This is a genomic window from Pseudoalteromonas carrageenovora IAM 12662, assembly GCF_900239935.1.
Lineage (GTDB): Bacteria > Pseudomonadota > Gammaproteobacteria > Enterobacterales > Alteromonadaceae > Pseudoalteromonas > Pseudoalteromonas carrageenovora.
The window spans coordinates 981,540-1,039,210 of record NZ_LT965928.1; the positions used below are offsets into that span (position 1 = coordinate 981,540).

A 57,671-nucleotide genomic window follows, 5' to 3' on the forward strand; every position below is an offset into this window, starting at 1 on the left:
TTTACTTGGTCATCAATTGGTTAATGATGTTAGCCCTACAATGCAAAGTGTTCGCTTAAGCCCGACGCTTGGTGCTGCGTTAAAACAATTGCAACAAATTCGCGCCACGTTAGCCCCTTTATTTTTTACTCGTGGGCATATATTTCAAGAAGATTTTTATCTGTACTTGCAGCCAAGTATCGGTATGGATGAATCGTTAAAGAGTTATTGTTTTGAAATATACAGTGCAGCGTTTATTAGTTTACTAAAAAGGGTCAGTAGTCACTATCCGCACTGTTATTTTGACTTTACCTGTAAACGCCCACGGCATATTCAAGAGTATGAACAGCATTTAGGTTTACGGGTACGGTTTGAGCAACCCTATACTCGTTGGCACTTTGATAAACAACTGCTTAAGTGTGCAAATTCAGAGTCGAGTGCATTGCGGTGGCAGCAATCTATTGCACAAAGTGAGTTACATAAGAATGTATCGCAGTCTTTTGTTGAAGCTGTTTGCCAACGTATTTATCGGGATAAAAATAATAGCCTTGCTAATAGCGCAGAGTATTTTGCAATGAGCCCAGCTACGTTCAAACGTAAATTAAAACAACATGGTGTGAGTTATTCGCAATTACAAGATGAGCAAAATAAACTTAAAGCACTGCATTTACTTGGTGTACGCCAGCAAGGCAATGAACAAGTCGCAGAGCGTTTAGCATTTTATGATATTCCTAATTTTCGCCGCGCTTTTAAGCGCTGGACCGGCATTACACCGAGTCAGTTAAAAATATAACTAAAAACGGGCTGCTTGTTCAATAACAATACCGTGGCGCTGTGCTAAACGTTCGTGGTTCCTGTCGTAACCACCGCCAATAACACTGGCTACGGGGATGTTGTGTTCAAGGCAGCGCTTAAATACTAAATGGTCACGCTTTTTAATACCCTCCCACGTTATATCTAGTTTACCTAAGCCGTCGTCTTGCCAAATATCTACACCTGCATCGTAAAGCACTAAATCGGGGTTTAGCTCTTTTAATAAAAACTGTAGGGTGTCGTCCACAATGCCTAAGTATTCAGTGTCTTGCATATTATTAGCAAGGCCAATGTCTAAATCACTAGGGGATTTTCTAAACGGGAAGTTTTTTTCGCAGTGTATAGAGCAGGTATACGCATAGGGCTGATGCGCAAGCATTGCAGCTGTGCCATCGCCTTGGTGTACGTCTAAATCAAAAATGAGCACGTTGGTCACTTCACCGCTTTGTATTAACGTTTGTGCGGTAAAGGCTAAGTCGTTAACCATACAAAAACCTGAGCCAAAATCGCTATGCGCATGGTGAGTGCCCCCAGCTAAATGGCACGCCAAACCATGCTCTAATGCTAAGCGAGCAGTGCGTAATGTACCTTGGGGAGCAGTGAATGTACGGTTCATTAGCGGTTGCGACCAAGGTAAGCCAATGCGGCGCATGGCTTTTTCGTCTAGGCGATTATGCCATAAATCCTGAATGTAGTTTTCGCAGTGTACAAGTTCTAGTGGCTCTGGGGTGCCAAGTGTAGGCGCTATTAGGTTAGGGCCAATTAAGCCTAGCTCTGCTACGTGTTTGTATAATTGCGCAAATTTACTCATAACAAAACGATGTTTAGGATCAAAGTTAAATGAGTAATTAGAATGATATACCAAAGGTAAATGTGGATTTAAGCGCATAACTACACAGTTTAAAAAGTTTGCGCTATGGTAATCAACTTATGTATTTGAGTCTATTGTGGCTCATGAATAAGTAATGCAAGTTCACGATGTAGTAGCTCGTCATCAGCTAAATTTAGCTCTACTAAGCGCTTTAAATAAGTGATGCTATCTATATCAATATAATGACACTTTAAGCCAATATGATCCTCTTCTATATGGCACATTACTACGTCCATTTTTATTTCTATATCGCTTTGTTCAAGGGTAAAACGTAGCGTTGCTTCACTATTTTTAGTGCCGTTAAAGGCATCGCACTTTGTAATTAGTGCACCATGAAGCGAAACATCAAGCAACTTACACGGGTATTTATGGTTATCAAACTCAAGTAGTGCAGTGGTTGAAAACAACACACGAGAAAACTGACGACGATTTTGCATAGCTTAATTTATCCTTATAGTTATTATATAAATCAAGCATAGCGGGAAATAAGCCAAACAGATAAAAAATGACATAAAAAAGCCCCGCATAAATGCAGGGCTTGTAATATCGTTATCGATTAACCAATTTTTTTGTACTTAATACGCTTAGGTTGTGCAGCTTCTGCGCCTAGGGTCTTTTTAAGCCACTCTTCGTATTCAGTGTAGTTACCATCGAAGAAATTAATTTGGCCTTCGTCGCGGTAATCTAAAATATGCGTTGCAATACGGTCAAGGAACCAACGGTCATGTGATATACACATTACACAGCCTGGGAACTCTAAAATAGCGTTCTCAAGCGCGCGTAGTGTTTCAACGTCTAGGTCATTGGTTGGCTCATCCAGTAGCACCACGTTACCACCAGCTTTTAAAAGTTTAGCAAGGTGTAAACGGTTACGCTCACCACCCGATAAGTCTTTTACAAACTTTTGCTGGTCGTTACCTTTAAAGTTAAAACGGCTAACGTATGCACGGCTTGGGAACTCAAAGTTACCAATTTTTAGCACATCTTGACCATCAGATATTTCTTCAAATACTGTTTTGCTTTCGTCCATGTTGCCACGGAACTGATCAACCGTTGCTAATTCTACAGTTTCACCAATGCTAATATTACCGCTGTCTGGCTGCTCTTCACCGCTTAGCATTTTAAATAGTGTAGATTTACCCGCACCATTGGCACCAATAATACCCACAATAGCGCCTTTTGGCATGCTAAAGCTTAAATCGTCAATGAGTACGCGATCGCCAAAGCTTTTACGAATATTGCTAACTTCAAGCACTTGGTCGCCTAAACGCGGACCAGGTGGAATAAACAACTCGTTAGTTTCGTTGCGTTTTTGGTAATCTGATTGTTGTAGCTCGCTAAACTGCGCCATGCGTGCTTTAGACTTAGCTTGGCGACCTTTAGGATTTGAGCGTACCCACTCAAGTTCTTGAGCAATTGATTTTTGGCGTGCTTTTTCAGATTTTTGCTCTTGTTGTAAACGTGCATCTTTTTGTTCAAGCCAAGAAGAGTAGTTACCTTCCCACGGAATACCTTCACCACGGTCAAGCTCTAATATCCAGCCAGCTACATTATCAAGGAAGTAACGGTCATGCGTTACTGCCACAACAGTGCCTTCGTAATCATGTAAGAAGCGCTCAAGCCATGCAACCGACTCAGCATCTAAGTGGTTAGTAGGCTCATCGAGAATAAGCATATCTGGCTTTTCAAGTAATAAACGACAAATAGCAACACGGCGACGCTCACCACCTGAAAGGTGCTCAATTTTAGCATCCCATTCTGGTAGGCGAAGTGCATCAGCAGCGCGCTCTAAAACGTTATCGATGTTGTGGCCATCGTGCGCTTGAATGATTGCTTCAAGCTCACCTTGTTCTTTAGCAAGTGCGTCAAAGTCAGCGTCTTCCATTGCGTACTCGTTGTACACTTCGTCAAGGCGGTTAAGGGCGTGCTTAACTTCGCCAACGGCTTCTTCAACAATTTCGCGAACTGTTTTGCTTTCGTCCAGCACTGGTTCTTGCGGTAAGTAACCAATTTTAGTACCTGGTTGAGGGCGGGCTTCACCTTCAAACTCTTCATCAACACCCGCCATAATACGTAGTAATGACGATTTACCAGAGCCATTTAAACCAAGCACACCAATTTTAGCACCCGGGAAAAAGTGCAACGAAATATCTTTTAAAATTGTGCGCTTAGGTGGCACAACTTTAGATACTCGACTCATCGAGAAAATAAACTTATCAGGTAAAACCATGGAGGAAAGCCTTCAAATAATAATAAAAATTTCAATGTTGTATTGTAGTTGTTGAGGGGTTAAACAGTCAACGAATGCCGTATAGAACAATACGCTAATCTAAACGACACTTTATTTTATTACCCATTTAAAACATTACTATTACAGGATTTCTATTGTGTAAAATTCTGTAATCTATTGTTTTATATTGTTCAAATACATTTCATTTTTAACAAAAGTGGTACAGTATATTTACAAGCTGTAAAGTATAAGCAAATTATACAGGCAGAACACTCATAGTCGTTGTAAAACATCGCATAATTAAATATTACAAAGGTTTAAAGGAATGAACATGAAAACAGTTACAAAGTTAGGGGCATTACTTTTGGGTTTATACTCATTTTCGAGCCAAGCAGACATACTCCACGTAAATGGCTATTACCAAGGAGTAGGGATAGGGTCTACGCAAATTGATGTATACGAGAGTGATAGCATACAGTTTACAACGCTCTACGGCCGATTTGGATATCAGTTTTCGCGATACTTTGCATTAGAAGGGCGTGTAGGATTTGGATTAAATGATGAATCAACCCCTTTAAACGGAATTGTTTATACTCAAAACCCGCAGGACGGTTCGCTTACCTCAGAACCCATTCAGAGCCAAATTGATTCAAGTCTTGATTTGCAAACAAGTATATTTGTAAAAGCTAATTACCCAATTTCATCTCGCGCTGATGTATTTTTATTTGGTGGCTATGGCAGAAATAAATTAAGTTACAATGAAGGCGACTTAAGAAATCTTGCAGAATCAATAATTGATACAGATTCAGATGTAAATACTTCATTAATCACTGAGCAAAACTATGATGAGGGCGGTGTAACGTACGGCACTGGTATTGACTATAGGTTATCTCAACGCTGGCAAATAAGCGCTGAATACCAATATTTTGATACAGATGAAGGCGATATTTACGCTCTTAATTTATCTGTAAATTATCGTTTTTAATTTCAATAGCGCTACAATTTTTTAGTAGCGCTACCTTAATACACTTAAACAAAGTGCTTCAATATAAATACTTTCCCTCCTCATTTTAGTAATTCTTAGAAAATCATGAATAAATTTCATTTAGACATCTATACATCTAGAGGTTGATATTTTTGGCGTTCTGTTCATAATGAGAGCGTATTAATTCTCGGTTTTTATGAGCAGGAGCTTAAAGGATGCCAATTACAGTTAAAGACGAACTACCGGCTATTGCCCGTTTACGCGAAGAAAACGTGTTTGTAATGCCAAAAAGTCGTGCAAAAACGCAAGAAATACGTCCAATGCGTTTGGCTATTTTAAATTTAATGCCTAATAAAGTAGAAACCGAAGTACAGTTTATTCGTTTGCTTGCAAATTCGCCCCTGCAAGTAAATGTAGAGCTATTGCGCTTAGATACGCACCGTAGCAGTAGCAACTCAGAAGAGCACCTAGATACTTTTTACCGTTATTTTTCAGAAGTAAAAGACAATAACTACGATGCCTTATTAGTAACTGGCGCACCACTAGCACACCTAGAATACGACGATGTAGCCTACTGGGACGAGCTAAAAGTTATTATTGATTGGGCAGAGCAGCACGTTACCTCTACGTTGTTTTCGTGCTGGGCGGCGCATGCAGCGCTGTATCATCGTTACAACTTAAAGCGTGATTTGAAAGAAGATAAACTATGTGGCGTGTTTACCCACCAGTGTTATTTTGATCACGGTGCATTAACTCGTGGCTTCGACGACACCTTTTTAGTGCCGCACTCACGTTATGGCCACATTGATATAAATAAAATTAATGCCTGCGAAGATATAGTGGTATTGGCAGGCTCCGAAAAAGTAGGCGCTTACTTAATGAAAAATAAGTCGGGCAGCCAAGTGTTTATAACCGGCCACCCAGAATACGATGCCGACACATTAAAAGCTGAGTACGAACGCGATTTACAAAAAAGCCCAGATGCACCAAAACCCGAAAACTATTTTCCAGATAACGATGCAAGTAAAAAGCCGTCAAAAACGTGGCAAAGCCATGCCTTTTTGCTTTTTTCGAACTGGTTAAATTACTACGTGTACCAAACTACACCTTATGATATTAATTTAGTTAGCCAAGATGTGAGGACTAACAACTATGCCGAATAACGTGCCAAACAAAAATAAGCAAAGCGAATTAAGCGCTGCGCTAAAACAGCGTATTTTAATTTTAGATGGTGCAATGGGCACCATGATCCAAACTCACAAGCTTGAAGAAGAAGACTACCGAGGTGAGCGCTTTAAAGACTGGCACGTGCTAATAAAAGGCAATAACGATTTATTAAGTCTTACCAAACCCGAGTTAATTGCCGATATACACCGCAGCTTTTTAGTCGCCGGTGCAGATATTATTGAAACCAATACTTTTAACTCAACCACCATTTCGATGGAAGATTACGACATGGCAAGTATAAGCCGTGAGGTAAACTTAGAGTCAGCTAAACTTGCGCGCGCTATATGTGACGAGTTCACCGCTAAAAATCCAGAAAAACCACGCTATGTAGCGGGTGTTTTAGGGCCAACATCTAAAACCTGTTCTATCTCGCCAGATGTAAACGATCCGGGTTACCGTAACGTAACGTTTGATAAGTTGGTTACTGCTTATGTTGAGTCTACTCTTGCATTAATGGAAGGCGGCGCTGATTTAATACTTATCGAAACCATATTTGACACCCTCAATGCAAAAGCAGCCTCATTCGCAGTAGAAGAAGCATTTGAGCAAGCAGGGCGCACATTACCTGTAATGATCTCGGGCACAATTACCGATGCCTCAGGGCGTACTCTTTCCGGGCAAACAACCGAAGCATTTTATAACTCTATTCGCCATATAAAACCTATTTCGATTGGCCTTAACTGCGCCCTAGGGCCTGATTTACTTCGCCAATACGTAGAAGAGCTTTCGCGTGTTTGCGAAACATTTACCTCAGTACACCCTAATGCCGGTTTACCTAACGAATTTGGTGAGTACGACCTAGAAGCGGGCGATATGGCAGTCGAAATTATAGATTGGGGAAAATCGGGCTTTATAAATATTGTTGGTGGTTGCTGTGGTACAACGCCTGCACATATTCGTGCATTTGCCAAAGGACTTGAAGGGGTAAAGCCTCGCGCATTACCAGAACTTGAAGTACGCATGCGTTTATCAGGTCTTGAAGCCTGTAACTTAAACTAGGAGCCAATATGACACAGCAAATTGCAGTATTTACCAATGTTGGCGAGCGTACCAACGTAACTGGCTCTGCCATGTTTAAACGCTTAATCATGGAAGAAGACTATGAAGCAGCGCTTACCGTAGCCCGCGAGCAAGTAGAAAATGGCGCCCAAGTTATTGATATAAACATGGACGAAGCCATGTTGGACTCAAAAGCGGCCATGGTTAAGTTTTTAAACTTAATTGCCTCAGAGCCTGATATTTCTAAAGTACCTATTATGGTCGACTCCTCTAAATGGGAAGTAATAGAAGCAGGCTTAAAGTGTATTCAAGGCAAGGCTATTGTTAACTCAATATCGCTTAAAGAGGGCGAAGAGCCGTTTAAACGCCAAGCTAAAATTATTAAACGCTTTGGCGCAGCTGCTGTTGTTATGGCGTTTGATACCGACGGACAAGCCGACACCGCAGATAGAAAATACGAAATATGTGCGCGCAGCTACAAAATATTAGTAGAAGAGATTGGCTTCCCGCCGGAAGATATTATATTTGACCCTAATATATTTGCCGTAGCCACCGGTATAGAAGAGCACGACAATTACGCCGTAGAATTTATTGAAGGCACACGCCTCATTAAACAAAACTTACCGCACTGTAAAGTGTCGGGCGGGGTGTCTAATGTATCGTTTTCGTTTAGGGGCAATAATCCTGTACGCGAAGCCATTCACTCGGTGTTTTTATACCACGCGATAAAAGCGGGTATGGATATGGGGATTGTAAACGCAGGCCAGCTTGCTGTTTACGACGACATCCCAGAAGAACTTCGTAAAGCCGTAGAAGACGTAATACTTAACACCGACCCAGGTGCAGGTGAACGCCTTGTAGAAATAGCCCCTAAGTTTTCGGGCATGGCACAAGCTGAGCGCGTAGAAGATTTAGAATGGCGCACATGGCCTGTTGAAAAACGCTTAGAGCACGCCCTTGTAAAAGGCATTACCACCTTTATAGATGAAGACACCGAAGAGTGCCGCGCAGCTGCCGATAAACCTATCCACGTGATTGAAGGGCCACTCATGGATGGCATGAACGTGGTAGGGGATTTATTTGGCGCAGGTAAAATGTTTTTACCGCAAGTTGTTAAATCAGCCCGTGTAATGAAGCGAGCAGTGGCCTACCTAGACCCATACATAGAAGCTGAAAAAGAAGAAGGCGCCACTAATGGTAAAGTAGTTATGGCCACCGTAAAGGGCGATGTGCACGACATAGGTAAAAACATTGTAGGCGTAGTACTGCAATGTAATAACTACGAAGTAATCGACCTAGGCGTAATGGTACCTGCCGAAAAAATACTGCAAACCGCTATTGACGAAAAAGCCGACATAATCGGCCTTTCGGGTTTAATTACCCCATCGCTTGACGAAATGGTACACGTAGCCAAAGAAATGACTCGTAGAGGTTTTGAGCTCCCACTAATGATTGGCGGCGCAACGACCTCTAAAGCGCATACTGCAGTAAAAATTGAGCCACAGTACGACAAAGGCGTAGTGTACGTAAATAACGCCAGCCGTGCAGTGGGCGTAGTATCGAGTTTATTATCAAAAGAGCTAAAACCAGCCTTTCTAGAAAAAACAAAAGCCGAGTACGTAAAAGTACGCGAGCAACAAGCGCGCAAAAAGCCACGTTCAAAACCGGTTACTATACAGCGTGCCCGCGATAACGCAGCCAAGCTTGATTGGGATAACTACACACCACCAGTCCCTAAAAAGCTGGGCGTGACTGAGTTTAAAAATGTATCAATCGCCACGTTGCGTAAATATATAGATTGGACCCCATACTTTATGACGTGGTCAATCGCCGGTAAATACCCGCGCATAATGGATGATGAAGTTGTTGGCGAGCAAGCACGTAGTTTATTTAAAGACGCTAACGACATGCTCGACGACCTTGAAAAAGTAGGCAGTTTACAGCCATTGGGTGTAATTGGTTTATTCCCTGCAAACCGCGTGGGTGATGACATAGAAATTTACACCGACGAAACCCGCAAAGAGCTGTTAAACACCTCGTGCCATTTACGCCAGCAAACTGAAAAAACCGACTTTGCTAACTATTGTTTGGCTGACTACATTGCGCCAAAAGGCACACCTGATTACTTTGGTGCGTTTGCAGTAACGGGCGGTTTAGAAGAAGACGATTTAGCCAATGCGTTTGACGCACAGCAAGACGACTACAATAAAATAATGGTAAAAGCGGTTGCCGATAGGCTCGCAGAAGCCTTTGCCGAATACCTGCACGAACAAGTGCGTAAAGAGTATTGGGGATATGCACCCGATGAAAACCTGGGTAACGATGAGCTAATTCGCGAAAACTACCAAGGTATTCGCCCAGCGCCAGGTTACCCTGCGTGCCCTGAGCATACTGAGAAAAAGAAAATTTGGCAGTTGCTCGATACCGAAAAACGCATTGGCATGCAGCTAACTAGTTCGTACGCCATGTGGCCAGGGGCTGCGGTTTCGGGCTGGTATTTCTCACACCCAGAGGCAAAATATTACGCCGTAGCATCTATTCAAAAGGATCAGGTAGAAGATTACGCCAAGCGAACCAATATGACGCTCGAAGAGGCTGAAAGGTGGCTGTCGCCTAATTTGGGGTATGAGCCAGAGTAAAAGAGCAGCGGTCAGTTTTTAGCTTTCAGCTATCAGTAAAACAATAACGAGCCAAATTGGGCTCGTTTTTCTGTTTTAGGAACTCTTTTATTTACAAGTAGTTTATTTAGTGGAATTATTGAGCAAAGTAATAAGCTGTTAAGTGCTAGACATGGAGAGTGAGATGGACGAGGTTGTATCATTTGCCGATGAAAGTGGAATTTCGAAAGGATCACCATGTTATACAATTGGAATCTTAAATGTTCCAAGTGGATATTTAGATAAATTTAATTTTAACATTGAGAAAATTTGCAAAGCGAGTGGGATCCAAGGTGAAATAAAGTGGGAAAAAGTAAGAAAAAGCTCAGGGCAAATCAATTTATGCTTAAATATTTTAAAATTTGTTCTAAGCAGCCCATGTACCTTTCATGCTATTGCTGTATCAAAAGGTCCATATAAAAAGTGGCATAAAGATGAAGAAGCAGCTTTTTACACAACATATAATCAACTCCTCAATCAAAGTAGTAAAGGTTTAAATGCTAACTTTAAAGTATATATAGACCAGAAAAGTACTAAGTACCCTAAACAAGATGAAGTAATTCAAATTATTACTAATCATATGCTAGCTAAGTTGCCAACATCTTCAAAAATTGAGCTTGTATCAATGCAAAACTCTAAACTTCATTGGGGGTTGCAAGCCGTAGATGTATTAACTGGGGCAGTTAATACTGGATACCTTTTATATTTCAACCCTAACTCTGATATGCAAATGGCAAAAAAGCTCGCTACTTTCCGAATGGCTGCAATTTTAGGTTGGGATCAATTAGCCTACGACACTAGGCCAAATAATATGTTCAATATCTGGCACTTTCCAATAGAAACTAGAGCTATTCCAGATACAAGGGACATAGTACCAAATTTTGCAATTCCAAATGTTGGCAGAGCAGAATATGAAGTTATAGCTGGCTCTAAATAAAGGACTGCAATGAAGTTTATAAACCACGTAGTGGTGTTATTATCCCTACTTTTCACATCAAACACATTTGCGCTTGAGCAAAAGTATCACGAGAGTGTTTTACCTGTTATTGCTGCTTTTAAAACGCAGGATAAAACTGCGATTGCTGCGCATATTCGCTACCCTCTAAAAAGGCAATATCCATTGCCTGACATTAAAAATGAAGCTGAGTTTATTAACCGCTTTGATGAAGTGTTTGACGATGAACTTGTTGCCGTTATTGCCAGTTCAAACATTAATACTGATTGGGAGAAAGTAGGTTGGCGCGGTATTATGCTATATAACGGTGTTTTGTGGGTAGATACAGACGGCAAAATTATAACTGTAAATACTCAAAATGTTACAGAGCGAGCATTTGCTGAACGATTAATTGAACACGATAAGCAATCTCTGCATTCAAGTGTTAATACTTTTAAAAAACCAATACTCAATTGGAAAACGGCTAACTACCATATTCGCGTTGATGATCTAGACGATGGGAATTACCGTTATGCTGTATGGAGTATTGATAAAAAAATTAGCGAAAAGCCCGACATGATTTTATTAAACGGTGATATTACCTTTGAGGGTAGTGGCGGGAATCATAACTATACGTTTAAAAATGGACGTTACAGTTATGTGTTACAAGTAACCATTATTGGTTGTGATACATCACCGCCAGGCTGGCTTGAAGTTTACAAAGACGAACAACGGGTTTTATCTGAAGATGTTATAAGCGCTATTTAATTTAGTATTAGCAACTTACTTAATAATGAGTAATGTTTTTTAGTACCAAACGTTCTAGTAATTAGTATTATAATAAAATAGTTCTAAGTGGTAGGCTAAAAAGTAGTAAGTAAATTAAAACCGTCCACGCGCTGTAGGGAGTCGTCCTGTAAAGCGCTTTGCAAGGAGTCTAGTATGATCACCCTTACCATTAATGGTAATAAGCATGAGTTTTCTGGCGACCCGTCTACGCCCGTTTTGTGGTACCTGCGAGATGAATTAAATTTAACGGGCCCTAAATTTGGCTGTGGTATGGCGCAGTGTGGTGCGTGCACTATACATATAGATGGTGTAGCGCAGCGCTCATGTGTATTACCGGTATCGGCTGTAGTCGGGCGCAATATTACCTCTATTGAAGGGCTAAGCGAGCAGGGTGACCACCCCGTGCAAAAAGCGTGGGTTGAGCATAAAGTGCCGCAATGTGGATTTTGTCAGTGCGGACAAATTATGCAAGCGGCAAGCTTATTAGCAGCTAACCCCAACCCAACTGATGATGAAATAGTGAGCAATATGTCGGGCAATATTTGTCGTTGTGGTACATACCCACGTATTCATAAAGCGATTAAATCGGCGGCTAAAACCATGGCGGGGGTTGAATATTTTGACCCCAATGAACAAGGGGAAGAGGTATGAAAAACGACAATACGTACTTTGACCTAAACCGCCGCCAATTTTTAAAAACTAGCGCAATAGGCGCATTAGTATTAGGCACATATTTTGTAGGCAGTGCGCCAAGAGCGTTTGCCGGTGTGTTAGAGCAACCATCTGAGCAAGCAAAACGTGCTAACTTATTTATAGCTCTGCGCCCGGATGGCATGGTTGAAATAACCTGCCACCGCTCTGAAATGGGCCAACAAATTCGTACAGCCATTGCCCAAATTGTGGCAGACGAAATGGAAGCCGCATGGGATAAAGTAGTTGTTATTCAAGGTAAGGGCGACCCTAAATACGGGGATCAAAATACCGATGGATCGCGCAGTATTCGCTACAATATGCAGCGCCTGCGCGAAATGGGCGCAAGTGTACGGTACATGATGCAGCACGCGGCCGCTAAATATTGGAAAGTTGAGCCGCAAACCTGTACAGCCAATCAACACGTGGTTACACACAGCTCAGGTAAATCGCTTACTTATAAAGATTTAATCGACTTAGCGCTTACAATAACGCCACCAGAAGTTGATAAGTTAACACTTAAAACACGCAAAGAATGGCGTTATATAAATACCGGTATGGCGCACATAGATTTAACCGATTTAGTAACCGGTAAAGCCACATTTGCTGCTGATGTTCGCGAGCCAAAAGCGCTGGTGGCTATTATTGAGCGCCCACCGGTAGTAGGTGGTGTGGTTAAATCGTTTGATGCCACCGCCGCTAAAGCAATTAATGGTGTAGTTGATGTTATTGAAATGCCTGTACCAAAAGGTGCGCCGCAATTTCAGCCAAAAGGCGGCATTGCTATTGTTGCTAAAAATACCTGGGCTGCATGGCAGGCGCGTAAAGCACTAAAAGTAGTGTGGGATGATGGTAAAAACGGCAATTATAATTCAGAGAACTTTAAAAAGTCGTTACTGCAAACAGTGAATGAGCCGCAAGCGCATGTACGCGAAATAGGCGATACCACCAACATATTGGCTAAATCGAGCAATAAGTTAGTAGCAGACTACTATGCGCCGCACCTAGCTCAAGCACCAATGGAACCACCTTGTGCTACGGCGATGTATCATAAAGACCGCGTAGATATTTGGGCTGCAACACAAAACCCACAAGCTGATATGAAAACCGTAGCTGCGTTACTTGGTATGCAAGAGAGCCAAATTAACGTGCATGTCACCATGTTAGGTGGCGGTTTTGGGCGTAAATCAAAACCTGATTTTTCGGCAGAAGCTGCTTTTATTTCAATGAAAGTGGGTAAACCCATACGCGTACAATGGACGCGAGAGGATGATATTCAGAACAGTTTTTATCATGCGGTATCGGCTCAACATATTGAAGCGTCACTCAATGAAAAAGGTAATATTGAGGCTTACTTACATCGCACGGCGTTTTCGCCAATTGTATCTACGTTTCAAGAAGGGGCAACGACGCCTGCAGGCTTTGAACTGCGCTTAGGCTTTACCGATAACCCTATAAACTCACCTAATCTAAAGCTAGAAAATGGCGAAGCACCCGCCAAAACAAGAGTAGGCTGGATGCGCTCGGTATCAAATATTTTTCATGCTTTTGCTATTCAGTCATTTATTGCTGAAGCAGCGCATAAAGCAGGGCGTGACCAAAAAGACTATTTACTCGAAACCATAGGCCCTGATCGCATATTAGATGTAACCGAGCAAAATGCGTCGTACGATAATTATGGCGGCGATAAAGATGTTTACCCATTAGATATTGGTAAGTTACGTCATGTTATTGAAAAAGTAGCTGAAATAAGTAAATGGGGCCGAAAGCTTCCAAAAGGTCGCGGGTTAGGTATTGCAGCACACCGTAGCTTTTTAACGTATGTGGCAACAGTGGTTGAGGTAGAGGTATCGGATACTGGTGATTTAAACGTGATTAAATCGTGGGTAGCTATTGATGCGGGTACGGTTGTAAACACCGATACCGTTAAAAACCAAACGCAAGGTGGCTCTATTTACGGTATTACCACTGCAATTAGCGATGGTATTACTTTTGATAAAGGCCGCGTACAGCAAAGTAATTTTCACGATTATCGCGTACCGCGTATGAGCGATTCCCCACTAGAGGTAGAAGTAGAAATAATACAAAGCGATGCACCACCTGCAGGTGTTGGGGAGCCCGCAACACCGGTTTATGCCCCTGCATTGTGTAATGCTATTTTTGCCGCTTGTGGTAAGCGCATTAGGCAACTGCCTATAGGTAACCAATTAAAAGCGTAAATAAACGTACTTTTATTAAAACACTAAGCTATTAAACAAAAAAACCGCCAAATGGCGGTTTTATCCGTAAGTCTATGTATTTTAAAGACTCATAAATTACATATTTTGCTCACTAAATTTGTATTGATCTGTTCAGGTTTAAAGGCATTAATATGTTTAGGTATATTGGCTTGAGTATATTCTAGAAGGACGTATTCATAAGATTGTGGCTCAATAACTTCCTCAAGTAGATAGTTCTGCTTAGACTTTTTACTGAATAATACTGAGTAATTTTTTAAATCTGTATGTCTTAATTGGCTGGCTCTATATACATGTAAAAACTCATTGTTTGCGATAACAAAACTATTGAGGATTGATGACCAGTCTGCATACCACTCAGAATCTTCAAATGGTGTATTTCCTATAATTATAATAGCTTTATCATTATTGTAGTCATCGCATAACTGTTTTTCTGAAGATGTTTGTTCAGCTGTTGCTACCCAAGCGCAGCCCATTATGCTAAAGGCAAAGCACCCTAATAGGATTTTTTTCATTTTAGTATCCTATATAAAAAGTGGAATCATCTGATTGTTTGAAATTGATGATTGGTTAAAAAAATGCTTGGCTTCATAGTCGAATGTTGAAGCTGAGAGCTGCTTATCGAAGTGAGGAGAATCCATCCTGGTAAAGTCGCCTCCCCATCGAAGCCCTCTTTTTTTCATTATATCAATAAATTTAACCGCTGAAGTCGTAGCACTTTTAGTTTTAAAGGCGGTTGAGTTGTTCCAATTAGAGCCATCAACAATATTTAAATCTAAAGCATGCCCAATATAATGTTGGCTGCGTTTTGCTGGCGTTACTACAGCGCCACTTGGAGAAATTCCAAGCTGTCTTATTGTCTGGTTTAAAACCAATTTTAAGCCTAGTTTTTTTGCTTCAATGTTCATTGCTTTTATCTCAGTAATTAAGGTAGCTGAAACTACAAACTCACCTTTCAATACATTTTGGTTCGCAATTAATTTGAAGTTAGGATTAAGCTCTATATTAGTAAAAGTTGCTTCTCTTAACCTTAGCAAGTCACCTGTACATCGAAAATTGCTAGCGGCCCAGATATTAAGCTCTCGACGAGTAGCTTTGTCAGTTTGCCCAGAGGTACTTCCTTTAAAAGTTGGCAGTTGATTAATAACCCTTAAATTTTTTAATCGATACGGGGCCGATTTTGCGTTCCATTGGAATAACTTTAATGCGTGTGTAGTTTTTAAGCCAAAATCACCATCAATTTTTGATTTATATGTTCCTAATTTATTAAGCAGTATTTGTAATTCGGATACAAAAGAGTGATTAGCTATGTGACTTTTTCCTTCCCAGATTTGTTTTTTGTCATTGTCTCCTCTTTGAAGAGAAAAGCCACCAAATAAATCCGTCACACCAGTTAAAGCTGACACTACAGCATTGTTATTCATATAAGTTCCTTTAAATTAATAGTTAACCGCACTTATTCCATCGCGATCGTTATATTAGCGATAAAAGAATATAACTAAAGATAAAAAATAGGAACAATATTTTTCGTTAAGTCATTATGGATACACCGTAAAATTGTAAAATTGTAAAATAGATAGTGTCAAAGCCGTAATTTAAACAAATAATTTTAAATTATTTAAGGAAAGCTTTATTCAATTTAATTTAGGTGGTTTCTATTAAACAAAAAAACCGCCAAATGGCGGTTTTTTTAGAAGTTAGCGATTAGTGAGTTTTTTCAAACTCGTCTACTTCACGCTCTGCTTCTTCTTTAGATTTACCGTACTGCTGCTGGATTTTACCTACTAGCTCTGTACGGCTACCTTCAATTTTGTCTAAATCGTCGTCAGTAAGATCGCCCCATTTTTGTTGAGCCTTACCTTTAAGTTCGTTCCAATTACCTTTCATACGATCGCTGTTCATAAGTATCTCCTTACTTAGATTTAATTAACGTTCAGTATAAAAGGAGCAAAGCGTGTACCAATCAGTTAAACTTTTTATTTTATGTTTATAATCATTGGTTTATATATTTAAGCGAGGCGTTACTTTTATTGCAACGCGTATGTTCTTAAAAAATGTACAGAGCGGTCTGTAATATTTTCGTAGGTTAATTTGCAACTTTGATATAGCTTAATGTAGGTTTTAAGTAGGAATACTATTCATAGGTATTCTAAAATTATAAATAAGGAAGGAATACAGAATGGAAAAAGTAAATTTATTAGTGATTTTATCATTTTTTTTCTTGTCGTCAGCAGTGTCGGCTTCACCGCTCGTAAAACAATGGGCAGGGTCTGGAATGGATGCTGATAAGTATTTTTGTGAATATGGTGACGGTGAAGTAAAAGTTATATACGGTAATCAAAACTGCCCATTATCAAACTAATTTAATATATCAATTAACTACCGCAGTATAGCTGCGGTTTTTGTTACAATGCACACAAAGCAATTTTGGGTAAATAGCAGTGCTGCCGGTTCAAAACATATATCAACAACTTGTAACTACATTACAAAGTAACCCTATAACGTTATTACAAGCACCGCCTGGTGCAGGTAAATCAACATGGCTGCCGCTACAGCTTATGCGCGACGGCCATTTTAAACGTATTGTAATGCTGGAGCCGCGCCGCTTAGCTGCACGCAATATTGCCAATTACTTAGCGCAGTGCCAAAACGAAAATGTGGGGCAAAGCGTTGGCCTTCGTGTACGCGGTGAAAGCAAAGTAAGTAGCAATACGCGCCTTGAAATAGTTACTGAGGGCATGCTTACTCGCATGCTACAAAACGATCCAGAGCTTAGCGATATTGATTTACTGATATTTGATGAGTTTCATGAACGTTCAATTGCAGCTGATACCTCCCTGGCCTTTGCTTTAGAGACTCAAAGTGCACTGCGTGACGATTTAACCATACTACTTATGTCGGCCACCCTTGATACCGAACGCTATACGCAATTTTTTGATTGCCCCGTTATACAATCAAGTGGGCGAAGCTACCCCATAGACGAAGTATACATACCCATAAAAGATGAAAGCCGCTGGCTTGATGCTATTGCACCTTTAATAAAACAAGCACTAAACGAGCAAAGCGGCAGTGCGCTGGTGTTTTTACCTGGGCAATTTGAAATAGTAGGCGTACAACAGGCCCTTAATGATTTGCCAAGTAACTGCCTAGTTGCCATCTTATTTGGCGAGCAGGATAAAGCTAATCAGCAGGCGGCGATTGCTCCTGCGCCTGAGGGCATGCGCAAAGTTGTGCTTACCACCAATGTAGCCGAAACCAGCTTAACCATTGAGGGTATTCGCATTGTTATTGATAGCGGTAAACGCCGCGCGGCGAGTTATAACTTAAAAACAGGTGTAACGGAGCTTACAACACAAAGTATATCGCGCTCCTCTGCCGTGCAGCGTGCAGGGCGTGCAGGGCGAATAGAATCAGGTGTGGTGTACAGGCTTGGCTCTAAGCAAACCTTTGAGCGACGCAATAGCCACGATAACCCCGAAATACTCACCTCAGACATAAGCCAACTTATGCTTGAAGCAAAGCAGTGGGGCGCAAATATTAGCGAACTCACCTTGCTTGATACGCCAACAGCGCAGCAATGCACACAAGCAATGAGCTTACTAACTATGCTTGAAGCCATCGACGGCAAAGGCAAGCTAACAAAGTTAGGCAGTAACATGCTGGGTTTTGGGGCGGATATTCGTTTAGCGCATATGCTTTTAAAAGCGCAAGCGCTTGAGGCAGAACTCCCTGGTATTTATCGCTTAGCACTTTATTTAGTGGCGCTGCTTGAGAGCCGAATAAACAGCGCCAACGAGCTAAGCTTAGCGCTACATAGCCAACAGCAAAGGCCACACCCAGTATTTAAACAGCAGTTAAAATACTGGCAAAGCCGTTTAAAAGTAACCGACAGTAACAGCGAGCTAAACACCGAGTATTTAGGTTTGCTGGTGGCATTAGCTTACCCCGATCGCATTGCAAAAAAACGCGGCAATGGCTACTTACTTGCCAATGGTGCGGGCGCTGATTTAAACACCGATTTCTGGCATAACGATGACTACCTTGCTATTGCAAGCATGGGCGGCCATAAAGGCACGCGTATTTTTGCAGCCACCGCACTTAGCCCATTTGAGCTACAAGATTACTTACCGCATTTGTTTACTACGCTTACCCGCTGTGAGTTTGATGAAAAAACCGCGCGCTTTATCCATCAAGACGAAGTAAAGCTCGGCGCCATTACGCTTACAAGCCAACCAAGTAAGCAAAAGCTTGATAAAACCGAGCGCGCCAAAGCGTGGCTTAATTTATTTACTAAACAAGGCTTTGCATTATTTAATGAACAACCCGATGCGCAGCAATTATTAATACGCATGAGTTTAGCCAGTCAGTTTATGCCAGATACGTTCCCGGCAATAAGCGAGCAGCAACTTATCGAAACAGCTGATGATTGGTTAGGCGTGTATTTACAAGATATAAAAACGCTGGAGCAGCTTAAAAAGTTTAACTACTTTGAAGCACTGCAAAATTGTTTTGACTGGCCACAGCAAACAGCGTTAAAAGCGCTACTACCACTTAGATTAACGGTACCTAGTGGCTCAAATATAAAAATTAATTACCAGCTAGATGGCCCCGCAAAGTTAAGCGTGCGCATGCAAGAAGTGTATGGTTTAACAAGTACGCCAATGCTTGCAAATGGCAACCTACCACTGCTTATGGAATTACTATCGCCAGGTAAGCGCTCATTACAACTTACGCAAGATCTAGCGCACTTTTGGGCTAGTAGTTATCGCGATGTACAAAAAGAAATGAAGGGGCGTTACCCTAAACATTTTTGGCCAGATGACCCAGCCAACAGCGTGGCAACCAATAGAGTCAAAAGCAAAATGTAGGTGTTAGTTATGAAACGTTATTTGTTTGATTATTGAACTTTCTAAGGTAATGTACCTATAAAACACTTTTAGCTACAGGGAATAGTCAATGAGGTTAGTTTTAACATTAGGTTTGGTATTGGTTGCTACCTTTTCAGCCCAAGCCGAAGAGCCATTTGATTTAAAAGCATTTGCACAGCATTACTACAACACAATGGTTGCAACACAGGCACCCAACGCAGGCACTAAAGAGCTTGAAGCTTACCTTGCATTGTTAACGGATGATATTGGTAATCAGCACATACCGTATCAGCTTGATGACTCTCGCACTGCCGATGGGAAAGAATTAATGCGCAAAGGCATGAGCTTTTACTTAGGCGCGCATACCCTGTATGAAAGTGAGCTACTCAATACTTTTATATTTAACGATAGCGGTTTTGCGATTCGTTATAAAAACCACGCTAAAGGCATTCACCCACAAAGTAAGCAGCCAATTGAGTATACCTCAGTAATGATGGAGGTGATCGAAATTGAAAACGCTAAAGTGGCGATGATCCGCAAGTATCACGAATAATAAATAAGGATATATATGAAACATTTACTTATCGCATTATCAATATTAATGCTTAGTGCATGCGTTAGCACAAAAAATGACTTTAGATTTGATGGCTCCACACCTGAGTCTACCCAAGCGGGGGTTACTAAAGTATTAAAAAAACTGAAACCTAAAGATTCTATGATTTTTATTGGGTCAATAATTGCTATTCAGTTTTCTGATGTGCAAAGCGCAGAAGATGTTGTTGGCGACCCAACAATGACTAATGAAATAAACTATTTTATTATCGGTAAAAAAATTGATGGCCTAAATTATTACGAAGTACTTGATTTAGCTAAGCGGTCACAAAATACATTTACTATTGTAGAAGCTCAGTAGGCTTAAAATGTGCGCCGATATTGTGATCTCATTGGCGCTATATAGACAATACTTATTAACTCACTTTATTAGTTAAACCTCTTTACCATCGTGTTGCTCGGCTAAATCATCAAGCTCAGCAGAGGTATAATCAAACCCACTCTCATCATACTCATAAGTTACTTTTACACTGTCGCCGCCGTTAAATAGGCGTGTTTTAACATCGCTTATGGGCCAGTCTTTTAGTACATGCACGAATCTGTTAGCAACTTGTGAAGATTCAAAACGGTAGCGAATTTCTGTTTTCATAAATAATAAGGCTCTGGCTATAAACCCCACTAAAACTGCATTGTTAATGGGGCGTTCATGATTCGGTTACAAAAAATAAAGAGTCAAATTGTAAATTTTGTGTTTCAATAATTGCATTAAACTCGGTACAGCTTAACGTACTATAATTAACAAATAACGACGACTTTACATGCATTATAAAATTTCTTTAATCGCAAGCTCAATATTTATACTTAGTGCTTGTGGTGGTTCAGGCTCAGATGATACGCCAACCATTAACGGAAATAAAATCCCAATTTTATCAGTTGCTGATATACCTAACGAAATAGCCAAAGGCCAAACCATTGAACTAAGTGCAACTGCCAGCGATAAAGATGGCACTATTAGCAGTGTTGTGTGGCAGCAAACCTCGGGTACTGTATTACTTAACGAACCCATAGAGGCTACAAGCGCAACAATTACTATTGAACCTGCACTTAGTTATAAGCCAATTAATTATGCATTTAGCGTTACTGCAACCGATAACGAGGGGGCAACTAACACACAAGTAGTCTCTTTTACAGCGCGTAACAGTATGAGTGATTACAGTGCAGCAAGGTTGCTGCACCAAGGAAGCATGGGGCCAACACTTGCCGAAATACAAAGTGCAAAAGGTTTAAGTGAACAGCAATGGCTTGATAAGCAAATTGCATTACCAGTTAATTACCATCGCGATTATTTAGTTAAGTTAGATGGCGAAGACGACTTTAGATACATAAACCGTATTGATGCGTGGTGGAAAGGCGTTATGCAAAGCGACGATCAGCTACGTCAACGTGTTGCCTTTGCACTAAGCGAAATATTAGTTGTTTCGGATGAAAATAGTGGTTTGTCCGCTCAGCCTGAGGGGATGATCACCTACTACGATTTATTACTAAAGCATGCCTTTGGTAATTACCGTGACTTACTTGAAGATGTAACGCTTTCACCTATTATGGGCACTTACCTTAGTCATTTAGGTAACGAAAAAGCCGACGAAGCACTTAATATTCGCCCTGATGAAAACTACGCACGCGAAGTAATGCAACTATTTACGATTGGGCTTGAAGAGTTAAACCTAGATGGCAGCGCTAAGCTTGATGCCCAAGGCAATACCATAGCAACGTATGGGCAAACACAAATAGAAGGTTTTGCACGTGTATTTACAGGTTGGACATTTGCAGGAAGCGAAACCTTTAAACGTAAAAGCCGCGATTATATTAATCCTATGCAGGCATTTAGCGAATATCACTCTAGTGAACAAAAAACCCTTTTAAATGATGAAATTATCCCACAAGGCTATGGTCCTGAGGAATCGCTAAAAATAGCGCTCGATAATTTGTTTAATCACGATAATGTTGCACCATTTATTTCTAAGCAGCTAATTCAGCGGCTAATTACCTCTAACCCAACGCCACAGTATGTGGAGCGTGTGGCTAGTGTGTTTAACGATAACGGTGCAGGTGTGCGCGGCGACTTAAGTGCAGTTATAAAAGCAATATACTTAGATGATGAAGCTCGCCATTTTGGCTCAGTGTTAAGTTACCAAGGTAAAATTAAAGAGCCAATATTAAAAACCGTTCAATTTTGGCGAAATCTCGATGCTAAATCGTTAGAGGGGTATTACAAAACATGGAACTTAGTAGATAGCTATGGGCAAGGGCCATTGCAGTCTGCGTCGGTATTTAACTTTTTTAGACCTGATTACCAAACAGCTACTTTAAGAAGTGAAAGTTTAGTGGCGCCCGAGTTACAAATAGCAAATGATGCCACGCTTATTGGTACTATGAATGCTATTTTTTCAACCTTAGTGTGGAGCACTGCAGAGGCGCACAGCGATTTAAATTCAAGCCGAATTTATGTGTATATTCAAAACGATATGAATTACTTGCAACAGCAAGGAATAAGTGAATTGTTAGCCCAGTACAATACCTTATATTTTGCAGGTTCTATGAGCGATAACACTCGCCAAGCTTTACTTGATCTAGATGCTTACTTTAATGAAGAGCAATACCGAGAGCGGGTATCGTATTTGTTATACATGATTGCTATTTCACCTGAATTTAACGTGCAGAATTAGGAGCGCATAATGAGCATTAATAGAAGAGATTTTTTGTCGTTATGTTTAAAAGGCAGTGTGTCGGCGGCTGCTTTAACGAGCCTACAATTACAAGCATTAACAGGTGCTACTAATGCTATTGAGTTAGGTGATTACAAGGCGCTCGTGTGTGTGTATTTATATGGTGGAAATGACTCATTAAATATGCTGGTACCGCTTGAGGGAGAGCAACGTAATCTGTACGAGCAAAGTAGACAAAACCTAGCTGTAGCGAGCCCAATTGAGCTGAGTATTAAAAACCAATTTGCAGGTGGAGTAGGTATTCACCCATCGCTGGCGCCTATACAAAGTGTGTTTGAATCGCAAAATTTAGCCTTTGTAGGTGGCGTAGGTACTTTATTAACTCCAACGTCGCTAGATGATTATAAAAACAAAGCAGTGCCACTTCCTCAGCATTTATTTTCGCACAATGACCAACAAGCATCGTGGATGTATGGCCGTGAAAGAGAGTCGCTAAACACAGGCTGGGGCGCACGACTTTTAGAGCGCTTAGCTGTTCATGATGAATTTGCTGCTAATATTTCACTTGATGGCACAAATTTATGGCAAACAGGCACGAGTACTAATGCGTTTGCACTTAACAAAAGTGGTATTAGTACTATTAATGCCTTTGGTGGATACCAGCCTCGTACTGAGCATGTAACGAGTATAATGAACCGTATATTAGGTAATACTAACCATGTGCTAGGCACTGCCTACGCAAATGGTTTAAATAGTGCCATTAACAATACGCAAAGTATGAATAATGCATTAGAAGATGCACCAGAGTTTATTACTTCATTTAGCGAAACCAGCTTTAGTGAGCAACTTGCAGCAGTGGCTAAAACAATCAGTGTTCAAGCTAAATTAAACACACAACGCCAAGTGTTTTTTGTGTCTATGGGCGGGTTTGATACGCATGATGATCAGTTAACAACACACCCAGCATTATTAAATACACTGGCTAGTGGCTTTAATGAATTTAATAGCGCAATGAATGAGCTTGGTATGAGCGATAAGGTAACCACATTTACTATGTCGGATTTTGGTCGTACGCTCACTTCTAACGGAGATGGTACAGACCACGGCTGGGCTGGGAATCAAATAGTGATGGGCGGGGCTGTAAAAGGACAAAATATTTACGGCGAGTTACTCACTCAACAACTTGATGGCCCACAAGATACGGGGGGCGGGCGTTTAATACCACAAGTAGCAAACGAGCAATACTTTGCAACGTTAGCGCAGTGGTTTGGCGTTCCTAGTTCTGAGCTTGTTGATATATTTCCTAATTTAAGTAACTTTAATAACACAACGTTGGACTTTTTTGTGTAATTGGTCGCTAATAGTAATCTAAACGCAGTGCTTGGCGGTATAGTGTACTCGTTAGATTATTTAAAATAAAAATTACACACAGTAAAGGAATCTTAAAATGAAAGTTTTAGTGAGTTTAGTAAGCTTAATTGCGTTTTTGTTAGTTATATTGCCAGGGCCTTTATATAAGTTTGGACTTGTTGAGCTTGGCACTGCCTTTACCGGTTTTAGGTTTGGTGTGTACGCGGGTGGTGCCGCATTAGTGCTGCTAATATTACAAGCTATATTTATGCGTAAAACGTTAACGCTAAGCAGTGGTTTAATTGCTTTTGTATTTTCTGCAGTCGCCATTGCAATGCCGCTTAATATGATGAATAAAGCTAAAAGCGTACCTGCGATTCATGATATTTCGACAGACCTAGTTAATCCACCAAAGTTTGTAGCGGTTGCTCCACTTAGAGCCGATGCGCCTAACCCTATAGCTTATGCTGGCGAAGAAACGGCTGCGCAACAGCGTAAAGCGTACCCTGAGCTTAAAACACTGAACTTTGCACAATCAAAAGCTGATTTGCTAGCGGCAAGTGAGCAAGCAGTTAAAAACTTAGGTTTTGCTTTGGTTAATACAAACTCGGCAACGGGTATTGTAGAAGCTACCGATACAACTACTTGGTTTGGGTTTAAAGATGATGTGGTTATTCGTATTACAGATGATGCCGATCAGCGTTTTGTAGATATTCGCAGTAAATCGCGTGTTGGGCGTAGTGATTTAGGTAAAAATGCACAGCGTATTCATGCAATCATTGACGAAATAAATACCTTACTCGAAAAATAAAATAGCAGAGCGTATATAAATCAAAGCCCAACATTGTTGGGCTTTTTTTTGGTCAGTTTAAATTCACGGCTTGTACGTTAATGTGAACTTGACTTAAATTTTTACAAACTATGGAGTTATTATGAAAACAGTAGGATATGCAGCAAAAAGCCAAGGTTCTGAACTGACAGAGTTTGCGTTTGAGCGCCGCGATTTACGCAATAACGATGTAGAAATTGAAATTTTATACTGCGGTGTGTGCCATTCAGATTTACACGCCGTACGAAATGATTGGGGCGGTAGTCGTTACCCACTTGTACCCGGACACGAAATTGTAGGTAAGGTTAAGTCGGTTGGAAGCGACGTTAAAAAATATAAGCAAGGCGACACCGTTGCGGTAGGGTGTATGGTTGACTCATGCCAAAGTTGCGATCAGTGCGATAACAATGAAGAGCAATTTTGCCGAGAAGGTATGGTAGCTACATACGCTGGTAAAGACAAAAAAACTGGCGATATGACCCAAGGCGGCTACTCAAAACATGTGGTTGTACGAGAAGAATTTGTGCTGTCTGTACCAAAAAGCTTAGAGCTTTCGCGCGTCGCACCTCTATTATGTGCAGGTATTACTACGTATTCTCCTTTGCATAAGTGGGGCGTTAAAAAAGGTAGCCGTGTTGCTGTTATAGGTCTTGGTGGTTTAGGGCATATGGCAGTTAAAAATGCAGTAGCTATGGGCGCTACAGTAACTGTAATTGGCCGCAGTGAATCTAAAAAAGAAGATGCGGTAGAGCTAGGTGCACAACATTATTTAGTTTCAACAAACGATGATGAAATGAAAAAGTCGCAGTCTGCATTTGATGTAATTATAGATACAGTGCCAGTTAAGCACGATCTCTCTATTTACACTCCACTACTTGATATAGACGGTGCTCTAATTATTGTTGGTCAAATTGGCCCGGTTGAAGAGTTAAATACCGTACCATTATTAATGGGTCGTCGCCAAGTTGCTGGGTCGCTCATTGGTGGCATAGCAGAAACGCAGCAAATGCTTGATTTTTGTGGCGAGAATAACGTGCTACCAGAGTGTGAAATGATCAACATAGACGAAATTAATACAGCCTACGAACGTATGGAAAAATCGGATGTACGCTATCGGTTTGTCATTGATATGGAATCACTCAGTGCATAATGTGTAACTAAAAAAGAGCCGCTACTTAGCGGCTCTTTTTATGTTTGAGAGTGTCTTATTTTGAAATGTGTTTAGCACGTTTGTGCTACTTGCTGCTTTTTATTTAATTGTATGTAGCTTAATAGCCACATAAAAAACCCACCTATAAACAAAATAGCCGCTACATAACCTGTTTCGTTAGGCGCTGCACCTTGAGCAATAGCCATACCACCAACCCAAGGGCCAATCGCATTGGCAACATTAAATGCACATTGCACTAGCGCACCAATCATAGCGTGGCCATCAGGTGATACATCCATTAATAATGATTGAATTAATGTGGCTAAACCTACACTACAGCCAATAAAAAATATTACGGCATAAAGCATCCATATATTATGGCTTGCACTAACGTAGGCAAAAGCAAACACAATAGTGCATATAAGGGCAAAGCCCGTAGTTTTAATTGCTGATTTATCGGCGGCCTTACCTAATATGTAATTACCTAATGTACAGCCAATACCAAACATTACCATCGCGATAGATATAGTGTAAGGCGCTGTTTTAGTTACATCTAAGATAGTGTCGGCAATGTAAGTATATATGCAAAAAACACCGCCAAAACCAATAATAACAATACCTAAAATTGACCAAACAAGTTTGTTTTTTAGCACGCCAAATTCGTTTAATAAGTTAGAAGGCTTAGCGTTATCAATATTAGGTACCACTTTATAAACAAAAATAAAGGCGATAAATGCTAAAACAGCAGCACCCGCTAAACAGTAGCGCCAGCTAAGGTTTTGCCCAACTAAAGTAACAATAGGCACACCGACTATTGTAGCGATAGTTAACCCCATAAATACCTTAGACATAAAGCTGGCACGTTTGCCTTGCGGTGCAATATCAGACGCTAGCAATATTGCAGTACCAAAGTAAGCTCCATGAGGTAAGCCACTTAAAAATCTAAAAATAACTAATTGTTCTAAAGAGGTCGCAAGGGCGCTTAAACCGTTAGATATACACATTAAGCTTAAAAATATTAGCAGTGCTTTTCGTTTACGCATATTAGCTGTAGTAAGCATTAAAATTGGAGCACCGATAACAACACCAATAGCGTAGGCACTAATAGCATAACCAGTTTGCGAAGGTGTAGAGCCAAACGTTTCGCTAATTAATGGCAGCATCGGCATCATTGAAAATTCTGATAAGCCTAAAATAAATGTGCCTAATGCTAATACCACTAAAATAGCAGTTCGGTTTAATTGGCTCGGTGGCGACGTGACATCTGCGCTCATAAATGATCCCTTAGGTATAATTTTAAAATAGAACAGCACAGCAAACTTCGAATAGGGAAGTGCCGTGTATAAACTTAAATTTTGGTGTGAGAGTAGATGTTCAGTGAGGTGGGTATTTTAATTTAAAAAGAGTATTGAGTCATGCATAAAGTTAATGGTTTTACAGGGTTTTTTAAATGTTAATTAGAATAAATAACTGCCAATAATCTTAAAAGTAAAAAAACTATTTATAAAGCATGAAGCTATAAGAATTTTAAATATTAGGTTATCATCTATTTTAAGCCTATATTTACAATGTAGTTACATTTGCATGTCACTTTATTACTTTTAATTTATTTCTTAAGGTTTTTACATGTTTGGTATTTCTCAAAAGAATACAAAAATTGAAGAGCTGGAGCTTCAATTAATTCAAAAGCAATCGATCTTGTCAGCAATTAACAAGCACGTTGCATATATTGAATTTTCACCTGAAGGAATAATTTTAGACGCTAATAAACTATTTTTAGAGACTATTGGTTATAGTAAAGAGCAGATTGTAGGTGAGCATCATAGAATGTTTTGTGAACCTGAATATGCAAACTCAAATGTATACAGTCAATTTTGGCAGAACCTACAACAAGGTAAATCGACTTCCGGTTCTTTTTTACGTTTTAAAGCCAACGGCGATAAGCTTTGGTTAGAAGCCACATATTTTCCTGTAGAAGAAAATGGTGTTGTCACAAAGGTTATAAAAATAGCTTCAGATATTACTGCAAACTATATACAAAGGCAGGCGCAAGAAGCGATAGCAAAGGCACTTGATAAAGCTTTAGCAACCATAGAATTTACGCCCGAAGGAAATATTATAACCGCCAATCAAAACTTTTTATCAACAATTGGCTACAGCTTAAAGGATATTGTAGGGCAGCATCATAAGATGTTTTGTACCTCACTATTTTATGAGAAAAACCCACAGTTTTGGAACGAGCTAGCACAAGGTCAGTTTAAGTCTGGAAAATTTAAACGCATTACCTCTGATGGTTCAGAAATTTGGCTAGAAGCAACCTATAACCCCATATTAGATAGCAAAGGTAATGTTGTTAAAATTATTAAGTTTGCGTCTGATATAACGGCCCGTATAAACGACAACACTGCAGTAAGTGATGCAGCAGCAATTGCACATGAGTCGGCAGTGGCAACGGTAGAAACGGCTAAGCAAGGCTCTGAAATACTACAAAGTGCCATTACTAACTCAGATGCAATTGTAAGCCAAGTGCTTAAGTCGGTAGATTTAATTAAAAACCTAAATGAGCAATCAGCGGTTATTGGCTCGATTGTATCGACCATTAGCAGTATTGCCGATCAAACCAATTTATTAGCACTTAATGCCGCCATTGAAGCGGCTCGCGCAGGTGAGTATGGTAGGGGCTTTGCTGTGGTTGCAGACGAAGTAAGGCAGCTTGCAGCAAGTACAAGTAAATCAACTAACGAAATTGCGACTGTGGTTAAAAACAATCAAGAACTAACAAACGATATTTCTAAGCAGATTACCTCAGTGTCAGACTCGTCTGAACAAGGTAGAGAATTAATTTCTAATGTTTCTGAGGTGATTAAAGAAATTGAGCGCGGTGCAGATGTTGTTTCGCAAACCGTAGCACAGCTTAATAGTTAGTTACACCTGGTTACTTAACAAAGTGCGACATTATGTCGCGCTTTAATAGCGCTTTCGCATTATATAATTTATGCCATATATAACAGTGGCATAAATTATAAATGAATCACAAAAAAAACATTCAATCTACTTATTTACTCTCTCCTTTAGCGCTACTAATTAGCGGCTTTTTATCGCCTACGGTGCTCGCTGATGATAACGACTTAGAAGTTATTGAAGTGCACGGGCATGCGCAAAATAAACATTTATCACTTGGCTCTTCAGAGTCATTACTTAGTAATTTAGGTGTTGATTTTTCTGCTGCGGGCGGGGTCTCTAACTTGCCAATTCTAAATGGTTTAATGGGCGACAGGGTAAAAGTACTTGTTGATGGCGCAGATGTAACAGCAGCGTGCGCCAATCATATGAACCCGCCTCTTTCTTACATATCTGCAAATCAAATAACGTCTTACAAGGTTGTTGCTGGAGTGTCACCAATAAGCGCAGGTGGCGATAACATTGCTGGTGTAATAAGCGTTAATTCTATTTCACCACAGTACGGCGAAAGTAGCGATTTAGCCTGGCACTCAGGTTATGTATCGGCAAAATACAGTAGTATTGATAATGGCCGAAAGCTAGGCGTGGGAGCACGTTTAGCAAGTGATACGTTTAGTTTTAACTACCAAGGGTCGTTTAGCGATGCAGATAGTTATGAAAATGGTAACGGCGATGTAGTGCTTGACACATTGTACCGTGCTCAAAACCACAGTTTAACCGCAGCTATGCGCGATGATAAACAGCAATTAGTTATAAAGCTTACACATCAAAAAATTCCCTACCAAGGGTTTGCAAATCAGTATATGGATATGACTGATAACACCAGTTACGGCGCTATTGCCCAATATAAGCGCAGTTTTGAAAATAGCGAGTTTGAAGGGCAGGTTAACTGGCACAGCGTTAAACACGAAATGGGCTTTTTTAGTAAAGAAAAAACCGGCATGATGCCCATGGAAACAGACTCGCAAGATATAAGCACGCAGCTTAAATGGCATATTACGCTTGATAAAAATAGCTCACTATTGCTTGGTCAAGAATACTATAACTACCGCATTGATGATTGGTGGCCGGCTATTGAAGGCTCAACCATGATGGGGCCAAATGACTATGTAAACATCAATAATGGTAAGCGTGAGCGCATTGCCCTATTTGCAGAATATGAAAGCCAAATTAATAAAAAACTGTGGCTAAATACTGGAGTTAGGGTTGAGCGTGTCAATACGCAAGTTGATGAAGTACAGGCCTATAACGATGGCATGAGTATGATGGATATGGGCAATATGAGCTCAATGAGCACTGCTAATAATGCGATGGCGGCAAATGACTTTAATAATGCCGATAGAAATAAAACGGACACCATTGTTGATGTTAATTTATTAGCTAATTACCAAATTACACTATATGACGAGCTGCAATTAGGCCTTGCTCGCAAAAACCGCGCACCCAATTTATATGAGCGCTACAGTTGGGGTGTAAGTAATATGGCCACCACTATGATTGGCTGGTACGGCGATGCAAATGGTTATATTGGTAACCCAGAGCTTGATGTAGAAACCGCAAATACCATTAGTGCAACATATTCAAAAACAGCTAAAGATGATGCTTGGCGTGTAAGTGCTAATGTGTGGTACACCGATGTAAACGACTACATTGACGCAAATATTGTACGTAGTTTTAATAGTTATGGGTTAGCAAACACATCACGTAATATTTTGCAGTTTAGTAATGTTGACGCCACATTATATGGTGCCAAAATCGATGTAAGTAAGTCGCTTTATCAATCTAAGTCGTTTGGCGAATGGGTATTAACAGCAAACGTTACAAGTACCCGTGGTAAGCGCGATGATACTAACCAGCCGCTATATCAAATTAAGCCATTGCATACAAAGCTAACATTAAGCCAGCAAATAGGATTATTTGAAAATGCGCTGTCGTGGGAGTGGGTAGATACAAAATCACGTGTTGACTTTAACCGCCTTGAAAGCCAAACGCACAGCTATAATTTAGTGAATTTAAGCTCTAAAGCCACCTTTAATACACTAACGCTTAGTGCTGAAGTAACTAACTTATTTGATGAGTTTTACGAGTTGCCATTAGGGGGAGTAAGTATTGCTGCACTAAAACAAGACAGTAGCACGGGGTTTACTCAATTAGCTGGGCAGGGGCGCTCATTTAATATCAGTGCAAGTTATGCTTTTTAGGCACATATAATAATTATTGAACAGTTAAGCCATCACTGTGTTGTGGCTTAACGCTAAATATTAATCAGTAGTCGTGCTTTGCTCATCGGCACAAGGAGATTGCTCGGCTTCTAAAGCTAACTTTTCGCGCTGTGCTTTAGATACATAAGCAGGTTTGCCGCTTTTATGTAATTTGGCATTAGCGCGTTTATCTTTCTTTTGAAATTTAGTGACGATTTTTTTACGACGGTTCACAGCTAAAACCTTTAAGCTAAATAAATTTAAGTCGCGCATTATACTGCTATCTACACTAAACCCGCTATATAAATATTTTACGCTTATAAGTTGTGAGTCCATCGCAAAGCACTGTTTGAAATGCTGTGTGGGCGCTATAATTAAAGCTCTTAGTTATTAATTAAATGGAATAAGTTTTGAAAAAGTTAGCTTTAGCCAGTGCTCTTTTATTTGCGTTTAGCGCGCATGCACAGTTACATAAAAATATTGATAGTGTTGCTGATTACGCTGTAAACACCTACCAAAATGCTCAAGTACATACGCTAACTAACTTAGTGGCTTTTCCTACAGTAAATAAAGACTCAATATCCGCACCACAAAACCCAGACTTTATTAACTTTAAATCTGTATTAAAAATGAAAGCCGCAGAGCTTGGGTTTGATTACCAAGACCTAGGTTATACCGTGCTTATTGGTATGGGTAAACAAGCAGACAAAGTAACAGTAGTAACACACGGTGATGTTCAGCCAGCTAATGCGAGTAAGTGGAAGCAAAGCCCATTTATTATTGATACCTCAGAGCCTGGCAAATTAGTAGGGCGCGGTACCGAAGACGACAAAGGCGCCATAGCCACTGCGCTTTACGCCATGAAAGCAATTAAAGATAAAGGCATAGAGCTTGATAACCGCATAGAGCTGATGATTTACCTTGCCGAGGAGTCTGACTGGGGCCCTCTTACTGAATTTATGAAAACCTATGAGCAACCAAAGTATGCAGTAACCATTGATGCATCATACCCCGTGGTTGTTGCTGAAAAAGGCTGGAGCTTAATTGCACCTACATTTAACGCTACTTCAAAACAAACTGGCGTCTATGTAAGTGATGTTGCTGGTGGGGCGTTTAAAAGCCAAATACCAGAAGATGCAAGCTTAGTACTTCACAATGCAAGCACTGCTGTAATTGATTCATTAAAAGCTAAAGCTAAAACGCTCAGTGAAGTTGAGTTTAATTTTGAAGAGCAAGGTAAAAGCTTAAAAATAACTGTTAAAGGCATGTCTGCGCATTCATCAGAGCCAGAGTCGGGCGTTAATGCTATTGCACACTTGAGTGAGTTATTTAAAGACATCGCACTTGAAAATAATAGCGATGGCCAGCTTATAAAATTTGTAAACCAGTTAATTGGCTTAGATATTCATGGTAAGCAATTTGGTAATATTGCCTACGAGCACGAATTTATGGGCCCAATGAGCGTAGCTCCTACTGTAATTGAACGCGATGGTAATGCACTAACATTAGCCATTAACGCCCGCCGCCCAGTTGGTAAAGATGAAAGCGTACTTAAACAACAAATAAATAGCGCTATCAATGAATGGGAAACTGCAAATAACGTAACGCTTACTAAAGTTGAAACCATTATTGGTACACCTATGCTGTTAGATAACGCACCACACGCACAAAAGCTGCTCGATATTTTTAAACATTTTACAGGTGACGAACAAGCTGACTTTGTATCAATTGGCGGAGGCACTAACGCAAAACTATTTGATAATGCCGTATCGTTTGGCCCTTCAATGCCAGGCAAGCGTTATACAGGCCACTCAGAGCATGAATTTATTACGCTTGAGCAATTGGAGCTTAATTTACGCATGTATACCGCGATGATGATTGAGCTAGGTAATATGTAAGCTATAGATTTTTTAATATAAAGGCCGCCTTATTTAGCTGAAGTGAATCCAGCAAGGCGGCTTTTTTTGTTTATTAAAACTGGGCTACAAAACTAAGGTTGTATATGTCATAGTTATTTTTATCAGTGTAATTAGCGCTAAAATAGTAGCTATCGTTAATAAAGTATTTACCCTCAACAACTAAATCTGAGTCGCTTAAGCCAATACCCACAGCTACATGTTTATTAAAGTAATAATTTGCCAGCACATTAAAGAAAGGGTCATCGCCAGCATCTAGGTAATCAATATTTATAGTAAAGTAGCTATCATCGTAAAGGTGAGCAAAGTAACGTGATGATAAGTCCCACGAGTCTATTTCATCATCAGTTTCAACCGTAAAGCCAATGTAATCGGTGTCATTAATTTGATGATTATATTGCGCTTTAAATAGATAAACCGTATCACCATATTCATAATCTACCATGCGTGCAGATACCTTTAACGAATCAGCAAATAAGTAACCTAAACCAAGTGAGTAGGTATCAGTATCGCCAATATTAGGCAGCTCTATGGTTGCAAAAGCATTACCGTAAAAGCCTTCTCCAAATATTCCTTTTTGGCTATAACCATCTGAATTAAAGTAATTTAAGCCTATGTTACTATCTGTATCTAGGTAGCCATAATCATCCCACACGCCAGAGCTTTGTTGCTCTTCAAAATAATAATGCGTAGATAATCCGTACACATTATCGCTGTAATAGCGTGAATCAATTTTTGCGTAGTTAATTGTATTAAACCATTGCTTTGACGCTGATTGTTCAGCGTTTACTGATGCTGCACAGCTAAGTGCAAGCAAAGAGAGTGGCATTAAAAAGCGCAAGTATCCCTTCTTATAATTGAGTAAACTTGTTACTAGAATGGGTGTTATATTAATGCAGTTTTATAAGGCAATTAAATGATTGTAATAAAGTGTTTGCATATTGTAGGTTTTCCTAATTAAAAACGTAGGTTACCTCAGGCAAGTTTTCGAAGCTTGGTTTGGCAAATAAATACCCTTGCATAAGCTCAACACCTGCGTTTTTAAGCCATGTATATTCTTGTACTGTTTCAATGCCTTCAGCTAGTGCGGTTATGTTTAAATCGCGAAACATATTTAAGCAATGAGTTACTATTAGTTGGCGTTTTTTGTCGTTGTTAATATCGCGTATGAGCGCCATATCCAGCTTGATAATATCTGTTTGAAAGTCAGCTAGTAGATTTAAACCAGAATAACCTGCACCAAAGTCATCAGTGGCGGTTTTAAATCCGAGAGACCGGTAGTAATCAACAACGCGTTTAATGTGTGCGGTGTCTTCTATTTTTTCTACTTCAGTAAATTCAAACATAATATTTTGAATAGGAAAGTTATACTTTTTTGCAGCTTCGAGTGTGGTGCGTATACATCGCTCAGGTTTATAAATAGCATTAGGTAAAAAGTTAATGCTTAGCATTGATGTTATGCCCAGCTTTGCGGCTAGTTGAATGGCTTTAATACGACAAAGCTGATCAAATGCATAGCGGTTGTCTTCATTCACTTTTGAAATAATTGAATAAGCAGACTCGCCATTTAAACCCCTAACCAATGCTTCATAGCCATAAATTAGGCGAGTTTTACAGTTTATAATCGGTTGAAAAGCCATAGAAAAATCAAATTCAAGATCGTTGGCGTCAGCACAATTACTACATGTCACTTTTTCACAATCTTTTGATTTTTCGATCACTTAGTTCATCCTCTGATGTTTATTTTTAAAGTTAGTTGAGGGTAGATCCTAACACAAATAGATTAAAGTATTAGCTTATATTTTTTTTAACGTAATAAGTGATTATTTATATGTGAGTAATATGATGACTAATGTCATGCTATTTAATGACATTTGGCAGGAGTTTGCATTTCGTTTTTATATAAAAATAGATTTATACATTAACAGGAGGATAAACATGAATACATCAACAACAATATTTCAAAGTTTTAAACAGTATGCAGTTGCTTTAGTGTTTTTAGGATTAATTAATTTAATTACATCACCAAACACCTTATGGGTGATTTGGCCCGCGCTTGGCATGGGGATCGCTTTATTATCTGAAGTCTTAGGTATAAGCAGCTCTAAAAAAGTATCTTGATGATTAGTAAGCCAAGTAATAATTTACTTGGCTTTAATTTAATGTGCTTTATTTACAGTAATCTAAACCTAAATATTTAAAATGCTGATTGAAGTGTCACATCTAGTGATATTTCGGTATTTAAGAGTTTTGAAATAGGGCAGCTCTTTTTGGTTTGCTCGCATAAAGCTTGAAACTGCTCGTTTTGAATATCATCAATACGCGCTTTTACCTCAAGGGCAATATGCGTCACCGAAAAACCATCATCTACTTCATCAAGGCTTACAGTGGCTTTAGTATCAATTTTATCTGCGGTAAAGCCTGCATCACCTAATGCAAGTGAAAGCGCCATACTAAAACATGCACTGTGCGCTGCACCTACTAATTCTTCAGGGTTTGAGCCCGCCTCATCTTCAAAGCGGGTATTAAAACCATAAGGTTGTTTATTAAGCGCGCCACTTTGAGTTGATATGCTACCTTTGCCTGTTTTAATGTCGCCAGACCATGTTGAACTTGCCGTTTTTTTAATCGTCATCATCTTCTCCTTGCTAGAGTGTAAGCTTTTCAGGTTATCTAAGCGTTATTTACAAAATAAACTTATATAAAGCCTTAAAAGCACTAATTACTGATGATGTTGCAAAATAGGCGCCAGTTAATTGTTACCCCTGTTTATTTCGCTTACAGCGCTCTGAACAGTAAATAACGTTATCCCAGTCGCGCTGCCATTTTTTACGCCACGTAAAAGGTTTATTACAAATAGGACACATTTTTTGAGGTAAGTTTAGTTTTTTGTGCGCCATGCTTACTTAGCCTTACTGTTATTTTTAGTATCCGTTTTACTTTTTGTTCGAGTAACTTTTTGAGTACCCCCAACGTGCTTTTTAAGAATTTTCCCTATGGCGCGTTTAACATCGGCTCGCTCACGGTATTGCCATAAGCGTTCGCGTGCTTCTTTTGAGGCTGCTGTTAAATCAAGCATGGGTTCGGGATAATCCTCCCCTAATTTAAAGTCGTTAAAGAGTGCTTCCATTGGAGTTTGCTCCCAAGGCTGATGTAAATATTCAATAGGGAGTTTTTCAAGCTCTGGGCACCACTTTTTAATAAACGAGCCTGTTGGGTCTTGATCTTCTGACTGCTTAATTGGGTTGTAGTGCCTAATGGTGTTAATGCCTGTTACCGAGGCTTGCATTTGAATTTGCGGGTAGTGAATTCCGGGCTCAAAATCTAAAAAGTAATTAGCGAGCGGAAAGCTTGCTTGCTGCCAACTTATATTTAAATGATGGGTTACAAAGCTTACAAGCATGGCGCGCATTCTAAAGTTTATATAACCGGTGGCTTTTAAGCAGCGCATGCAAGCGTCAATAATGGGAATACCTGTTTGACCTTGCGCCCAGCGTTCAATATCGTTTTTAACATGTTCATCATCGCGATACGGAAATACGTGATAACCCGAATTAAGGGCTAAAAATTCCATAGAGCATTCGCTTTCAAACTTTTGCATAAAGTGGCAGTGCCAATGCAAGCGCGATACAAACGCAGCAAGCGGGCGCTTCCAGCCTCTTTTATCGGGGTGCTTTGAGTGATATTCATCAATTGCCATTTGATACACTTGCCTAAGGCTAATGTTCCCCCACGCTAAATAAGGCGAAAGCCGAGAGCAATGGGTTTGGCTTAAACTTGGGCTCGATATTCCTTTTTGATAACCTTTACCGCGCTCGGTAAAAAAGCTCTGCATTACTTGGCGTGCATGCAACGGGCCGCCTTGTTGAAAGCTGTCGTGATCTTGCGTGTAAGCGCTTGGCAGCTCAGGTGCTTGGTAGTTATTGAGGGTAATTGTTTTTATACTCTTCCAATTAGGAACAGCAATAGGTGCTTGCATTGTTTGCTGCCAGCGTTCATTCCAGTTATTACGATTTTTTTTGCCGCGAATAACCGCGCCTGTTTGCGACTCTTGCCAATTAATGTGGTTATGCTGGCACCATACTTTTATTGCCTTATCGCGCTCAAAGGTGTTGTTTAAGCCTATTTCTTGATGGCTAAAAATATTAACTATTTCAAACTGCGTCTTTATCGACTCAAGTAAATCGTTCATATTTAAATTAAATATATAAACACAGGCGTTAAAACGCGCTAGCTGATTATTTAACTCAACTATCGATTGATACACAAAGCGCCAGTGCCGTTCATTGTAGTGTGCATCTTCGAGCAGTAATGGCTCAAAGTTATAAAATAACAGGGTCGGTAAGCCATTACTAAATGCATTTTTTAATGGTTGATGATCGCTAAGACGTAAATCACGTTTAAACCACACGATGTTTATTTTTTCTTTCATACTGGCAATATTAAAACCGTGGCATTATAAATAATAGGACAAAACCAATACGTATTAAATGTAAAAGAAGACTAGTGTAAAAACGATTTTGATATAGGCAACTCATGTTAAGGTGATACTAAAATGAGTCGCCAATAAAAGAAGTATTATAAATAGGGAGAATTACCGTGATACTTAAGCAATTTTGGCACTTGCAGTCATGTGAGAGTACACCTATTAAAGCTTCACCAATTGCAACTACTTCCATTATCTTTTCCTAAAACTTGCGAGGGTATCGCTTTGTATGACGATACCCTCAGTTAGGGTAAAATTAAAAACGCTTACCAATAGTAAAGCTAAAGACACGAGATATGACAACGCGCGCATTAAATATAATTGATTGATCTGCTACCGTTTCACCTGAGTGAAACTTCCCTCTGATAAGTTTCCTGAGTTATTTAGGTTTTTAACATCGACACGAAGATTTAAGGGTACTCGCCGAGATATCATGGTATGTAGGTAGGGCATCAAAGGCTCCAAACGTTGCTACTGTTTTGGCTCCGCATTTAGTAGCAAAGTCGATAGCCTTTGAAACGTTAGTAAAGTTATTTGCCCAGTCAGTAAATTCTGTTTTATTACTCACTAGCGAAGATATTTGATATAAAAAACCACCTACAAACGCATCGCCTGCAGCTGTGGTATCCACAACATATGCCTTAGGGCAAGGATAAGTACCACTAAATGAGCTAGATGAAAAAGTAATAGGCTCGCCACCATCGGTCATTAAAACTAAAGCTACGCCACTATCTACCCAACTTCTAATAGTGGTATCAATATGCTCTATTCCATAAAGCGAGATCAGCTCATCTTTACTCGCTTTAATAACATCAACTGTTTTAGCAACATCCTCAATAACAGATTTAGCTGTGAGTGGTTCATCCCAGAAGGCTGAACGAAAGTTAATGTCAAAGCATGTAACCGAGCCTGATTCTTTAAAGTGTTTTAGCGCATGTAAGGTTGTATTTAATACTAAAGGTTTTGCAAAAGAGCCTGAACAAAAACTCACAATTTTAGGTGTTGAAAATAAAGAGGGCTCTAAATCGGTTATTTGTAAATCGTAATGTGCAGCATCTTTATCGTAAAATTCAAATGTACGTTCACCGTTTTCATCCAACGATACGAACGCGAGTGCCGTCTTCCCTTTTTTTGAAAAGCCAACATAAGATGTGTTTACATTATACATTTTGAGTGCATTTATTAAAAAGCGACCAAATTTATCATTGCCTACTTTACCAAGCAAATAACTTGAACCACCAAGCTTTGCTACGGCTACAGCAACATTAGCGGGTGCGCCTCCGGCAAACTGTGTGAAGTCTAGTTCGCTATTTGATGCCTTATTGTGCATGCAGTCATGTGAGAGTATATCTATTAAAGCTTCACCAATTGCAACTACTTCCATTATATTTTCCTAAAAATTGCGAGGGTATCGCTTTGCATGACGATACCCTAGATTAGAGTAAAATTAAAAACGCTTACCAATAGTAAGGCTAAAGGTACGAGGTAAGACAACGCGCGCATTAAATGTAGTTGCTTGACCTGCTACCGTTTCCCCTGCGCGAGGATCCCCCTCTGATAAGCCTTCTGAGTTATTTAGGTTTTTAACATCGGCACGAAGGTAATAACCGTCTTCGTTTTCAAGGGATAAACCAAGGTTTAACATGCCATACATAGGCAGTTCTGCTGTGTTGGCGTCGTCGGCATAACGTTTACCGCTCCAAGAGTAGCTACCATGAATAGCTGCCATACCCCACGAAAAATCTTCAAACTGATAGCTACTAGTTAATTGGCCAAAGTGCTTAGGCACACGTACAGGTAAGTTGCCGTTTATATCAATAGAGGCAGAGCTTCCATTAGCATCCAAGTATTGCGCCGCTGGTGTGTTTACAAATTCGGGTGATTGGTACGTTGCAGATACACCAATGCGCCAGTCTTGGGTGATTTGCAGGTTAAATTCGGCTTCTACACCTAAGGTTTCTGTGTTTCTAAAGGCTTGACGTTGCACTACTTGACCATTTTCAACAGTAGGTACATTAAAGAATAAATCATCCGCAGCGGCGAAGTAACCGGTTACAAATGCTGCGACATCACCTTCGTTATATTTAATGCCCACCTCGGCCATTACCGTTGAAGCTGGTTGTGTTTCGCGTCTCTCAGAGTTATTAAATTGATTAATTTCCTCTTGACTAGTTAGGTTGGTAATCGCCATGTATTTATCTACATCAGGCATACGAAAACCATCTGCATATCGAGTGAATACCGCTAAGTCGTCGTTAAATTTGTAGTTAGCTGCAATTGTCCATGCCATTTCGTTGTATTCAACATCAAAGTTTCGGTAAGTCCCATCACCAAAGGGCAGGGTAATATTCCCATTGACGGTATCAGTATCGCTGGCAAAACTGTCAATTGTGTAATTAGCTTGGTTTTGCGCTTCCCCATCTGCTTTGAGGGTTTCGTACCTTAGGCCCAGATTAAACGACACATCTTCAAGATCGTATTCAAAGTCAGCAAAGGGCGCAAGGGTATTTTCACTATAAACAATATCGGCAAAACCATGTGATCCAGCCTGAATACCTTTGTAAGTACCGCTGGCAATGTCAAGACCTTGTGCATCTGTAAATACAACATCTAAGCGCTGCGGCAGGGGCTCTACTGATTGCAGAGTATTAATTCGATAGTCGGTAACATGGCCATTAATATTAGAGAAGAATAAGCCAAAATTAGCATAAAGAGTCCCTTCGCCTACATCATCAAAGGTGTAGTTGAATCTGGTTTCGTTTTGAAAGTTATCGCCTTCAAAACGTCTATGCCAAAAGCCTGCGTTTATTCCGTATCCATTGGTGTTGTAGGTATTTACGTTGCTTGAATCAGCCAATACAAAGCCGTTTCCTGCATCGCGTATATCGTAACTTGGGTTACCATCAACCATGGCACCTGCAAGGACATCAGTATTTGCAGCATATATAGCTTGTGCTTTACTAGCTAACGATTCGGCGTTACCTACGTTAATGATGCCGGTAAAGGTTGTTAGCATATCGGTATAACGCATTTGATTTGAAAAGACTAAGTTTTCGTTGATTTCAATTTCGGTTGTATTGCCAAAGTAGGTCACATTAGCGTAGTTACCATCTGCAATATCCAAATCAATGTCGCCGCTTGGGGCGTTATTAAGAGTTAATAAACGCGCACCTGCTGAGTTACCGGTGGTGCCATCTCTGATATCCATCCCGCCTGGGATTGTTTTAGCATTGGTGGTTGAGCCTATTAATGGCTGAGGAATAAAAAAGAATGATCTATCGTTTTGTTTATTAAACTCAAAGCGGGTAAAGCCGCTGCCATCTTTAAAAAAGTGCTTAATATTACCATTAAGCTCACCACCTTGGTTAGCTGTATACCCCGGATCGCGTGCGGAGTCATCCTTGCGATACCAAGCGCCAACAGCATAGGTTGTCTGATCGTCTATTGATCCGCTAACCCAACCTTGTCCACCTAGGCGGTTGTTGCTGTTGGTTTCAAAAAACACATCACCTTGGGTATCATCGGAGCCTTCACGAGAAATAAAATTAATAAACCCAGCTGGCGCGCTACCAACAAAAATTGACGAGGCACCACCACGAATAGCTTCAACGCTGCCCACAAAATTAGACAAACGGGTAAAGCGATCATTTTGAGTAAATAAAATATCTTGATTATAAAACACGGTCATACCATCACGAAGTAGTGCTGTAAACTCTGTTTGCGTTGATAACGGAAAGCCTCGTGGGGCTACGTTGTTACCGGTTTCTCCACCGGTGTCTTCGGCATGAAAACCAGGAATACTTCGCACTAATTCAGCAACACTGTGCGGAGCCAATTGCTCTAACTTTGCTTCGTTAAAGGTAGTTATTGCATTAGTTGATTCGATTTTCTCTTTTGGCCGAGATGTTCCCGTTACAATGATGCGCTCAAACCCTAAATCACTTTTTGCTACTTGTTGCTCTTGTGACAAGACGCTAGGGGATATGGATAGACCTACAGCGACTGCAATTAGAGTCATTTTTGCTGATACTTTCATTTTTCTGTTCTCTCTTTGTTGTGTGTGTATACAAATTTGCGGTTTTATTAATCAAACATGTCAGTGTTATCAAATTTGTAAATAGAATGTAGAGAACTTAAAATAATAAATCAACTATTATTACTTATTATTTTTTGTACAGCTTTTTGATTGTTTAAGTGAATTTTTTACCTCTGATAAAAAATAAATAAGCAGCCAACGTTACCGATGGCTGCTTTTTAACTTTAAAGTATATTAGTGGTGTGAAAGGCTTGCGTGATCTTGAGAAAAGTTGATAAGTAACGGAAGGTTAGCGCAGCCTACTGATTGAGCCTTGGCGCCAATAGAGCCACTTTGTACTTCACAGCGATTAATACCGCGATGATCAGCCTGGCTCAATTTTAACTTTGTTGCCAAAACTATTTTTTCTCTGACATTGATAGGAATGGCGCCATCAATGACAATTGCCTCAAAATCAAAAATAGCTAAAGAACACAATGCCGCGTAGGCGAGGCCATCTGCAACTTGGTCTATCCACTTATCGAGTACGGGGCCTAAGTCTCCCCAATACTCTTTTGAACTCCATAGTATGTCAGTATTGTAGCCATCACCTTTGAGCATTTTTTCGAGAATATACAGTGATGATTGCATAATAAGTTGTTGGGAGGTTAGTTGTCCTTCACTATTAAGCATAGGCCTAGGTAATGAACCTATAGCGCCGGCATTACCTTTTTTACCAGTAAATAAGGTTTCGTTTATAACAACTCCACCACCAATAAAAGTACCAATAAAAATATATAAAAAATCGCTAAAACGAGCAGGATTACCAAAGCTTAATTCAGCTGAACAAGCAGCGGTATCATCATTACATACATACACGGGAAGATGTACAATTTGATTTATTTTTTCTTTAAAATCAAAAGACTTCCATTCATTCAATACTGTTTTTGGAGCGCCGGCTTCTTCTGTCCAGTTCCAAATTTCGTAAGGGGTTGCAACACCCACACCTAAGATACGCTTGGCTAATTCGTCACTTAAGCTCATTTTAAGTACGCTGATCCCTTTCTCTAAAAAGGTTAGCAAGCTCTGTACTGTGGGGTAAGCGCAGTTTTCGTGCAAAGTTGCGCGTATATTTCCTACTAAGTCAATCAAGGTTAAATCAAAACTGCGACGACCTACTTTTAAGCCAATTCCAAATGCACCATCTGGATTTAACGCAAATGGGATGGTTGGTTGGCCAACCTTACCACGCTGAGGGTCTTTCCGTATTAATAACGATTCGGCTTCTAAACTATTGATAATTACTGTGACGGCCTGTGCTGAAAGCCCTGTTTTTTGTGCAATTTCAGCTTTTGGAGCACTACCGTGTTGGCGAATTAATGACATAATTCGGCGTTCATTATGAGCACGCAGGCCAGATTGGCTTCGGCCTTCTTGTAAAGAGAGTCGAGGGTTTTTAGATTTGATAATTATTCCTACCTAGTTGTTATTATCTTGAATAACCTGATTAATTGTACACCGAGTGTGTGTAATTGGCGACTATATTAGCTTTATTGCCGGGTTCATTTCTTATTATTAAATTTACGACAGAGTATAAATAAGTCACAGGAGGTCAATAAATAACTATAGTTGATTTATTGACGGAATGATATTTAACTGGTTAAATGCTTTACTTAACATTAACAACTGAGACACGGCAATGACCACACACACACACACACAAACACCTCTTGTCTCCAAGGAGATGGTGGTTCCCTTTATTTTACTTGTTCTGTGCTTTGCTGCATGGGGAGCTGCGGCAAACATGACTGATCCGCTAGTAAAAGTGTTTAGTAAAATTTTTACTATGTCGTCAGTGCAGTCTGCATTGGTACAATTTAGCTACTATGGAGCTTACTTTTGCCTAGCTATTCCGGCGGCATATATCAATAAACGCTTTTCGTATAAAACAGGTGTGTTAACCGGTTTAGGGATGGCTGCAATCGGAGCATTTTTGTTTTATCCCGCCAGCCAAGCAATGACTTATGGTTTTTTTTTAGTGGCTTTGTTTGTGTTAGCTGGAGGCTTATCTATTTTAGAGACATCAGCAAACCCTTATGTAATGGGAATGGGCACCCAACAAGGTGCAACTCGCAGGTTGAATTTGGCGCAATCATTTAACCCTGTCGGTACTAACATTGGTGTTTTTTTAGCCGCTACCCTTATTTTACCAAAGCTCAATACAGCAACCTCTGGTGAGCGCACAAATATGAATAGTGAGCAATTAACTAGCATTATAAGCGCAGAACTTGATGCAGTTATGGTGCCTTATGTTGGTATGGCTTGTGTGTTGGTTTTTATTTGGTTGGCAATTGCGTTTACTAAAACACCTAATTTTTGTAAGCAAAAAAAAGTCTCTAAGCATGTAGAATTTAGTGCAACGTTTAAGCGTTTGTTTAAAAATACCCATTACCGCTTTGGTGTTATCGCCCAGTTTTTTAATGTTGCGGCGCAAACTTGTGTATGGACATTTACCATCCAGTACGTAATGGAGGCACTCGATACAAATGAAGTTACTGGGGGAAGTATTTTACAATACAGTATGATCACCTTTTTAGTTTCTCGATTTGTAATGACCTGGCTTATGGGATTTATTCGTCCTGCCAAACTGTTAATGGCAACCTCTATTATTGCAATGCTGCTGTGTTTTTATATGGTGAAAATGCCAAATATAAGTGGCGTATGGGCGCTGGTAAGTATATCGGCTTGCTTGTCGTTAATGTTTCCAACTATTTACGCGATTTCACTACATGGGTTAGGCGATGATGCAAAACTAGGTGCTGCTGGTTTAGTAATGGCTATTTTAGGTGGAGCGATAGTTCCTGTATTCCAAGCTGTGTTTATTGATACATACAGTGTCGCGTTTTCTTATGTTGTGCCTGCGGGGTGTTTTATTATTGTTGCAGCTTATGCTGCATTTGATTTAAAAACAAAAGTCAGAGTATTCAATAATGTAGCGCCTTGCTAAATGGATTGAAAACCGAGCCTGAAGGCTCGGTTTTACTTTTTAACTTTTCTCATTTGTAAATCTTCTTTAACCCCAACCTTCATCGGATTAAGATATTAGGCATGTTGATATTCTTATTTAGTTGAAAAAATATGTTTTTAGATCTCACCGAAAATACCAACCAAAATGTTTACTCTTACTTAGTAGGCGGTATCAGCCCAAGGCCTATTGCATGGGTAAGTACATTAAATGAAGATGGAGTGGCAAACGTGGCGCCATATTCTTTTTTTACTGTAGCGAGCTGTAACCCGCCAGTACTGAGTGTTACGCAGGTAAATCCTCGAGATAAAGCAATTAAAGATACTTTAGCGAATGTATTAGCTACTAAAGAGTGTGTAGTTAATATTGTAAGCCATGCTCAGGTTGAAAAAATGAATCAAAGCTGCGCAAACTACGCCAGTGATGTGAGTGAATTTGATGCGGCTAATATTACTAAGGTAGCGAGTGAAATGGTTGCCGTCCCAAGTGTTGCCGATTCAAAAGTACGCTACGAATGTAAACTTAGAGAAGTGATTACATTTTCAAGCGAACCCGGTGGCGGACAAATGATACTGTTAGATATTGTTGGTATTTGCGTTGAAGATGAAACATTGGTTGATGGCTATATAGATCCTACTAATTTAGATTCAGTAGGTCGTATGGGCGGAGATTATTACGCAACCACAAGAGATAAATTTGTTCTTAAACGTCCATCATAATATGGGCGTTTAATATTTTATAATTTGTGCACATTGTTTGCACTTTTACTTGTTAAGTTTATTTATTAAACGTAAATGTAAAAGGTTCAAATAGTGAAAGCGCTTTATAAGAAAAACACCTCAAACATCACCAAATTATTTGGCTTAAGTGCACTGTGTATTGCATTAACAGCATGTAATAGCGAATCAACAAATACAACCACAGACAGCGATACTGTTAGTAATAGTGTACCAAGCGTAGATGCGGGTATTGATCAAACAGTTTACGCAGGCGATACCGTTTATTTAAATGCAAGCATTGAAGACGATGACGACGTATCTGTCACTTGGTCGCAAACATCAGGTACCACTGTTACGCTTACATCAAGTACAACATTAACGAGCGAATTTACAGCGCCAGAAGTACTAACTGATGAGTCGTTAGTGTTTGAATTAAGCGCTGACGATGGCGTAAACAGCGCTGTGATTGACACTGTTACAATTAACGTTGTTGCATCCTCTGTAGCTTTATCAAATACAGATGTAAAGCTTGCAAGTTGGATAATTAACAACGATACAACGTCTACTTACATACAAAATAATGGTGCTGTGGTTGAAGATGTGCAGTCGGCCGAACTTGTTACTATTACACAAGAAAGCACAGATGTTGAATACATGTACGTGCAAACAACTGATATTCCAAAGTACGATATTACCCTCACACAAGAACAGGTTGATGCATTAAACAATCGCCCGCGCGCAACAAGCGACTTTTATAATGGTGTAACCTCAGCTGTTGCTGGACAAACTGTTTTATTCGGTGAAGACATCGGTTATGTAAGTAGTACTCAATACTGTAACGATACAGGTGGCGCTGGTTATTGGCCGCCAGGGCCCAGTTGTCCTACAGAGCAAAGTGTAGAGGCCTATTTCCCGGTTACCCCTACTGATTTGTCAGGCACCGAAACATGTGAAACAGGCTTAGGCACAGTTGGCTTAATGGTAAATGGTACCAGTATATTTAACTGGGGCGATGGTATGAGTTATGGTGATAATGTGTGGTATACGCTGGCTCCAATTGCAGAGCGATACGATGTAGATATATGTGGTGGGCATGCCGCAAATGGTGAATACCATCATCATTTTTACACAAGTTGCTTGGCTGGTTTATTGGAAGATGATGGCGATGCACATTCTCCTATTTATGGTTTTGCTGCTGATGGCTATCCTCTTTATGGCCCTTACGAAAGTGATGGGCAACTTGCTGTGAGTGGCTGGGAAATACGTGACTATGGCGCTGCAACAAGCGAAGGAGGCTGTGGTAGTGAAGGTGAACGTAGCTGTATATTAGTTGACCAGTACGACATTAGCCAAGGCACTCAAGTAAGTGAAGCAGGCCCTGGTATAGGTGAAGAAGTAACGACACTTTCAGGGAACACTCTTAATGCTGATGATGGTTACTATTTTGAGGATTATTACTATGCACAAAAAACAGTAACAGGTGCTCAATTAGATGAGCATAACGGCCACGATACTAACGATGGTAAGGGTTATCACTACCATATAACACTCACGCTAGACAGCGATGGTAAATTACAGCCTGCTTTCCCTTATCAAATAGGGCCGCGTTTTAAGGGGCAATTAGCCGATAATTCAATTGGTCGCTGTGATACTGGCGAAACGATGGGGCCGCCGCCAGGCGTTTAAGGAGTCGATATGCCTTATGTTCAATACGCATTGATCCTTATTTCTACTATGCTATTTAGCGTTAAGCTTTATGCGCAGCAGGAAATGATGGATCATAGTCATATGCCTATAGCTGTGCCAAATAATGCTCTTATACCGGCGCTGAGCCTTACGTTATTAAAAGATAGTATGTCGGGTTATAACTTAGTATTAAACACGCAGCGTTATGATTTATCTGTTCCGCCAGCTGATACAATGAGTATGCAACAAATGATGAGCGCAACTACAAACCCAAGTAGTGGTTTTTTACAAGGGCATGCCCATCTGTATATCAATGGCGTTAAAATACAGCGAATATACGGACATGCATTGCATTTACCTGCTAACTTATTTAAAAGTGGCATAAATACCGTATCGGTTACTTTAAATAATCATGGTCATATGTATTGGACCGCCAAAGGCAAAAAAATAGTTGCTACGTTGTATGTTAACGATCAAACCAAAGAGTTTATAACATACCGATTTGAAAGCTTTCCCAGCAAGGTTGAAAACACGCATTAATGAAAATCCATAATAAACTTTTTTTAATATTATTTAGCTTTACTTTTAGCATTATTGCGGGGTTAGTTGTACTTATTCAGTACAGTATCGGCCAAGGTGTTATTGATTTTGTTAATGCAAAAGAACTAAAGGCACTAGAGCCACTTGCGGCGCAATTAGCAAAACAATATGAACGTAATGCTTCATGGAAAAAAATAATAGGAGACGATCAACGCTTCTTAAGACTGGTTGAGTCTCAACTCCAATCAAGCCAGTTTTTACCCAGTTTACCAGACATGCCTGCTAGGCAGTCTAACAGGGGAGAGCGAAGGCCTAGACCACCTCAGCATATGGGGCAAAGAGATCATCGCCCACCACCAGAGTATGCAGCGCATTACGTATTACTTGATAAGAATAAGCAGCGTATCTTTGGTAAGCTTTTTGACGACTTAAGATATATAAATACACCTGTTGTTTTAAATGGCGAAACAATCGCCTATTTAGGTGTATCAAAAAGAAAAAGCTTAGCGGATGGCTATGAACTCGATTTTTTAAAGCAGCAAACTAATTACCTGTGGCTTATAGCACTTACTGCTGGGCTACTTACTTTATTGTTGTCTTTTTTATTATCGAGGCATTTAGTTGGCCCAGTAAAGCAGATTGCTAATGGCATGCACAAGCTTACTAAGGGGCAATACAGTACGAAGCTTTCGCTTGAGCGAAAAGACGAATTAGGCCAGCTTAGTGAAGACTTTAATACGCTTGCCTTTACGCTTGCCAAAGACGAGCAAGTACGTAAACGTTGGCTTGCTAATATTTCTCACGAACTTAGAACGCCAATGAGTATTTTACTTGGTGAGCTTGAAGCTATGTTACTAGGAATACGCGAACCAAATAATAAAAATATAAGTTCTGCGAACGACGAGGCGCTGCATTTAAAACGCTTAATTGACGATTTACATATGTTAAATAGTGCTGAGTTAGGTGGTATGCACTACACCAAACAACCAACTGATATTGGTTTATTATTAAATTCTATTGAGCAAAAATACCAAGTACTATTTGAGCAACATAAAATAAATTTTTATTTATTAAATAGCTCCAAGCATGCCATTGTTGAAGCAGATAAAACACGTATATTACAGTTGCTTGATAATATTTTAATGAATGCAGTGCACTACGCACAGTGCTCAACTATCTCCTTAACTGCTCGTAATATGGAGATTAAAAACAAGCTTTATTTAGAAATGACGATAGAAGACAATGGCGTAGGGGTTGATAAAACGCACTTATCGCACTTATTTGAGTACTTATACCGCGTTGACAGCGCTCGAAATCGACAAGAAGGTGGCTCTGGTTTGGGCTTATCAATTTGCCAGCATATTGTTAAAGGCCATCAGGGTGAAATAGCGGCTGAAAAAGCAAGTTTAGGTGGTTTAGCGATTATTATTCGCCTGCCTTTAGTAAAGGTTTAGAGGACAGTATGGAAGATCAAATACTTATTGTTGAAGATGAAATAAAGTTAGCACACTTAATGAGCGACTTTTTAACAAGTCATCATTACGCAACACACATCATTAATCACGGTAATGAGGTGCTACCTTGGCTTGAGCACAACCGACCAAGCTTAATATTACTCGATATAATGTTACCTGGGCAAAGTGGTATTGAGCTGTGTAAAGCGATAAGAAAGTTCTCTAATGTGCCTATTATTATGGTATCGGCAAAAGTAGAGGAAATAGATCGTCTACTCGGCCTAGAATTAGGAGCCGATGACTATATATGCAAACCGTTTAGCTATGCTGAGCTGGTGGCGCGTGTAAAAGCTATTTTAAGGCGCTTAACAAGCATTACAGATATTAGCTCATCAACAATGAAGCTAGATGAAAGTACTTACAGTGTTCAATACAAAGCAACCAGTATAGAGCTTACAAATTTTGAGTTTCAGTTATTTAAACCTTTATTTAATAACCCAAATCGTATTTTTTCGCGTGATAGCTTAATGGATACTATGTATGCAGACCAACGTATTGTGAGTCATCGAACTATAGACAGCCACATTAAAAAGTTACGCAAAAAGCTTGATGAAGTAACCCAAACCGACAGTGTGATTCAGTCGGTTTATGGGGTGGGGTATCGCTTTGTACATCCTCAATAGGTAAGTATTGGGTGTTTTTATTCTTCGTCAGCGTTTTTAATGCGCTCTAAACGGTCGAACTCTTCATATTCGGCCGCTTGAATTTCATCAAGAATAGCATCTACGTCAGCAGCTTCGGTGCTGTCTTCAAACTCACCGCTTAAGGTTGTATTTGGAGTTAGGCTTGCTTCTTCAAATAAAGCCCACATTTCTTTAGCGTATTGCGTTTTTAATAAACTCGGCGCAAATTCACCGTAGTAACGGCGCATATTGTTTACATCGCGAGTAAACATAGCTTGAGCACTGTTATTAGCTGCAGCGTTGACGGCTTGAGGTAGGTCAATTATTACTGGACCATTAGTATCTACAAGCACATTAAACTCAGATAAGTCACCATGAATAATACCCGTGCAGAGCATAAGTTTGATGTAGTGAATCATCATTTTATATTGCTCTATAGCTTGCTCTTGGGTAAGCGTTACATGACCTAATTGCGGAGCTACATCACCATCTTCATCACACACAAGCTCCATTAACAGTACGCCATCAATACAATAATAAGTGTCGGGAACTCTTACGCCAGCTCGTGATAAACGTGAAAGGGCGTCTACCTCAGCATTTTGCCAAATCTCTTCTTCTAATTGACGGCCATAGCTTGAACGTTTACCCATTGCACGAGCTTGCCGTCCGCCTCTTACTTTGCGGCCTTCTTGATATTGGGCTGCTTTTTTAAAGCTACGCTTAACAGCATCTTTGTAAACTTTAGCGCAGCGAATTTCACCACTACTACGTACTACAAATACATCGGCTTCTTTACCACTCATTAAGCGGCTGATCACTTCGTCGATTAAACCATCATCAACAAGAGGTTGTAAGCGTTTAGGTATTTTCACAGTTGTACTACTAGAAAAATTGGAAGGTTAAACATGTAATTTAAAGAGTCCTTAAATATTTGTAATGTGTATTAACAGTATACGCTAGCTGTTTTTATACTGTGCACAATAACCGAAATTATGACTAAGGTAAAAATAACATGATAAAAACCGAGTTTATTTTCACTTCCTTATTGTTTGCACATTGTTTGCTATTTTCAAGCGTAATATATAAATACACCCTAATTAATATTTTACGCAAGGCTACCACTATGAAAAATTTTTCAATCTTTGCAGCTGTTACATTATTATCAGTGGCTTTTTCTGCCAATGTGGCCGCTAGAGGCGGTGATAACCCACCACCTAAACCTGACTTTTCAAGCATAGATACAGATGGCGATGGTGTTATAAGCTTTGCTGAATTTAGTGAAAGCGCGCCACCACAAGGTGATGCGCAAACTATTTTCGATGAAATAGACGCTGATGGAAATGGCGAAATTAGCGAACAAGAATTAAGTGAACATAAGCCACCACGTCGTAGTCGTTAAAGGAGATTTAAAATGATCAACAGTATTGGTAGTTCATCGAGTTTTATGACTCAACAAAGTAGCCAAGTGAGTGCTTTAACCACTGAACAAACTGACTTTGTAAAAGAAACACTTGCTGAGTTTGATCCAGAAAACTTAAGTGCAGAAGATGCGCAAAGTATTCAAGCTGCATTTGAAGAGCAAGGTATTTCGCCTACAAAAGAGCTTGCCGATTTAATGAGTGAGCTTGAATTTGATGCTAAAAGCATTGGTGATGCAGGACGACCTGAAGGGCAACGCCCGCCGCCACCGCCACAAAACTCATTAGAGTCTGTTGATACTGACGAAGTAGTAAGTTACTTAGATGAGTTACTTACTGAATATTCAAGCCAGCTATCTGATGAAGATAAAGAGTCTATCTTGTCTTCAGTACAAGAAAAATTTGGTTTAAGTGAAGGCGATTCATTGCTGAATGTAACTGCTTAGGTGTTATAACTTGAGGTAAAGCTGACTGTTTATCCTTAGGTCTTAAGTCCAAAGCTCGGTTAATGTGTTTAACATTGCCGAGCTTTTTTTGTTGGCTTTTTAAAATGTTTAATTTAATTGTGTTTTGATTTTGCTGGTGCCATCTTTTTCTGTAAATTTAAATACAAAATCTTTTTTACCATCTTGGTTTATATCAACCAGCAAAATATCTTTATTATTTTTGGGAAGTGTTAATTTTAGTTTTTTACGTTTTTTATTAAGTAAAGAGTCTTGTTCTCCATAATAAATATGCAGTGTTTTTTTACTGTACTTGTACACAGCGTCTATTTGGCTATCGCCGTTTATATCTCCTAAATAGAGCGCTGGTGATGACTCACCTCCATTCATACCTACTTCCATTTCTAAATCGAGCTCTATGCCTGACTTACTTGCAAATGAGCCATCACTTTGCTGTTTGTATAAATTCATCTCTACATCAACATCTGTGCTACCACCGCCCATAGCCATTGATGCAATAGTGCCTAAACCAATATCTAAATCCATTTTTTGTAAATCAATTAAGCCATCGTTATTAAAGTCTGTTTTTAGCAATAACTCGCTCGGGCCCTGTGTTTCAAATAAGTTGATAGGCGTTGCGCTAAAGCCGCCTTCATTTCCTAAATATAAAGTATGGGCTATCTTAATGTCTAGTGAGTCCATACCTTGTGTTGGTTTAAATTGCCTAGTAGTAAAATCTAAAAGTCCATCGTTGTTTACATCTAAGAGCTGCTTAATTTTTCGCGTTTCGCCGTTACTTAGTTCGCCTAGTTCAATATTAAAATTAATAGGGGTTAAGGCATCGGCATAACCTTGTGCATTCGCTAGCAATACATTAGCACCAAAGTCGCTTGCAAAAACTAAGTCGCTTACACCGTCTTTATTAAAATCAATAATAACGGGTTGGTTGTTTATATTAACCTCAAGAGCGAGCCCTTTTTCTGAAAATCGTCCATTATACTCAGCTGCTTGTTCAAATCTATTTGGCTTGAATGCTCCCTCATTATTTTGAATATACAAGGTACTACTAGTTAAGTCGGGAATTAAAATATCGCTAAGGCCATCATTATTGGCATCAAAAACAAAATTTATTTTTTCAAATTTATCTACTTTCAATTGGCTAATCACTGAACTGTAATTAAATAAAAGCTCAGCTTCTCCTGCTGTACTTTTATAAACACCGCTCTCAGTTAACACTAGCGCCTGTTTATCTGTTGTATTTGCAATAGTGGCTACATCAAAACCAAAAGCATTTTTAGGTAAAGTTAGCTCATGACTTTTTGAGGTTAGTAAATTAATTACCTCTAGTTGCTTTGACTCTTTGTTATAAGCGAATAGAGTGGGAGAATCGGTAGTGATCAATTCATCTGTTGTTTTTATTACCATTGTTTGTGCAAAAACGCTTGCTGGTGTAAGTAAAATGGCGAGTGAGTAACAAAGAGGCTTTAGCATGTTAAATCCTTTTACAAAAATTAGTACCACTACAAATAAGTTAAACTGTAATGATTAAGATGCAATTAGACTACGCTATAAAAGGTTTCCTCAGTGTAAGTAATTGTAATAATTTGTTTAATGAAATGTGTTTATAAGTAAGGGCTTGAGGCAGGATCTTAAAAAACTAGCTACAGAGCTTATTTTGCTCATTTAAATATGAGTTTACAAATGCTTGCTCCATAGGCTTTGAAAAGTAGTAACCTTGTAAGTGAGATACGCCAATATCCGTAAGCGTATTGGATTGCTCTATTGTTTCTACGCCTTCTGCAACCACCATAAAATCGAGCGAAGAGGCCATCTGAACTATCGCATGAATAATGCTCAAACCACGTTTATCCATATTCTGAATAAAGCTTCTATCTATTTTTACTATATCTACACCTATATCTAACATGCTAGAAAGCGATGAATACCCAGTGCCAAAATCATCAATTGAGATACAAAAACCTTGCTTTTGTAGTGCTTTTACAGCGGTTAAAAACGTGAGTTTGTCTTCTGCAAATACAGATTCAGTAATTTCAATATGTAAATTTTTAGGCTCTACGTCATAAATGTTTACTATATTAACAACTTTAGTCACAAATTCAGGGTCTTGGAGTTGAATGACTGATACATTGACACTCACTGCAATGTGAGGTTCTAAGTGGTTAAACTTTTGAGCCTGGACACATGCTTGCTCTATTACCCAAAGCCCTAGTTCGGTAATTAAACCGTATTGTTCCGCAATTGCTATAAACTCGTCGGGAAAAATATTTTCTCCATCAAGTTGCCAGCGTAATAGTGACTCAAATGACGTAACTTTATTTGTTCTACTATCAACAATGGGTTGGAAAACGAGCCTTAAACTATTTTCTTTTATTGCACTCGCTAATCGGTAACTTAATAGGTTTTCTCGCTCTTGTTTGAGTTTAAGGGAGTCGTTATATATATTGACGCTACCTTTTGCTATGCGTTTTTGATGGTACATAGAAATATCAGCAGAACGAATTAAAGTATTGAGGCTATCGCCATGTTCAGGGTACTTAGCTATACCAATTGTTGCAGATACCCACTTTTGGTATTTGTATTTTTCATGTTCGGCACCAATGCTTTGAAGTACATTATTAGCAAATTCGACTAACTGTGGTGTATCTTGGTATTGAGTCAAAATTAAAAATTCATCTCCACCCCATCTGCATTTGTAGAGTTGCTGATCGCATACGTTACTAATTCTACGAGCGACTTCTTTTAAAACTTTATCACCTACTTTATGTCCTAAAGTATCATTTATTTGCTTAAACCCGTCTAAGTCTACAAATAATAAAGCAAATGGCTCGTCTGGGTTTTCGCATAAGCGCTTATTTGCATTTTTTAAAAATGCGGTTCTGTTTAAAAGATTTGTAAGTGGATCTGTGTTTGATAAACGATAGATTTCCTCTGTTCTTCGTTCTACTTTATCCTCCATTTCATCGAGTAATTCTCTATTTTGATTTTTTAACTTTATTGCGCTTTGTGTAAATGTGGCGGACTTATAAGATGAAGCTATCATGATAGCGGTAAAGGTTAATCCCAAAATACCTAAAACATAATTATAGTTATCATCAGACAGCGTTAATAAAAAAGAGTAGGGCGCTAATAAAATAAAGCTATAAAGCACGGCTGTAATTCTACTTCCAGATAACAAGTTGGCAGAGCCGCCAGCAAAAGCAGATAAAATAGCAATGGTAGTTGTTATTTCTATGGTGGATGAGCTGCTATGAAACCAAAGTGCGTAACCGCACCATGAAATAGAAGTTAAAATACATCCAATTGAAAAACGCTTTAGGTAGTTATTTGCATAAAATAATGGGTTGCTTTTTTTATCCTTTAAGAACCAAATGACATCTATAGCGCGTGCGGCTAATATGGAAATCATAATAGTTAGCCACACCCCTTTTTCATGAGATGTTTGTTGGTTGCTCAAATCAAACGCAAATACCAGTATAAAGCTTACAACAGTGGAAATAGCAATGCCTGAAATAGCATTAGAGTACAAAATTTTAACTGCTTCTCTACGTTCTTCACTATTTAAATTTCTATATGGCACTAAGTAAAACCTTATGCAAAAGCTACGTTTATTAATATTGTAGCTTTGAAGAAAATACACCTTATTTTAGTGATAAAAATGTATTAAACACTTTTATTCGCAAGGTGCTAATTATTGGTATAAAAATAAATATAGTTTATGAGCTTAAAAGAAAAAAGTGTCGTTAATAAAAAAGGCCCATAATAATTACTATGGGCCTTTAAAAAATTGACTATACGATTTAGTTTTTAAAAGTCGCTATCGTTATGGCGCTCTGCCATTTGTTCTTCTTCAGGCCCCCAAACACGGTTTACACGGCGTCCGCGCTTAACAGCAGGACGCTGCGATACTTGCTTAGCCCAGCGCATAACGTGCGTATACGAAGCTACATCTAAAAATTCGGCTGCATCGTAAAGATCCCCTAGTACTAGTGAGCCATACCATGGCCAAATTGCAATATCGGCAATTGAGTATTCCTCGCCTGCCATGTATTCGTTTTCGCTTAAATGGCGGTTTAGTACATCAAGTTGGCGTTTAACTTCCATAGTAAAACGGTCTATAGGGTATTGTATTTTATTCGGAGCATAACTATAAAAGTGGCCAAATCCGCCACCTAAATAGGGGGCAGATCCCATTTGCCAAAATAGCCAGTTACGACACTGCGTTTTAGCTTGTAAATCTTGTGGAATAAGTACATCAAATTTTTCAGCTAGGTATTGAAGTATTGAACCTGATTCAAAAATACGGGTAGGGGGCGTTGTTGAATGATCCATTAATGCTGGAATTTTTGAATTAGGGTTAATATCAACGAAGTCAGAACCAAACTGATCGCCTTCACTAATATTTATTAAGTAGGCGTCGTAATCAGCATCGGTGCAGCCAAGCTGTAAAAGCTCTTCAAACATGATTGTTGCTTTTTGACCATTCGGTGTTGCTAATGAGTAAAGCTGAAATGCATGCTCACCAATTGGTAGGCTTTTGTCATGAGTTGCGCCTGCAATAGGGCGGTTAATATTTGCAAATTTACCGCCACTTTCACTTTCCCACGTCCAAACTTTTGCTGGCGTGTATTCGTTATCGTTGCTCATATAAACCTCAATTGTTGAAAAATATTGACTGATAAATAATAAATAAGGGCAAAAGAGAGTAATTAAAGGGTGACTAAACGCCCTTTAACCGATCTGATTTTGCTAACTTATAACCTAAAAAGAACCCGCTTAATGCACCAAATAAGTGGCTTTCAAACGAGACATGAAAGCGCTGTGGTAATACGCCCCAAATAAATCCGCTGTAAAGCACAGCAACTGCTATTGCAATTATAATAGATTTGAATGAGCGCCTAACTACGCCGTAGCAAAGTATAAAGCCCCATAAACCATATATAACGCCGCTTAAACCAACATGAAAGCTACTACGGCCAAAAGCCCAAACTAAAAGGCCACCAACTAGTGCGGTAAATATAAACACGTTATAAAAGCGTTTTACGCTGTATTGGCAAATTAGCAAACTTAATACAATAAAGGGGATCATGTTACTTGCAAAGTGCCACCAACTGCCGTGTAAAAATGGGGCGCATAAAATACCAATTAAGCCTTGAACGCTTCGGGGATAGATACCTAAACCATTTAATGTAATACCCGGTAAACTATTAATTACCTGTAATATTAAGCAAATAAATACAATACTGAATATTGCAAAGCGTGTACTACTAATAAGTGAATACGATGAAGGCTTAGCGGCCATTTAAACGTCCTAGTGGAATTATTTTGTACCAGTATAGGAGTTAGGTTTAGCTATTAAAAGCGATTTAATGCCAGTGCTATAAAAGTATAAGAGCGGTACTGATTTCCGCTCTTTAAAGTTTAATTAACTAAGTTTAGCTAATAATTTTTTAGCGGCTTGTTCAGAGCTTGCTGGATTTTGACCTGTGATCACTAAGCCATCTTCAAGCGCTAATACACCCCAGTCGTCAGTTTTTTGATAATCGCCACCTTTTTTGATTAGCTCGTCTTCCACTAAAAATGGCACGATATCGGTAAGCTGCACTGCGGCTTCTTCTGAATTAGTAAAGCCTGTTACTTTTTTACCTGCAACTAAGGCATTGCCGTCTGCATCTTTAACATTTAAAAAAGCTGCACTAGCGTGACACACCGCTGCCACTGGTTTTTGTGATTTTACAAAGTCTTCGATAAGTGAAATTGAATCTGTGTTATCTACTAAATCCCAAAGCGGGCCGTGGCCGCCTGGGTAAAATACCGCGTCAAAGTCGCTCGCATTTACTTCACTTAGCACTTTAGTATTTGCCATTAGAGTTTGTGCCGCGCTGTCTGCATCGTAGCGCTTAGTTGCATCTGTTTCAAAATCAGCAAGTGTGCTTGTAGGGTCAATAGGTGGCTGACCGCCCGCAGGTGAAGCAAGTGTTACGTCTACGCCTGCATCTACAAATGCGTAGTAAGGGGCTGCAAATTCTTCTACCCAAAAACCTGTTTTTTCACCGGTGTTACCAAGCTCCGAATGTGACGTAAGTACCATAAGTATTTTTTTAGCCATGACAATATTCCTTCGATTATTGAGTAAATTAATTAGGTTTGGTTTTCACCAAAGCGTTGTAAATACTATATGCACTTAAAAGACTTTAAACAACGATGATAAATTCAACTT

Annotated in this window: 51 protein-coding genes and 1 pseudogene (1 of these 52 only partly in view); 29 read left to right on the forward strand and 23 right to left on the reverse strand. The window is 39.6% G+C overall.

What is annotated here, in order from left to right; translation table 11 throughout:
- Positions 1-772, forward strand: partial view of an AraC family transcriptional regulator gene (locus ALFOR1_RS04495; protein WP_104642188.1) — the 3' portion only. The gene continues 227 nt to the left of window position 1, outside the view; the window shows 772 of its 999 coding nt (coding positions 228-999); its start codon lies off the left edge, out of view; its stop codon occupies positions 770-772.
- On the opposite strand, the gene ALFOR1_RS04500 is transcribed toward ALFOR1_RS04495, so the two are convergent.
- The 3 genes from ALFOR1_RS04500 to ettA all read right to left on the reverse strand — a co-directional run bounded on the left by ALFOR1_RS04500 (position 773) and on the right by ettA (position 3,893).
- Positions 773-1,681, reverse strand: a complete 909-nt coding sequence (locus ALFOR1_RS04500) for a histone deacetylase family protein (RefSeq protein WP_058547284.1) — start codon at positions 1,679-1,681, stop codon at positions 773-775.
- Positions 1,682-1,734: 53 nt separating this feature from the next.
- Complete coding sequence (locus tag ALFOR1_RS04505; protein ID WP_104642189.1) at positions 1,735-2,100, reverse strand: PilZ domain-containing protein; 366 nt, start codon at positions 2,098-2,100, stop codon at positions 1,735-1,737.
- 119 nt (positions 2,101-2,219) lie between these two features.
- Positions 2,220-3,893 (reverse strand): energy-dependent translational throttle protein EttA, encoded by a 1,674-nt coding sequence (gene ettA / locus ALFOR1_RS04510; protein ID WP_104642190.1) that lies wholly within the window; start codon positions 3,891-3,893, stop codon positions 2,220-2,222.
- Between the two features lie 331 nt (positions 3,894-4,224).
- Here ettA and ALFOR1_RS04515 point away from each other — a divergent pair, with 331 nt between their 5' ends.
- The 8 genes from ALFOR1_RS04515 to ALFOR1_RS04550 all read left to right on the forward strand — a co-directional run bounded on the left by ALFOR1_RS04515 (position 4,225) and on the right by ALFOR1_RS04550 (position 14,393).
- Positions 4,225-4,878 carry a porin family protein gene (locus ALFOR1_RS04515; protein ID WP_104642191.1) on the forward strand — a complete coding sequence of 218 codons (654 nt, stop codon included), beginning with the start codon at positions 4,225-4,227 and terminating at the stop codon, positions 4,876-4,878.
- 215 nt (positions 4,879-5,093) lie between these two features.
- Complete coding sequence (locus ALFOR1_RS04520) at positions 5,094-6,041, forward strand: homoserine O-succinyltransferase (protein WP_058547288.1); 948 nt, start codon at positions 5,094-5,096, stop codon at positions 6,039-6,041.
- Positions 6,031-7,104: a homocysteine S-methyltransferase family protein gene (locus ALFOR1_RS04525; protein ID WP_104642192.1), complete on the forward strand. Its 1,074-nt coding sequence runs from the start codon at positions 6,031-6,033 to the stop codon at positions 7,102-7,104. Before ALFOR1_RS04520 ends, ALFOR1_RS04525 begins: the two co-directional genes overlap by 11 nt.
- An 8-nt stretch (positions 7,105-7,112) precedes the next feature.
- Complete coding sequence (gene metH / locus ALFOR1_RS04530) at positions 7,113-9,743, forward strand: methionine synthase (RefSeq protein WP_104642193.1); 2,631 nt, start codon at positions 7,113-7,115, stop codon at positions 9,741-9,743.
- A 163-nt stretch (positions 9,744-9,906) separates the two neighbouring features.
- Entirely contained in the window at positions 9,907-10,698 is a 792-nt protein-coding gene (locus tag ALFOR1_RS04535) for a DUF3800 domain-containing protein (RefSeq protein ID WP_104642194.1), read from the forward strand.
- A gap of 9 nt (positions 10,699-10,707) precedes the next feature.
- On the forward strand, positions 10,708-11,463 hold the full coding sequence (locus tag ALFOR1_RS04540) for a hypothetical protein (RefSeq protein ID WP_104642195.1): 756 nt from the start codon (positions 10,708-10,710) through the stop codon (positions 11,461-11,463).
- A gap of 174 nt (positions 11,464-11,637) precedes the next feature.
- Positions 11,638-12,135 carry a (2Fe-2S)-binding protein gene (locus ALFOR1_RS04545; protein ID WP_104642196.1) on the forward strand — a complete coding sequence of 166 codons (498 nt, stop codon included), beginning with the start codon at positions 11,638-11,640 and terminating at the stop codon, positions 12,133-12,135.
- Entirely contained in the window at positions 12,132-14,393 is a 2,262-nt protein-coding gene (locus ALFOR1_RS04550) for a xanthine dehydrogenase family protein molybdopterin-binding subunit (protein ID WP_104642197.1), read from the forward strand. Before ALFOR1_RS04545 ends, ALFOR1_RS04550 begins: the two co-directional genes overlap by 4 nt.
- 89 nt (positions 14,394-14,482) lie before the next feature.
- Here ALFOR1_RS04550 and ALFOR1_RS04555 read toward each other — a convergent pair whose 3' ends face one another.
- From ALFOR1_RS04555 to ALFOR1_RS04565, 3 genes are all read right to left on the reverse strand, one after another.
- The gene (locus tag ALFOR1_RS04555) at positions 14,483-14,926 is read right to left on the reverse strand and encodes a hypothetical protein (RefSeq protein ID WP_104642198.1); all 444 of its coding nucleotides are present in this window, start codon (positions 14,924-14,926) and stop codon (positions 14,483-14,485) included.
- A 9-nt stretch (positions 14,927-14,935) separates the two neighbouring features.
- Complete coding sequence (locus ALFOR1_RS04560) at positions 14,936-15,835, reverse strand: M15 family metallopeptidase (protein WP_104642199.1); 900 nt, start codon at positions 15,833-15,835, stop codon at positions 14,936-14,938.
- 280 nt (positions 15,836-16,115) lie between these two features.
- Positions 16,116-16,313, reverse strand: a complete 198-nt coding sequence (locus ALFOR1_RS04565; RefSeq protein WP_002958133.1) for a CsbD family protein — start codon at positions 16,311-16,313, stop codon at positions 16,116-16,118.
- Between the two features lie 277 nt (positions 16,314-16,590).
- Between ALFOR1_RS04565 and ALFOR1_RS04570 the strand changes: the two genes are divergently transcribed.
- The 4 genes from ALFOR1_RS04570 (at position 16,591) to ALFOR1_RS04585 (ending at position 20,192) form a co-directional block, all read left to right on the forward strand.
- Entirely contained in the window at positions 16,591-16,773 is a 183-nt protein-coding gene (locus ALFOR1_RS04570; protein ID WP_104642200.1) for a hypothetical protein, read from the forward strand.
- A 79-nt stretch (positions 16,774-16,852) separates the two neighbouring features.
- Positions 16,853-19,279, forward strand: coding sequence for an ATP-dependent helicase HrpB (gene hrpB, locus ALFOR1_RS04575; protein WP_104642201.1), 2,427 nt, complete (start codon positions 16,853-16,855; stop codon positions 19,277-19,279).
- An 88-nt stretch (positions 19,280-19,367) separates the two neighbouring features.
- Positions 19,368-19,832, forward strand: a complete 465-nt coding sequence (locus tag ALFOR1_RS04580) for a hypothetical protein (RefSeq protein ID WP_104642202.1) — start codon at positions 19,368-19,370, stop codon at positions 19,830-19,832.
- 15 nt (positions 19,833-19,847) lie between these two features.
- Positions 19,848-20,192 carry a hypothetical protein gene (locus tag ALFOR1_RS04585; protein ID WP_058547297.1) on the forward strand — a complete coding sequence of 115 codons (345 nt, stop codon included), beginning with the start codon at positions 19,848-19,850 and terminating at the stop codon, positions 20,190-20,192.
- A gap of 72 nt (positions 20,193-20,264) precedes the next feature.
- Here the strand turns inward: ALFOR1_RS04585 and ALFOR1_RS04590 are convergent, their stop codons facing one another.
- Positions 20,265-20,480, reverse strand: coding sequence for a hypothetical protein (locus ALFOR1_RS04590; RefSeq protein ID WP_058547298.1), 216 nt, complete (start codon positions 20,478-20,480; stop codon positions 20,265-20,267).
- 169 nt (positions 20,481-20,649) lie between these two features.
- Here ALFOR1_RS04590 and ALFOR1_RS04595 point away from each other — a divergent pair, with 169 nt between their 5' ends.
- From ALFOR1_RS04595 to ALFOR1_RS04610, 4 genes are all read left to right on the forward strand, one after another.
- Positions 20,650-22,557 carry a DUF1800 domain-containing protein gene (locus tag ALFOR1_RS04595; RefSeq protein WP_104642203.1) on the forward strand — a complete coding sequence of 636 codons (1,908 nt, stop codon included), beginning with the start codon at positions 20,650-20,652 and terminating at the stop codon, positions 22,555-22,557.
- A gap of 9 nt (positions 22,558-22,566) precedes the next feature.
- Positions 22,567-23,907, forward strand: coding sequence for a DUF1501 domain-containing protein (locus ALFOR1_RS04600; protein ID WP_104642204.1), 1,341 nt, complete (start codon positions 22,567-22,569; stop codon positions 23,905-23,907).
- Between the two features lie 97 nt (positions 23,908-24,004).
- Positions 24,005-24,718 carry a DUF1499 domain-containing protein gene (locus tag ALFOR1_RS04605; RefSeq protein ID WP_058547301.1) on the forward strand — a complete coding sequence of 238 codons (714 nt, stop codon included), beginning with the start codon at positions 24,005-24,007 and terminating at the stop codon, positions 24,716-24,718.
- A gap of 121 nt (positions 24,719-24,839) precedes the next feature.
- Positions 24,840-25,886, forward strand: coding sequence for an NAD(P)-dependent alcohol dehydrogenase (locus ALFOR1_RS04610; RefSeq protein WP_104642205.1), 1,047 nt, complete (start codon positions 24,840-24,842; stop codon positions 25,884-25,886).
- Between the two features lie 71 nt (positions 25,887-25,957).
- Here ALFOR1_RS04610 and ALFOR1_RS04615 read toward each other — a convergent pair whose 3' ends face one another.
- Complete coding sequence (locus ALFOR1_RS04615) at positions 25,958-27,160, reverse strand: MFS transporter (protein ID WP_104642206.1); 1,203 nt, start codon at positions 27,158-27,160, stop codon at positions 25,958-25,960.
- 352 nt (positions 27,161-27,512) lie between these two features.
- Between ALFOR1_RS04615 and ALFOR1_RS20610 the strand changes: the two genes are divergently transcribed.
- Positions 27,513-28,811, forward strand: coding sequence for a methyl-accepting chemotaxis protein (locus tag ALFOR1_RS20610; RefSeq protein WP_104642207.1), 1,299 nt, complete (start codon positions 27,513-27,515; stop codon positions 28,809-28,811).
- 101 nt (positions 28,812-28,912) lie between these two features.
- Positions 28,913-31,048, forward strand: a complete 2,136-nt coding sequence (locus ALFOR1_RS04625) for a TonB-dependent receptor (RefSeq protein ID WP_104642208.1) — start codon at positions 28,913-28,915, stop codon at positions 31,046-31,048.
- A gap of 60 nt (positions 31,049-31,108) precedes the next feature.
- On the opposite strand, the gene ALFOR1_RS04630 is transcribed toward ALFOR1_RS04625, so the two are convergent.
- Positions 31,109-31,282: a DUF2986 domain-containing protein gene (locus tag ALFOR1_RS04630; protein ID WP_082660550.1), complete on the reverse strand. Its 174-nt coding sequence runs from the start codon at positions 31,280-31,282 to the stop codon at positions 31,109-31,111.
- Positions 31,283-31,458: 176 nt separating this feature from the next.
- Between ALFOR1_RS04630 and ALFOR1_RS04635 the strand changes: the two genes are divergently transcribed.
- Positions 31,459-32,946 (forward strand): dipeptidase, encoded by a 1,488-nt coding sequence (locus ALFOR1_RS04635; protein WP_104642209.1) that lies wholly within the window; start codon positions 31,459-31,461, stop codon positions 32,944-32,946.
- A 73-nt stretch (positions 32,947-33,019) separates the two neighbouring features.
- Here ALFOR1_RS04635 and ALFOR1_RS04640 read toward each other — a convergent pair whose 3' ends face one another.
- Together ALFOR1_RS04640 and ALFOR1_RS04645 are read right to left on the reverse strand one after the other, a co-directional pair.
- A complete protein-coding gene (locus ALFOR1_RS04640; RefSeq protein ID WP_104642210.1) occupies positions 33,020-33,805 on the reverse strand; it encodes a putative porin in 786 nt (261 codons plus the stop codon).
- Positions 33,806-33,917: 112 nt separating this feature from the next.
- A complete protein-coding gene (locus ALFOR1_RS04645; RefSeq protein ID WP_104642211.1) occupies positions 33,918-34,685 on the reverse strand; it encodes an EAL domain-containing protein in 768 nt (255 codons plus the stop codon).
- 217 nt (positions 34,686-34,902) lie between these two features.
- On the opposite strand from ALFOR1_RS04645, the gene ALFOR1_RS04650 reads away from it, so the two are divergent.
- A complete protein-coding gene (locus ALFOR1_RS04650) occupies positions 34,903-35,085 on the forward strand; it encodes a 2TM domain-containing protein (protein WP_002958152.1) in 183 nt (60 codons plus the stop codon).
- 76 nt (positions 35,086-35,161) lie between these two features.
- On the opposite strand, the gene ALFOR1_RS04655 is transcribed toward ALFOR1_RS04650, so the two are convergent.
- From ALFOR1_RS04655 to ALFOR1_RS04680, 6 genes are all read right to left on the reverse strand, one after another.
- Positions 35,162-35,599: an OsmC family protein gene (locus ALFOR1_RS04655; RefSeq protein ID WP_024604686.1), complete on the reverse strand. Its 438-nt coding sequence runs from the start codon at positions 35,597-35,599 to the stop codon at positions 35,162-35,164.
- Between the two features lie 124 nt (positions 35,600-35,723).
- Positions 35,724-35,864: a DUF2256 domain-containing protein gene (locus ALFOR1_RS04660; protein WP_007376862.1), complete on the reverse strand. Its 141-nt coding sequence runs from the start codon at positions 35,862-35,864 to the stop codon at positions 35,724-35,726.
- A 2-nt stretch (positions 35,865-35,866) separates the two neighbouring features.
- Positions 35,867-37,396, reverse strand: coding sequence for a cryptochrome/deoxyribodipyrimidine photo-lyase family protein (locus tag ALFOR1_RS04665; protein WP_104642212.1), 1,530 nt, complete (start codon positions 37,394-37,396; stop codon positions 35,867-35,869).
- Between the two features lie 445 nt (positions 37,397-37,841).
- On the reverse strand, positions 37,842-38,834 hold the full coding sequence (locus ALFOR1_RS04670) for a carbohydrate kinase family protein (RefSeq protein WP_024598256.1): 993 nt from the start codon (positions 38,832-38,834) through the stop codon (positions 37,842-37,844).
- Between the two features lie 63 nt (positions 38,835-38,897).
- Positions 38,898-41,486 carry a TonB-dependent receptor gene (locus ALFOR1_RS04675; protein WP_104642213.1) on the reverse strand — a complete coding sequence of 863 codons (2,589 nt, stop codon included), beginning with the start codon at positions 41,484-41,486 and terminating at the stop codon, positions 38,898-38,900.
- 234 nt (positions 41,487-41,720) lie between these two features.
- On the reverse strand, positions 41,721-42,938 hold the full coding sequence (locus tag ALFOR1_RS04680; RefSeq protein WP_100218334.1) for an ROK family transcriptional regulator: 1,218 nt from the start codon (positions 42,936-42,938) through the stop codon (positions 41,721-41,723).
- Between the two features lie 226 nt (positions 42,939-43,164).
- On the opposite strand from ALFOR1_RS04680, the gene fucP reads away from it, so the two are divergent.
- From fucP to ALFOR1_RS04710, 6 genes and pseudogenes are all read left to right on the forward strand, one after another.
- Positions 43,165-44,472, forward strand: coding sequence for an L-fucose:H+ symporter permease (gene fucP, locus ALFOR1_RS04685; RefSeq protein ID WP_029753314.1), 1,308 nt, complete (start codon positions 43,165-43,167; stop codon positions 44,470-44,472).
- 131 nt (positions 44,473-44,603) lie between these two features.
- Entirely contained in the window at positions 44,604-45,209 is a 606-nt protein-coding gene (locus ALFOR1_RS04690; protein ID WP_104642214.1) for a flavin reductase family protein, read from the forward strand.
- 33 nt (positions 45,210-45,242) lie between these two features.
- Positions 45,243-46,895 (forward strand): annotated as a pseudogene (locus ALFOR1_RS04695) (YHYH protein).
- Between the two features lie 9 nt (positions 46,896-46,904).
- Positions 46,905-47,435: a hypothetical protein gene (locus ALFOR1_RS04700; RefSeq protein ID WP_104642215.1), complete on the forward strand. Its 531-nt coding sequence runs from the start codon at positions 46,905-46,907 to the stop codon at positions 47,433-47,435.
- Positions 47,435-48,889, forward strand: a complete 1,455-nt coding sequence (locus tag ALFOR1_RS04705; RefSeq protein ID WP_104642216.1) for an ATP-binding protein — start codon at positions 47,435-47,437, stop codon at positions 48,887-48,889. Before ALFOR1_RS04700 ends, ALFOR1_RS04705 begins: the two co-directional genes overlap by 1 nt.
- Positions 48,890-48,897: 8 nt before the next feature.
- Positions 48,898-49,572 (forward strand): response regulator, encoded by a 675-nt coding sequence (locus tag ALFOR1_RS04710; protein ID WP_058547320.1) that lies wholly within the window; start codon positions 48,898-48,900, stop codon positions 49,570-49,572.
- 17 nt (positions 49,573-49,589) lie between these two features.
- Here the strand turns inward: ALFOR1_RS04710 and ALFOR1_RS04715 are convergent, their stop codons facing one another.
- Positions 49,590-50,444 carry a PA4780 family RIO1-like protein kinase gene (locus ALFOR1_RS04715; protein ID WP_104642217.1) on the reverse strand — a complete coding sequence of 285 codons (855 nt, stop codon included), beginning with the start codon at positions 50,442-50,444 and terminating at the stop codon, positions 49,590-49,592.
- A 251-nt stretch (positions 50,445-50,695) separates the two neighbouring features.
- Here ALFOR1_RS04715 and ALFOR1_RS04720 point away from each other — a divergent pair, with 251 nt between their 5' ends.
- Together ALFOR1_RS04720 and ALFOR1_RS04725 are read left to right on the forward strand one after the other, a co-directional pair.
- On the forward strand, positions 50,696-50,971 hold the full coding sequence (locus tag ALFOR1_RS04720) for an EF-hand domain-containing protein (RefSeq protein ID WP_104642218.1): 276 nt from the start codon (positions 50,696-50,698) through the stop codon (positions 50,969-50,971).
- A gap of 12 nt (positions 50,972-50,983) precedes the next feature.
- Complete coding sequence (locus ALFOR1_RS04725) at positions 50,984-51,436, forward strand: hypothetical protein (protein ID WP_104642219.1); 453 nt, start codon at positions 50,984-50,986, stop codon at positions 51,434-51,436.
- 108 nt (positions 51,437-51,544) lie between these two features.
- Here ALFOR1_RS04725 and ALFOR1_RS04730 read toward each other — a convergent pair whose 3' ends face one another.
- The 5 genes from ALFOR1_RS04730 to ALFOR1_RS04750 form a co-directional block, all read right to left on the reverse strand.
- Positions 51,545-52,924: an FG-GAP repeat domain-containing protein gene (locus ALFOR1_RS04730; RefSeq protein WP_104642220.1), complete on the reverse strand. Its 1,380-nt coding sequence runs from the start codon at positions 52,922-52,924 to the stop codon at positions 51,545-51,547.
- Positions 52,925-53,090: 166 nt separating this feature from the next.
- Positions 53,091-55,031 carry a putative bifunctional diguanylate cyclase/phosphodiesterase gene (locus ALFOR1_RS04735; RefSeq protein WP_104642221.1) on the reverse strand — a complete coding sequence of 647 codons (1,941 nt, stop codon included), beginning with the start codon at positions 55,029-55,031 and terminating at the stop codon, positions 53,091-53,093.
- A gap of 227 nt (positions 55,032-55,258) precedes the next feature.
- The gene (gene yghU, locus ALFOR1_RS04740) at positions 55,259-56,098 is read right to left on the reverse strand and encodes a glutathione-dependent disulfide-bond oxidoreductase (protein WP_104642222.1); all 840 of its coding nucleotides are present in this window, start codon (positions 56,096-56,098) and stop codon (positions 55,259-55,261) included.
- A 73-nt stretch (positions 56,099-56,171) separates the two neighbouring features.
- A complete protein-coding gene (locus ALFOR1_RS04745) occupies positions 56,172-56,753 on the reverse strand; it encodes a rhomboid family intramembrane serine protease (protein ID WP_104642223.1) in 582 nt (193 codons plus the stop codon).
- A gap of 123 nt (positions 56,754-56,876) precedes the next feature.
- Positions 56,877-57,560 carry a type 1 glutamine amidotransferase domain-containing protein gene (locus ALFOR1_RS04750; RefSeq protein WP_104642224.1) on the reverse strand — a complete coding sequence of 228 codons (684 nt, stop codon included), beginning with the start codon at positions 57,558-57,560 and terminating at the stop codon, positions 56,877-56,879.
- Positions 57,561-57,671: the final 111 nt, after the last annotated feature.

What these genes read in the sequence shown, in the direction of transcription:
- ALFOR1_RS04580 (WP_104642202.1), top strand. Translation starts at nt 19,368, where the DNA reads ATGAGGTTAGTTTTAACATTAGGTTTGGTATTGGTTGCTACCTTTTCA.
- ALFOR1_RS04730 (WP_104642220.1), bottom strand. Translation starts at nt 52,924, where the DNA reads ATGCTAAAGCCTCTTTGTTACTCACTCGCCATTTTACTTACACCAGCA.
- ALFOR1_RS04745 (WP_104642223.1), bottom strand. Translation starts at nt 56,753, where the DNA reads ATGGCCGCTAAGCCTTCATCGTATTCACTTATTAGTAGTACACGCTTT.
- ALFOR1_RS04515 (WP_104642191.1), top strand. Translation starts at nt 4,225, where the DNA reads ATGAAAACAGTTACAAAGTTAGGGGCATTACTTTTGGGTTTATACTCA.
- ALFOR1_RS04660 (WP_007376862.1), bottom strand. Translation starts at nt 35,864, where the DNA reads ATGGCGCACAAAAAACTAAACTTACCTCAAAAAATGTGTCCTATTTGT.
- fucP (WP_029753314.1), top strand. Translation starts at nt 43,165, where the DNA reads ATGACCACACACACACACACACAAACACCTCTTGTCTCCAAGGAGATG.
- ALFOR1_RS04725 (WP_104642219.1), top strand. Translation starts at nt 50,984, where the DNA reads ATGATCAACAGTATTGGTAGTTCATCGAGTTTTATGACTCAACAAAGT.
- ALFOR1_RS04545 (WP_104642196.1), top strand. Translation starts at nt 11,638, where the DNA reads ATGATCACCCTTACCATTAATGGTAATAAGCATGAGTTTTCTGGCGAC.
- ALFOR1_RS04595 (WP_104642203.1), top strand. Translation starts at nt 20,650, where the DNA reads ATGCATTATAAAATTTCTTTAATCGCAAGCTCAATATTTATACTTAGT.
- ALFOR1_RS04565 (WP_002958133.1), bottom strand. Translation starts at nt 16,313, where the DNA reads ATGAACAGCGATCGTATGAAAGGTAATTGGAACGAACTTAAAGGTAAG.
- ALFOR1_RS04650 (WP_002958152.1), top strand. Translation starts at nt 34,903, where the DNA reads ATGAATACATCAACAACAATATTTCAAAGTTTTAAACAGTATGCAGTT.
- ALFOR1_RS04585 (WP_058547297.1), top strand. Translation starts at nt 19,848, where the DNA reads ATGAAACATTTACTTATCGCATTATCAATATTAATGCTTAGTGCATGC.
- ALFOR1_RS04600 (WP_104642204.1), top strand. Translation starts at nt 22,567, where the DNA reads ATGAGCATTAATAGAAGAGATTTTTTGTCGTTATGTTTAAAAGGCAGT.
- ALFOR1_RS20610 (WP_104642207.1), top strand. Translation starts at nt 27,513, where the DNA reads ATGTTTGGTATTTCTCAAAAGAATACAAAAATTGAAGAGCTGGAGCTT.
- ALFOR1_RS04665 (WP_104642212.1), bottom strand. Translation starts at nt 37,396, where the DNA reads ATGAAAGAAAAAATAAACATCGTGTGGTTTAAACGTGATTTACGTCTT.
- ALFOR1_RS04535 (WP_104642194.1), top strand. Translation starts at nt 9,907, where the DNA reads ATGGACGAGGTTGTATCATTTGCCGATGAAAGTGGAATTTCGAAAGGA.
- ALFOR1_RS04505 (WP_104642189.1), bottom strand. Translation starts at nt 2,100, where the DNA reads ATGCAAAATCGTCGTCAGTTTTCTCGTGTGTTGTTTTCAACCACTGCA.
- metH (WP_104642193.1), top strand. Translation starts at nt 7,113, where the DNA reads ATGACACAGCAAATTGCAGTATTTACCAATGTTGGCGAGCGTACCAAC.
- ALFOR1_RS04525 (WP_104642192.1), top strand. Translation starts at nt 6,031, where the DNA reads ATGCCGAATAACGTGCCAAACAAAAATAAGCAAAGCGAATTAAGCGCT.
- ALFOR1_RS04610 (WP_104642205.1), top strand. Translation starts at nt 24,840, where the DNA reads ATGAAAACAGTAGGATATGCAGCAAAAAGCCAAGGTTCTGAACTGACA.
- ALFOR1_RS04710 (WP_058547320.1), top strand. Translation starts at nt 48,898, where the DNA reads ATGGAAGATCAAATACTTATTGTTGAAGATGAAATAAAGTTAGCACAC.
- ALFOR1_RS04560 (WP_104642199.1), bottom strand. Translation starts at nt 15,835, where the DNA reads ATGAATAACAATGCTGTAGTGTCAGCTTTAACTGGTGTGACGGATTTA.
- ALFOR1_RS04700 (WP_104642215.1), top strand. Translation starts at nt 46,905, where the DNA reads ATGCCTTATGTTCAATACGCATTGATCCTTATTTCTACTATGCTATTT.
- ALFOR1_RS04690 (WP_104642214.1), top strand. Translation starts at nt 44,604, where the DNA reads ATGTTTTTAGATCTCACCGAAAATACCAACCAAAATGTTTACTCTTAC.
- ALFOR1_RS04675 (WP_104642213.1), bottom strand. Translation starts at nt 41,486, where the DNA reads ATGAAAGTATCAGCAAAAATGACTCTAATTGCAGTCGCTGTAGGTCTA.
- ALFOR1_RS04555 (WP_104642198.1), bottom strand. Translation starts at nt 14,926, where the DNA reads ATGAAAAAAATCCTATTAGGGTGCTTTGCCTTTAGCATAATGGGCTGC.
- ALFOR1_RS04670 (WP_024598256.1), bottom strand. Translation starts at nt 38,834, where the DNA reads ATGGAAGTAGTTGCAATTGGTGAAGCTTTAATAGATATACTCTCACAT.
- ALFOR1_RS04655 (WP_024604686.1), bottom strand. Translation starts at nt 35,599, where the DNA reads ATGACGATTAAAAAAACGGCAAGTTCAACATGGTCTGGCGACATTAAA.
- ALFOR1_RS04720 (WP_104642218.1), top strand. Translation starts at nt 50,696, where the DNA reads ATGAAAAATTTTTCAATCTTTGCAGCTGTTACATTATTATCAGTGGCT.
- ALFOR1_RS04500 (WP_058547284.1), bottom strand. Translation starts at nt 1,681, where the DNA reads ATGCGCTTAAATCCACATTTACCTTTGGTATATCATTCTAATTACTCA.
- ALFOR1_RS04590 (WP_058547298.1), bottom strand. Translation starts at nt 20,480, where the DNA reads ATGAAAACAGAAATTCGCTACCGTTTTGAATCTTCACAAGTTGCTAAC.
- ALFOR1_RS04605 (WP_058547301.1), top strand. Translation starts at nt 24,005, where the DNA reads ATGAAAGTTTTAGTGAGTTTAGTAAGCTTAATTGCGTTTTTGTTAGTT.
- ALFOR1_RS04550 (WP_104642197.1), top strand. Translation starts at nt 12,132, where the DNA reads ATGAAAAACGACAATACGTACTTTGACCTAAACCGCCGCCAATTTTTA.
- ALFOR1_RS04615 (WP_104642206.1), bottom strand. Translation starts at nt 27,160, where the DNA reads ATGAGCGCAGATGTCACGTCGCCACCGAGCCAATTAAACCGAACTGCT.
- ALFOR1_RS04520 (WP_058547288.1), top strand. Translation starts at nt 5,094, where the DNA reads ATGCCAATTACAGTTAAAGACGAACTACCGGCTATTGCCCGTTTACGC.
- ALFOR1_RS04705 (WP_104642216.1), top strand. Translation starts at nt 47,435, where the DNA reads ATGAAAATCCATAATAAACTTTTTTTAATATTATTTAGCTTTACTTTT.
- yghU (WP_104642222.1), bottom strand. Translation starts at nt 56,098, where the DNA reads ATGAGCAACGATAACGAATACACGCCAGCAAAAGTTTGGACGTGGGAA.
- ALFOR1_RS04540 (WP_104642195.1), top strand. Translation starts at nt 10,708, where the DNA reads ATGAAGTTTATAAACCACGTAGTGGTGTTATTATCCCTACTTTTCACA.
- ALFOR1_RS04750 (WP_104642224.1), bottom strand. Translation starts at nt 57,560, where the DNA reads ATGGCTAAAAAAATACTTATGGTACTTACGTCACATTCGGAGCTTGGT.
- ettA (WP_104642190.1), bottom strand. Translation starts at nt 3,893, where the DNA reads ATGGTTTTACCTGATAAGTTTATTTTCTCGATGAGTCGAGTATCTAAA.
- ALFOR1_RS04570 (WP_104642200.1), top strand. Translation starts at nt 16,591, where the DNA reads ATGGAAAAAGTAAATTTATTAGTGATTTTATCATTTTTTTTCTTGTCG.
- ALFOR1_RS04625 (WP_104642208.1), top strand. Translation starts at nt 28,913, where the DNA reads ATGAATCACAAAAAAAACATTCAATCTACTTATTTACTCTCTCCTTTA.